We start from the raw sequence: 57,671 nt of genomic DNA, 5'->3' as shown, positions 1-57,671 counted from the left end.
CCAATTTTCATTGCTTTCCCTTTTCCTACACTCACTTTCTCAGCAAATGTGTCTGGATTTTGCTCGATCACTGGGAAGGTATTGTAATGCACTGGCACTGTTGTCTTAGCGTTTATCCATTTTGCTGCAACCAATGCGTCTTCTGGTCCCATGGTAAAGTTATCACCAATTGGTACAAATGCGACATCTATGTCGTTCATTTCACCAATTAATTTTAAGTCTGAGAATAATCCTGTATCACCAACATGATAAATGGTCTTACCATCAATTGTTAATAAAATACCAGCTGGCATACCAGTGTAGACGGTTGATCCATCCTCTTGCGTGTAGGCAGAACCGTGGAATGCCTGTGTGAATTTTACTTGGCCAAACTCAAAAGTGTGCTTCCCGCCTATATGCATGGGGTGTGTCCTCAATCCTTTATTGCCTAAGTACTCTGCAAGCTCATTAGGTGCCACGACTAAAGCATTGCTTCGCTTGGCAATTTCAAATGTGTCTCCCACATGATCATTGTGGCCATGTGTGAGCAGAATGACATCTGCTTTAATTGTGTCGGCATTTAAATCACATGCCTCATTACCTGAGATAAATGGATCAAAAAGGATCGTCTGTGAGGCGGTCTCTACTTTTACTACGGAATGTCCATGATAAGATACTTTCATGATATCTCGCTCCTTTTCAAAATATGTCTCCCTACTATTGTTCTATAAGAAGTTCTCTATTCCTTTACCCGTTTAGTAATTTTCCCAAGCACGTTCATAAATTTGAATTAGATGCGGATCGATTAGAGTATTTGGTTTTAACACCGTTTCCTCCCCATCCTTCCCAATAATCTCTTGGTCTTCATCTTTACCGAATTCGGTTAAGCTACCTAACATATCTTCCTCTAGGAACCTGGTTTCGGGCTCAATTGTCAGGTTTTGAATATTAATTTCCTCTCTGCTCGCCATTACAAATCCCCAATTTCCGAAGCTGGGCACATCCACATGAAGATTCTCTGTATTTAGGCCTGTAGAAGCGATCGTTTCAGAAATCGTCCAATAAACCTCTCTAGCAAAAACAGGGCTTGTAGCCTGTACCATCATAGCTCCTTCTGCTGTTAGGTGGTTTCTTGCCAAGGAATAGAACTCCTTTGTATAAAGTTTGTTTAAACTTTCGTTATTTGGATCTGGAAGGTCAACGAGAATAACATCAAACCATTCATCACTATTTTCAAGATATTTAAAAGCATCCATGTTTTTTACTGTCACTTTTTGGTCTTTTAAAGATCCTTCATTCAATTTCAATAGCTGTTTATTAGTATTCGCTAATTCGACAACAGCAGGGTCAAGATCCACTAAAGTGAGCGACTCTAAGGCATCATATTTCAATACCTCTTTTGCAGCAACCCCGTCCCCACCGCCTAAAATTAACACGTTTTTAGGCTCATCTATAAAGGACATTGCTGGATGCACAAGTGTTTCATGATAACGGTATTCATCTGTAGAACTAAGCTGCAACGAACCGTCCAAATAAAGACGCACGTCTTTCTGATCTTGAGTAAGGATAATTTTTTGATAGCTGCTTTCTTCCATATGTAATATTGGATCCTTATACAATTTCTGTTCAAAACTAAAGGCGAGTTCTTCTCCAAAAAACAGTCCGAGAATAAGTGACAATGCGATAACGACACCACAGACAGCGTGCACCATAAAATGGCGAATTTCTTTACGAAAAAGCCATAACACAATCAAAGCAACGGTTACGTTAATACAACCAACTAAAAAGGCTGATTTTACCATACCGAATTGAGGGCGTAGTAGGAACACAAATAGCAAACCGCCAACTAGACCACCGGCATAATCAGAAAATAAGACTCTAGCTGTACTTCGATTAAGTGATACTCCTATCTCATTTGCTTTTCTTATTAGTATAGGCAATTCAAAACCTGTCAATGCACCGACTAATGCGGTGATAAAGTAGAGATAGAAGGCATCTGTTCCCTCAGGTGCAATTGCGGTGATTCCAAACATGGTAAAGCTTGAGAAGCCACCAATTATAGCAACCCCAAACTCAACCCAAATAAAGGAAATAATCAGGTTTTTCATCACTTTTTCACTTAGACTTGCCCCAATTCCCATACCAGTAAGAAAAAGAGAAATGGTTAAGGTGTATTGTTTTACACCATCTCCTAATATATAAGACCCCAGTGCGCCGAATAGGACTTCAAATATAATACCGCAAATGGATACAATCCCTGAAGCCCAGTAGATAATGGTACTTTTCTTCATAGCTGCATCTTTCAATTTTAATCACTCCATCTTCTTACTTCCATGAAAATAAATGTGGCTTCCGCGTCAGAGAACGTCGGAAGCCATGTTAACCCTTTTTAAACAATCGCCATATTTTTTAGGTTATAGAAGCACCGATGACTAATGCTAAACCAATAGATACAGCCATGGAAATAATGCCGACTGCCAGGTTGTTCTTAAGTAACTGCTCTTCCACAGAAAATTTTCTAGTAAGCAGATCAAACACACCGTACGCGATCATTTGCAGAACAACGCCAAACAGTCCCCAAATAATGGTTTCTTGAATCTGAATGCTGTGATAAATTGCAAAAGCTAATACAATACAAATCCCGATAATTTTTCCGGCAATGGATAACGCAACGGCCTGGTTGCCGTTCTTTACTTCTTCCATGTCTTTATATTTTCTTGTCATGTTTTCAAATATAATAAGTCCAATTAATACGATTACGACCGATATTGCAAAATAAATTAGTGTATCAATAAATGGTTGCATCTAAAAACCCTCCTTTTATTTTCCGGAACCTGGACCGCCTCCACGGAATGTTCCACTTCCACGACTTGGCGCTCCGTAACTTCCACTTTTATAACCACCATAGCAATCCCCTGATTGGCAAGAACGTGCTCTACGATTGCTCCAGCCATTCCCTAAGAAACTGTCGAGCAGTCGATAGGTAAAATACGTCTGCAGAAAACTAGGTGAGTAATTATTTCGAACAAACTCTTCACTGGCCACTTCAATTAAAATTACGTTATCATCGCTTTCACTATGCTTCAGTGTAACAAAGTCATTTGGATAAACCATGATTTGCTGATTATCTTTTTCTTCACTTACATTCTCCGGCTCTATAGCGGAAGAAAACAATGATACGAGCTCTTCTTTAGTAAAACGCTGTGTGGCAAAAATTTCCGCTTCATATGTATCACCATTCACTACATCAAGCAGAGGGAAATGTTCCTCTACTAAATCATCAATTTCATTACTGTTGTCTGATTCTATAGCGGCAGCTAGTTCAGATTTGCTCGGTTCATCCGGCATATCACCCGCACTAACATTGGCATCTTGTTCCATACCGCCAGGACCACATGCTGAAAGTACGCCTAGCATAATGATTACCATTCCAAGTAACAGCCATTTTTTGTACAATAAAATCCCCCTCTCTCTACTAAAGTTTTATATTATTAATAGGAGCAGCAGTACTGCTCCTATTAACAACTAATTTATTTTCCCATTTTCTTCTTTAACTCTGCTAGTTCATCATCCACTTCGTTTTTGCCCAAATCTTCAAACTCATCATCAAGTGTACGACTAGCTTGTGACATGTCTTCACTTGTTTCAGCTTCTGCTTCAAATTGCATCACTTTCTCTTCCATACGCTCAAATCCACGCTTGGAATCATCATTACCGATAGAAGACATCGTACGATTCATTTTGGTTCTCGTTTTTGCAGATTCAGCACGTGCTTTTAATGAATCCTTTTTCAGTTTCATTTCTTGATATTCTTTTTTCATTTCATCAAGCTTTGAGCGAAGTGAAGTAGCATCTTGTTCAGCACGCTTCCAAGATTCGTTCAAAGTGGTTGCTGTAGCTTCATGATCTTTTTTATCTTCCAGTGCGCGTCTAGCTAGGTCATCATTACCTGCCTCTATCGCTTGTTCTGCTTGTTTTTGCCTTTTTTCAACCATTGCCTGAGCATCATTGGCTTTTCTTTTCAACATTTTTTCATTGGCAATCTGCTTGGCAACAGCTGCTTCTACTTCTCGAATATCTTCAGCCATATCTCTCATAAACTGATCAAGCATTTTCACCGGGTCTTCTGCCTTATCAAGCATGGCATTTAACTCTGAACTTACAACTGTTTTCATTCGACCAAAAAATTTAAACATATATATTCTCCTCCTATTTAGATCCTGCTAATATTTTAATTTCATAATCTTCAATGGAATAACCGTAGCTGGCTTCTATTTCCGTACCCCATGATTCAAAACTGAGATATCTTTGCTCTGATTCATCCATGTATTCAGCATAGTGGGTTTCTGAACCATTTAAAGAGGTGCTTCTTCCTTCACCCGTCACCCTAGCTGAACCTGTCTCTTCCAGGTAGTATTTGCTGTCTTCATACGTTATTTCTTTTGGATACGGCTTTTGAATCGGAAGTTGTACCTTTCGATAAATCCCTAACTCCAGTTCATCATCCATTTCAGCCGCTAACCAAATGGTATCATTTCCTTCCAGCAATTGATAACTATACCACTCATAGCTCCCACCTCTATATGTTATCTTTCCAACAACCTCATAGTCCCTAAGGTCATAGGTGATAATATCGCCAACTTTGATGGAAAGCACTGTTCTTTCTTGAGGAGCTGCTGTATCATTCTTTTTTTTGGAAAAGATCCTGGAAAATAGCCCCATTAACTCACCTCACATCATTATAACTTTTGTTGCTATTAGGTATTACGTTCTAAAAAGAATTTGGTTTCAAAAAGTAATATTTTTTTACATTTTGGATTCTCTGTTATACTTTAGTATAACACTACATATGAAGGAGTGCCTATATGACAAGTAGAATAGATTCATTATTAAAAAGCATGAAGGAACAAGATCTCGATAGTATGTTTATTACATCAAAAGCCAACTTTTATTATCTAAGTAATTACTATACGGAGCCACATGAGCGCTTAATTGCAGTGTATGTATCTCACAGCATGGACCCTATCCTTATTGTACCATCAATGGAAGTAGAGGATGCAAAACAAGCAGGCTGGCAATTTGAAATTATTAGCTACCGTGATCACGAAAACCCTTGGGAACTTTTCTCCAAAAGGCTTAAAGACTCGAACCAAGTCCCTGCCTCCATTGGATTGGAACATGATCACATTACATTAGAACGTTACGAAGCAATAAAACAGTATCTATCGGATACAACTATTCGCGATGGTAAGGAAATATTGGCCAACTTACGAGTGGTAAAAGATAAAAAAGAATACACTTTATTAAAGCAGGCAGCAGCACTAGCTGATTTCGGTGTCAAAACAGGTGTAGAAGCAATCCAAGAGGGCGTAAGTGAGTTGGAGCTAATTGCAAAAATCGAATATGAGTTGAAGAAACAAGGGATTCAGGAAATGTCCTTCAATACGATGGCTCTATCTGGAACAAAAACTGCTTCTCCACACGGAACGCCAAGTATGAAAAAGATTGAAAAAGGCGATATCGTATTATTTGATCTTGGTGTTATTTTTGAAGGATATTGTTCTGACATTACCAGAACAGTTGCCTACAAATCAATTACCGAAGAGCAAGAAAACATCTACAATACGGTATTACAAGCTGAACAAAAAGCGATTGAGGGTTCTCAAATCGGAACCTCTGTTGGAAAGCTCGACCAAATTGCGAGAGGGCATATTGAAACCGCGGGCTATGGTGACTACTTTACCCACCGTCTAGGGCATGGCTTAGGTATTGAAACACATGAATACCCGTCCATGCACAGCAATAACACACTACCACTGAAAACAGGAATGTGCTATACCATTGAACCAGGTATCTATGTGCCAGGACAAGGTGGCGTCCGAATTGAAGACATGGTATACATGACAGATAAAGGAGCGGAGATCTTAACCGCATATCCAAAGGATTTACAAATTATTGAATAGACAAGAGATAAGCAAAAGCCTGCAGGATACACTGCAGGCTTTACTTTTATCTTTCTAACAATACATGTGCATCATCAAACTCTAGACCGTGTGATGCCGCGACAGCTTCATACGTCACGTAGCCATCTAACGTATTTACCCCTTTACACAAAGCTTCGTTGTCTAAACAGGCTTTTATATACCCCTTATTAGCAAGTTGAAGCGCATACGGAACCGTTACATTCGTTAAACCGATAGTAGACGTTCTCGGTACGGCTCCAGGCATATTTGCCACCGAATAGTGGAGAACCCCATGTCTTGAATAAGTAGGATTATCATGTGTTGTTATTCTGTCACTCGTTTCAAAAATTCCGCCCTGATCAATGGCAACATCTACAATCACGGAACCTTCGGGCATTTGTTGCACCATTTCATCTGTCACAAGCTTCGGAGCTTTGGCACCTGGGATAAGTACTGCACCAATAACTAGATCCGATTCTGAAATAGCTAGTCCAATATTAAGCGGGTTGGATATCATCGTATTAATTTTAGAGCCAAAGATATCGTCAAGTTGACGTAAACGTTCCGGGCTTAAATCAATGATCGTGACATCAGCACCTAAACCAACAGCTATTTTTGCTGCATTTGTCCCTACGACTCCGCCTCCAATAATCGTTACCTTCCCTCTTTTAACACCTGGAATACCAGCTAATAAAATTCCTTTTCCACCCTTAGGCTTTTCCAAAAATTGAGCGCCAATTTGGGAGGCCATTCTTCCTGCTACCTCACTCATCGGTGTAAGCAATGGTAATGAACGGTTGTCCAGTTGTACAGTTTCGTACGCTATTCCAACCACTTTTTTCTCAATTAATGCCTTCGTTAACTCAGGCTCTGCTGCAAGATGTAAATAAGTGAAAAGGATAAGACCTTCATAGAAATATTCATACTCCTCAGGCTGTGGTTCCTTAACTTTCATGACCATTTCCTGCGCCCAAACCTCCCGTGCTGATTCCAGAATAATAGCACCGGCTTCTATATATTGTTCATCCGTAAAGCCAGAACCCAATCCCGCTTCTGTTTCCACATATACCTCGTGTCCTGCATCAGATAACGTATGTACCCCGGAAGGTGCCATAGCAACTCTGTTTTCATTGTTTTTAATCTCTCTTGGAATCCCTATTTTCATCGCTCTCGCCCTCCAATTTCTGTATAATCATAATCATTTTTATGAAAGCACTTACACTACACTAACATTATACTACATTATGTACCTAAAGCTACATTACCAAATTCTTACGCAAAGGGGAAGAAGAAATAAATCCTTCTTTAAAAAGAAGGATTTATTTCTGCATATTATCTTCTGCGGTTATTAAAAGTATGGATGTTTTTATTGTTGTGCAACTGTTCAACAACACCACTTTGATAGCTCTCATTTAATTGGTTTTGTACAGCTGCAACGCCTTTCTCATCTTCAAAAATATTTTCTGGAGAATTATCTTTCTTTTGTTTGCTCAAGATTATCACCTCCAATTATAGGTTGTCCATAATCGTGACATGTTATCTTACATACTTCTTTCCAGTAAAACCAATTGAGTGCTTCTCGCCATTTACAAAGTACTGAAAATTTATATAAGAAAAAAGATTTCAATTGTGATTCAAATTATATGGGTATATACTTAAACTAAAGGGGGAGATGTAGCATGGAATATAAAAATATAGTGGTAGCTGTTGATGGATCTCAAGCGTCTGAAAAAGCTTTTAAAAAGTCACTAGACATTGCCAAACGCAATCATGCTCGTTTAATTCTTGCACATGTCGTGGATTCCCGTACGTTTGCTTCCGCAGAGGCATATGATCGTACCCTCTCCGAAAGAGCTGACAGCTACGCTAAAGAATTACTCGATACGTATGTTGAAAATGCAAAAACTGCTGGAGTTGTGGACCTAGTTCGCTCTGTAGCATATGGTTCCCCAAAGGTTAAAATAGCAAAAGATATTGCACAGGATTTCGAAGCAGATCTCATTATATGTGGTGCTACCGGAATGAGTGCTGTTGAAAGATTTTTAATTGGAAGTGTTTCCGAAAGTATTACGCGATATGCCTCATGTGACGTGTTAGTGGTACGATAAACAACGTGTCTTTTTAGAATTAGTCAAATGAACAAATCAACCACCAATAAAAAAGGTTTTGCCACTTAATACGGGCAAAACCTTTTTAAAAAATTAAGCTAGTCGCAACGTGTCACGAGCGATCATAACTTCTTCATTAGTCGAAATAACAATAACCTTAACTGGAGAATGCGGATAGTTAATGAACTGATCCTTTCCACGAATCTGGTTTAGTGCAGGGTCCCAATATACACCCATGAATTCCAGACCATGTAACACTTTTTCGCGGATTGTTGCACTATTCTCCCCGACACCTGCTGTAAAGATAATTGCGTCTACACCAGACATTTTTGCAGCATAGGAACCAAGGTATTTGTGAATACGGCCAGCGAAAACTTCAAGTGCTAATTCTGCCCGCTTGTTTTCTCCTGATTGTTGCTCAATATCACGCAAGTCACTAGAGAATCCAGAAAGTGCAAGCATTCCACTTTCTTTGTTTAATACGTCCATTACTTCTTCCGCTGTCTTACCTGTTTTCTCCATAATATATGGGATAAGAGCCGGGTCAATGTTACCAGAACGTGTCCCCATCGTCACACCAGCTAATGGAGTGAAGCCCATAGACGTATCAATGGATTCTCCACCTTGTATAGCAGCAATACTAGCACCATTACCCAAGTGACATGAGATTAGTCTTAATTGCTCAAGAGGAACGCCCATTAGCTCAGAAGCGCGCTGTGAAACGTACTTGTGGGAGGTACCATGGAAACCATATTTTCGGATCCCATAATCTTCATAATAATCATATGGAAGACTGTATAGGTAAGATGATTCAGGCATCGTTTGGTGGAATGCTGTATCAAATACTGCTACCATTGGCACATTCGGCAAGATTTCTTTAAATGCATTAATTCCAGTTAAATTGGCAGGGTTATGAAGTGGCGCAAGCTCTGAAACCTCTTCGATACTTTGAATTACTTCATCTGTCAACTTGACAGAATCACTGAATTTTTCTCCGCCATGTACCACTCTGTGGCCAATTGCATCTAATTCATCAAGGGACGTAATAACGCCTGTATCCGTTAGAGAAGCCAATAATTTCTTTACAGCCTCTTCATGATTCGGGATGTCTCCAACAAATTTATCCTCTTTATCATTAACTTCAATGGTGAAAACTGCTTCTGGAAGACCAATACGTTCTACTAATCCCTTTGCCATTACTTCCTCATCTGGCATTTTTATTAATTGGAATTTCAAAGATGAACTACCAGCATTAATTGCCAATACATTACTCATTGTTGCTCACTCCTTATTATACGTTTGGAACCAATTATTCATTTGTCCTAAGATATCTGCCATTGCGTTGGTGTTTTTCAATGATGGCATTTGCACAAGCAAAGGCTGTTTTGGCGCACGAGAATCCTGGGATTTTTTCTGCAGAAGGAGAATGCTTTTTACATTCTTTTCTGATTTAAAAACACTTTCAGGTAAACGAACGACCCCAACAATATGCGCATACTCCTGAATGTAACGGTGGAGTTTGTCCGATTGATCACTATCAAACAGAAAATCAGGTACGACATAAATCATATAGCCGCCTGGTTTAGTATAATTCATCCCTTGTTCAATAAATAAATGATGGGCATATGAATGTCCTTCATCAGCTTTCAGCTCATATTGTGCTGCTTGCACATCATCAGGATAATAGCCTACTGGTAAATCTGCCACTACCAAATCAACTGGATCTAGTAAAAACGGTCGAATGCTGTCCTGATGGAAAAATTCGATTTGCTTCTCTTGTAAATTAGCATTCATAACAGCAAGCTGTATCAACGTAGGATCCACTTCTGAAGCAAATGCTTCAACTGGCTGTTTTAATCGATCAAGCACTGTGGATAGCAAGTTAGCAGTACCACCTGCTGGATCAAATATCCGGACCTTTTCATTTGCAAGCATTACCTTTTCTGCGAAATACGCAACTAGCAAAGCTACGGTTTCAGGTGTCATCAAATGTTGCTGCTGAGTTGAATCCTTCATCCCTTTTAGCATTGCCAACTGTGTCGCTTTTCGAACTTCTTCTTTTGAAAAATCCGCTAGTTCAAGTTCAGCTATAAACTGCTGCAATTTATGTGAAGTTATGTCATCTTGATTCTCTGGTATCTCCTGCATAAACAAAATTTCCATTGTCGTTGCAAGGCTATCCAAATACGGTTCATGACGTTGTTGTTGAATAAGGTTCGTTGTTTGATCTAGCCATTCATATAATAGCTCTACATTTGATTTCCCCATTACAATCCTCCATTCGTTCCTAAAGCGTTTCTATTGTACCAAAACAAATGGCTATGTACAAAGCAATGGCAGCTAAGCATGTTACGAAATTCACTGAAAGTGTTTTCACAGTAAAAATCTCTCTCAACTAAAGAGCGAGAGAGATTGGAGTCGATTATTCTGCTTTCTTGGCAGCATCCAATGCAGCATCATAGTCAGGGTGGTTACTGACTTCACTGACATATTCAACATATGTGATGTTGTTGTTCGAATCAACAACAAAAATCGATCTCGCCAGCAATCGTAATTCCTCTATCAAAACACCGTAGTTTTGACCAAAATTTGCATCCCGGTGATCCGATAGAGTATCAAGACTGTTAATTTCGTGCTTGTTGACCCATCTTTTCTGTGCAAAAGGGAGATCCATACTTACTGTTAACACCTTAACATTACCTATCTTATCCGCTTCATCATTAAACCGTTTTGTCTGTTCAGCACATACCCCTGTATCAATCGAGGGAACGACACTGATTAGTTTTACTTTCCCGTCATAATCACCAAGGGATACAGAATTGAGATCATTGCTCAAAACATTAAAATCCGGAGCCTTGTCCCCAACCTTTACTTCTTTCCCAACTAATGTGACAGGGTCTTGATGGAATGTAACATTTGCCATATGAAGCATTCCTCCTAAATAATTGTATTCCCTTGTATTATGAATATAAATTTGGGCCTTGTCCAACAATTTCTGCCTTATTTGAGCAATAAATTATTGAAAACCATTACATTCATCATACTCTGTCAATTGAAAGCCTAATCATTTAAATATCGTACTGAGACGGGGAATCTTTGGATTTTCTAGATTGCTGTTCTTTAGGTTTTTTTCCTTGTGTGGAGTCTTTAATAATTTGTTGCACTTTCTCAACCACTTGTGGAGCAAAATCAAGCATTTTTTCATAAATATGGGTATGTTGATCAAGGTGAACCATCTTGATTCCTCTTTCACTGACAATAAGGAATGCCACAGGTGTAATGGAAACACCACCCCCACTTCCTCCACCAAAAGGCAATTCTACTTCACTATCACCTTGGGATTTTCCGGCATTAAATTCGCTACCTCCAGCCGCAAAACCAAATCCTAGTTTTGAAACTGGGATAATAACACTTCCATCAGGTGATTCAACTGGATCTCCGATAATGGTGTTTACTTCGATCATGTCCTTTAAATTTTCCATTGCTGTCGTCATTAATCCTTGAATTGGATGTTCTTCCATAATTAATTTACCTCCTATAACTCAGTTTTAGGTTGAAACGATTCTCCCTTAATTACAGTATTTTTTAACATATGGACGAGAGCGTATATAGCTTGCCCAATTCTTAAGGATGCAATGCATTCTAATCTTGTATAAAAACATGGTTGCTGAAAATGAGGTACCACTTGAATTACAGGCTTACACTTCATTTGACTATGCTGTACCAAGTAACAGATTATGACACCTTTGATTGACCATACTCCACCCGCCACAAGTCCTGTGGTTCCAGCATCACCAGTACCCCCTTCTGTATGCCAGACAAGTTTTTGAAAACGAACACGCTTTAGCACGTTAGTCACTGACTTTCCAAGTCCCTTCACAATATGGAATTCCTGCTTCAATACATTTCTCACGTTGGAAAAGGATATATTGTGAGAGCCCTTTTGGGAAGTATCGGCTTCTAAAGGTACTTTTCTGCGAAAGACACAAATACGAAGCACATGTATACGAATCTCTAACCAATGATTGTCAGTTGTATAAACAAGGTTAGCAGTAAAGTAGACACGAGTGATGAGTAGTAAACAAATTAATAACAGAATAAGGAGAATCGTGATCCAGATCATAAGAAACCCCATTTCGCTCATTTGGTTAGCTATTACTATTTTGCTACACGTTTCCATTTTCTACTCTTATAATATTCCTCTTTTTGGTTAAATCGCTTTCAAAATGGTATGATATATTTGTATCTAATTAGCATTGGAGGTATGGAAATAAATGGAGCAACGTAGAAATATCTTTTTTTATTATAAAAAGGATGAGGAATTACAGAATAAATTAGAAACTTTATTTGATCTTGCAAAAGAAAACGGTTTTAACATTGTAGAGGACCCACAGAATGCAAATATAATCGTCAGTATTGGCGGTGATGGCATGTTCTTGCAAGCTGTCAGAAAAACAGGATTTCGCGAGGATTGCCTTTATACGGGAATTACACGCTCTAAAGAGTCTGGCTTGTATTGCGACTTTAATATGGACAACTTTGATGACATGCTAGATACAATGAGGCATGCAGAGATGGAGGTTCGCCGCTTCCCTGTAATCAACGTGGAGGTTAATGGTGAAACATCCTTTGAATGTCTAAATGAATTAAGCGTTCGTTCTACTTTAATTAAATCGATTGTGATTGACGTTAAAATTGACGATATGTATTTTGAAACGTTCCGAGGCGACGGTCTAATTGTAGCAACCCCAACTGGAAGTACAGGGTATAACAAGTCAACGAACGGCGCGGTTATTGATCCAAAAATTCCTTGCTTCCAAGTGTCCGAGCTCGCTTCCATTAATAATAATCGATATAGAACACTCGGTTCCTCTTTTGTACTTAACAGTGATAGAAAATTATCATTAGAGATCATCCAAGACGGAAATGATTATCCGATTATCGGCTTGGATAATGAAGCCTATTCTATTCGAAATATTCATGAGCTAAATGTAACACTTAGTGACAAAGCAATTAAAACAGTGAAGCTTAAAGACAATTCATACTGGGATCGTGTAAAACGAACATTTTTATAAGGTTTCCAATCGAAGCTTGCAGTTAAGTCATACTAAACACAACCCCCACCTCCTATAATGGAGTGGGGGCATTTTTATATACGATATTTCCATCTATAACTGTCATTGCTACATTGATTGCATGAATGGTTTCCGGTGGAACTTGGAAAATATCTTCTTCTAGTATTGTGAAATCTGCACTAAACCCTGGTGCGATTTTGCCTCTGGTTTCTTCTTGGTTAATCACATAGGCACTGCCTGAAGTGTATAATGTTACTGCTTCAAACACGCTCAAACATTCTTCTGGACAGTAAACCTGATTATCAATTTGTGACTTTCTCGTTACGGCTGCCTCTATTCCTAATAATGGAGAGACTTCCTCAATGGGTGCATCTGAACCACCAGCACATTTTACACCTTCATCAAGTAATGTTTTCCATGCATAGGACAAGGCCAACCGTTTGTCCCCTATTCTATCGAGCACCCACGGAAAATCTGAGGAAACAAAGGATGGTTGAATGTCGACTACTACGGGAAGTTCTTTCAACATCTGTAAAGAATGTTCATTTAGTATTTGTCCGTGAATAATTCTGTCTCTAGCCCCATTAGATAATGGATACTTTTTTATGACTCCAGTTATTGCATCAACAGCTTGATCTCCTATTGCATGAACTGCAATTGGTAAACCATGAAGCCGTGCTTCTTTCACTATCTGTTCAAGCGTTGCTTCGTTGTGAATGGCTACACCATAATTCCCTTTTTCATCAGCGTATTCCTCTGTCAGCCATGCTGTTCTGCCACCAAGGGCCCCATCAGAAAAGATCTTAACTGCACCTAATTCTACATATTCGGTACCTTCAAGATAGCCTAGTCCTTCATCAACCATGTCTGACATCACTTCATGATGGACAAGTAAATGTGCTTTAAACTTTCTCGTCTTTCCATCAATGGCATTCTTGAATGCACCAAATGTTTTATGAAAACCGCCATAATAGTTTAAATCCTCACTATGCCCACCAACTAAACCTTTTGACATAAGATCATCCGTAGCAATATTAATAACTTGCTCAAGATAGTCTTGTGACACACTTGGCATGGCATTTTTAATGAGTTCCTGTGCTGTATCTAAAAAATACCCTGTCGTCTCTCCTGCATCGTCTCGTACGATAATGCCACCTTGAGGATCAGGACTTTCCTCCGTTACGCCTGCTAGCTCCATTGCCTTGGTGTTTGCTAATATGGCGTGTCGACAGACACGTGAAAGCATCATTGGATTATGGGGACTAATTTTATCAAGCACTTCTTTATGTATGATGGAAGCGTCTTGCCATTGATTTTCATTCCATCCTTCCCCAATCAGCCACTCACCTTCACTTAGATTGGCAGTCCGATTGTTTAGCGCCTCCACTACTTCTGTTGCTGATTTCATTTGAGATAAATCTAATCGGAGCAGCTTTTCTCCATGGCCTATTATGTGTAAATGACTATCTACAAGTCCAGGAAGCATTGTCTTACCTTGAAGGTTTTCCACTTGTTCAATTGAAGTTGCATAAGTATGGTATAGTTTTTCATAAGTGCCAACAGCCTTTATTATACCTTCTTCTGTGTAGACAGCTTCAATTGCAGTTCCTTCCTTCTCCATCGTGTAAATATTCCCACCAAACCAAATTACCCCCATAGATGCTCTTCCTCTCTAGATATGTTTATTAAGTTCTACTTTAAAAAGAATATTTCAGTTTAGCAAGTAATATAGCTTTTTATATCTAATTTTCAAAATTATTCTTTTTCATTTTGCCCAAAATTAAGGACTGCCCGATTTCGGACAGTCCTAACCATAAATTATAAAATTGTAATTGTTATTTCTGTCCGCCAAATTGCTGTTCAGCCATTTGTACAAGACGTTTCGTAATTTCTCCTCCAACAGAACCGTTGGCACGAGAAGTAGTATCAGCACCAAGTTGTACTCCAAACTCGCTAGCAATTTCTGTCTTCATTTGGTCCAATGCTTGTTGAACACCAGGAACTAATAATTGATTTGAAGAATTGTTACTTGCCATGTTAGTTCACCTCCCTTGGTAACTATAGAATGTGTTATCTCAGGGGAAAACATGCACGGATTAGGCTGGTATATCTTAGAAAAAATCGGTTGTATTTAAAACAGATCTTCAAACGTTGGTTCCATTGTTGTTTCTGCAGTAACCTTCACTTTTTCAATGCCAGACACTGCTTCCTCAATCAGCGCAGTATAATCTTTTGTGGATTCATAATAATTGGCTTTCTCTCTTTTTGGCTTCGTTTTTGGTGCTTTAGGTACAAAAATTGTACAACAATCCTCATATGGCAATATGGAAGTTTCATACGTCCCAATTTGCTGGGAGATCTGAATAATATCAGATTTATCCATCGTAACAAGAGGACGAATCACGGGATAATTCGTCACTTCATTGATTGTATTCATACTCTCCATGGTTTGACTTGCAACCTGCCCAAGATTCTCTCCTGTTGTCATGGATAAGATGGATTCCTGCTCACAAACCCTCTCACTGATTCGCATCATCATACGACGCATAATCGTCATTGCATAGCCATCAGGTATTGCCCTGAAAACTTCCTGTTGTAGCTTCGTGAAAGGAACGATATGCACCTTAATGGAGCCACCAAACCTGGTAAGTTGTTTTGCTAAATCCAGTACCTTCTGTTTTGCTCGATCACTTGTAAACGGAGGAGAATGAAAATGAATTGCTTCTAATTGAACGCCTCGTTTCATTGCCAAATACCCTGCAACAGGACTGTCAATTCCTCCTGACAATAGAAGAAGGGATTTTCCGGAAGTCCCTACAGGCAAGCCTCCTAGACCTTTTACAACACTTGATGTAATATACGTTGCTTCATTTCTGATTTCTACTTTTATTTCTAAATCTGGTTGATGGACATCAACCGTGTATCCTTCTGTATTGGTTAAAAGGTGTCCCCCAAGGATTTGGTTAAATTCTTGGGAACGAATAGGGAAATCTTTATCAATTCGTTTCACCGTCACTTTAAACTTTTTAACCTCTTCACTGTTTTTCAAAGCATAAAGAGCTGCTTCTTTCACTGCTTCTGGTTCATTTTCTACCTTTATAGCAAGGCTTAAACTTTGAATACCAAAGATGTCTTTACACTTTTCGATAATCGGAGCAGGATCTGAGCCATTTAAAATGATAAACATTCTTCCCTGGGTCCGTTTTACCTTTACATTAGGAAAAGCTTTTAGCTTTTGCTGAACGTTTTCCTGCAGTCTTATAATAAATTTTTTAATGTTCTTCCCTTTTAACGCCATTTCACCGTAGCGAATTAGTATGTGATCGTATTCCATTATTATCTACTCCATAACTTTTTTAAATTGATGTACTGCCTGTTTCAGTGCTTCTATAAATTGTTGAATTTCTTCTTTCGTAGTTTCATACGATAAACTCACTCTTAATGCAGATATGGCTCGATCTCGAGGAAAACCACATGCCACCAAAATTTTACTCTCATCTGATTGTTTAGAAGAGCAAGCAGATTTGGTTGAAATATAGATGTCCTTGTCTGCCAATATATGAATCATTACTTCTGGTTTTGTACCCGGTACAGAGAAATTAACAATATGTGGGGCTGCATTGTCTGGAGTGTTTATAACTACCTCAGGTATTTCCTTCAAAGAATTAAGAAGAAAGTCTCGGACACTGTATAGATGGGCAAGTTTTGTAGCCTCTTTTTCTTTAATGAGACGAAGAGCTTTTACCATCGATACAGTACCAGCCACATTTTCAGTACCAGAACGTAGGTTTCGTTCTTGTTCACCACCGTGAAATAAAGGGAAGAGTGTTGTTCGATTATCTACATATAAGATCCCTGTACCTTTAAGGCCATTAATCTTATGACCTGACATCGTACATAAGTTAATCCCCGGATGAGACAGAGGAAGTGGCACTTTACCTAATCCCTGTACATCATCTACATGAAAAAATATTTTCGGGTATGTTGCAACAAGGTCAGCGATTTCTTTTATCGGTTGTATACTCCCTAACTCATTATTCACATGCATTACGCTAATTAGAATGGTATCTTTCCTAATTGCTGCTTTCACATCAAGTACAGAAACAACACCAGATTGATCAACTGGTAAATAAGTAATATCAAAACCAAGCGATTCTAAGCTTTTACATGCTTCAAATACGGAAGGATGTTCTATTTCCGTTGTAATAATATGCTTACCGCGTTGCTGGTGCTGTAAAGCAATACCTTTAATTGCCATATTATTACCTTCTGTCCCCCCTGAGGTGAAAACAACCTCTTCTTGTTTCACTCTCAACAGCTCAGCTGCTTGTTTCTTCGCCATATTCAATAGCTTCTCCGCTTCCCCACCAAAAGGATGAATGGAGGACGGATTTGCAAAATAATGTCTTGAGATTTGTTCAAAACTAGTTATTACACCTGGATCAGGCTTTGTTGTTGCACTATTATCTAAATAAATCATATTACGGACTCCTTGCAATAAACCTTTTATTATATTAGAACACAGAAGAAAAAGGATATTTCTATAATATCCTTTTCTTTTTAATGAATATTTATTTAAGCTACCTATTTATCGTTTAATTTGCAGTCAATTGATATTCCTCTATACGTTTTAAAGCACCTGGCTCAATTTCTTCAATTGCTTTGGCTGCTTGCTCTAATGAAAGCTCATATTCGTAGGCACGGAATAAGCGCTCTGATTCAGCTAGCTTTGCAGCAAGTAATGGATATTGACTGCGGTACCGATTAGCATATTGAATAACCTGTTCTGTCAGATACGCTTGTTCAAGCATCATATCTGTTTGCTCTGCTACTTGTTCAACGGCAGTTGCAGCATCGCTTAACGCCTTTTGTACTTCGGCCATATCCAATGGCTGCTTTTCGAGTGTTTTAATAACGCGATTATTTTTCTCAGACGCTGTCTCCATGGAATTCCATATAAAGGTCGGAATGCCAGGTACATTGCTCTTCTTTAATTTACGTTGTATATCATACAATTGATTACGCATTTCCGTCAACTTCTCTTTTGCTTCCAACTCATCTTTACGAAGATTTCGGATCCTTACCTTGAAGGCTTCATGATTTTCTTTCATTTCCTCCAATTGGATATATCCATCTTCTACCAGATTTCTAAGTTCCGAATGCGAAGCTTTATCATTTGTAAGTTTCTCTGATAGTTCTTCCAGCTCAACCGTTAATTTCCCAATCGACTTTTCTAGAGCCATATAGCGTTCCATATCACCATCTTCAAAGTAATAGGCTTTCTTTAATTGCTCTACTTCAGATTTCGTGTCTAGGAAAGCTTGGTTCATATCTGCTACAGCCTGCTGATAGCTTGGCACCTGTGTGTCGAGATAGCTCTTAGCAAGTGCTTCTTTTTCCAATAGCTCGTACATTTCCTTTATACGTTCTTCCATTTCTTCCATAATCGCTTCTACTTCTTTTGTCTCGCCTTTTTCCATGGCTTCAACAGTACTTGCTAGACGTTCCTGATATGTACGTATCTCTTTTTCAAATGCCAAATGCTCGACATGATACCCTTCATCCTTCATCTCTTTAAGACCGGAAAACAATTGATCTAACTGTGCTGGTAGCTCATGTTTGCATTTCTTGTAATAGTAAGGAAATGCGTCAAATTGCTCCTCAAGTTCGTGAATTTCGATAGTAAGTTCATCGACAACCTGTTTAGCCTCCATATAATCGCCGGCCTCTGTCGATTGCTCATAGACCAAAGTCTTTTCCTGTAGTGTATCTAGTTGGTTATCGAAATATCGTTCGGCTTTTCCATATTGATATCGGTTTTGGGAAAGTGCTTTTTTCATTGCTTTTATTTTAGGATTTAAAGTGTCCATTTCTTTTCGGCTTTGCTCTTCCGACTCTAACAGAGTGTCTACTTCCGCAAGCAGCTTCTCTATGTTAGCTTCGATTGTCTGCAATATCTCTTCAACATTATTTAATGTCTTTTTGGCTTTAGAAAAACGGTATTTGTCCGCTGCCTCTTCTGCATCAAATAAATGCTCTTCAATATCAGGAAGTTCTTTGGTTAAAATATGCTCCCAGCGTTCCTTCCAGGATTCAAACTTATCCTGTGTTTCTCCGGATAAATTTAATGTCTTAATCCTTCCCAACTGTGAGGCAATGTTCCGACCCATAATGTCCATTTTCCAAGCCTCGTAACGATCCACGACATCGTATACACGTTTTCTGAGAATAAGACCGATAATAATTAATGTAATGATAACTAGTACAATTCCTATGAAGTATGCCATAAATTGCCTCCTAACTATATTCCTATTTAAGAGGATGAAACGTTGAAGAGCCTCTTGAAGAACATAAAAACCGTTATTTAATATGATAGTACTTATAATACCATGTTCGTAGTGTTTTTGGCTAAAAAAATACAAATAATTTGCAGCTTCGACATATAATGCTTTATTTTTCATGAACATATTGTATGAAAAGTTGCGTTTTAAGAGGATGCAGTCTTGTCAGCAGGATCTTTTGCAGCGAAATCAATCCAATGATGAATACTCTTCACGTATTTTTCAGCAAATTGTCTGTGGGAGTACTGTCCAACCACCTGATTTTTCCATTCATTATGCAATATATATGGTGTTGTGAGCATTCCTTTAAACTGCATGAGTAAAAAGCTTCGTTCTTCAGGGTCTGTCTTTTTATTAATGCGAATAACCGCTTCAAATGCCTTACTTACATAGAAGTTTTCTTTGGCCAAGTATGTTACCGCCATTTCCCTAACAAACACGGAATCCAACGATAGTTCTCGATGAATAAAACAGGAGAATTGATGATGCATTTGTTTATAATGTATAATAGTTGAAATTAACTCTTTCAATTGATCAAGTGCAGAAAGCTCTTCTGTTTCGAGCAAAGTTTCTTCTATCGCTTTCAAGTATGCTTCATAATAATACGAAACAGCATATTCTAAAAGACCTTGCTTTCCTTTAAAATAATAGCTGATGAGCGACACGTTAACAGAAGCACGCTCTGCAATATCACGTACCGAGGTACCGTGAAAACCCTTTTGAAAGAACAGGGACGAGGCTGCGTCAATCACTTTTTGTTTTGATGTGTTTGGTTTCATCCTATTCAACTCCTTACTTGTCCTTTACGACAAAGAGACGGGTAATCCTGCATTTTTTGCTCGACAAAAAAATTAACGATGTCGAATTTGCAAACTTACCATACATTACAATGAAAGGAGTGTGCATATATGTTTCAATCAACAGCATACTCAGGCCAAAAAGAAAAGGACTATCAATTATTAGTGAAGCAAGTAGATGCACTCAGTGAAGGTGAGCGTGACCATACTGCTTTACTTGCAAACGCGTCTGCTTTATTAAATCAGTTTCTCACTGACGTAAATTGGGTAGGGTTTTACGTTTGGAAGGAAGATGAACTTGTATTAGGTCCTTTCCAAGGATTACCAGCATGTATTCGGATTGGCTACGGCAAAGGAGTATGTGGCACGGCTATTAAAGAAAAAGTAACTCAACGCATTGCGGATGTTCATGCATTCCCTGGACACATTGCTTGCGACGGGGCTACAAACTCGGAAATCGTTGTACCGATTATCCTAAACGAGACAATTTATGGAGTACTTGATATAGACAGCCCGAATTTAGACCGTTTTGACGAAGTGGATCAAACTTACTTAGAACAGTTTGTCCATGTACTTGAAAAGCATTTAGCCGGATAAAATTAAATAGATATTCTTTAAAATATAAAAAGCCCGATGTAACTCGTATTCTAGTGAAGAATTTCCGAGTAACCGTCGGGCTTTTAGTAAGCTAAGACTTATTTCACGTATCTAACAACACTATTTTTGCCATTATTTTTGGCTTCATACAGAGCTTTGTCTGCTCTGATAAAGAGTTCACTAACTGTATCCGTAACCGTATGTTCCCATGAGGACACACCACAAGAAAGGGTTACAGACGGATTTGTATGCTTTTCGACTTGACTTCGAATTAGTCCAGCCATTTGCACACCTTCGTTAATAGTAATAGTAGGTGCATAGACAGCGAGTTCTTCTCCTCCCCATCTAGCTGCAAGATCATGGTTATTTACAATTGACTTAACAAGGTCCGCTACCTGTATCAATACCTCATCACCAATAGGATGCCCATACGTGTCATTAATTGATTTGAAGTCATCAATATCGAACAGGATTAATGTTCCCATTTCACCTGTCGTCATATGAGCGATTATCTCTTCTTCTAAATAGTTTCGTGAATAGAGTTTTGTTAAAAAATCTGTTTTAACAGCCTTTTTTAACTTATCTTTAAGTATTGTATTTGTCAGTGCTAAGGTTGAATGCTGTATGAGTGACTGTATTAGTTTAAATGTATTAAATGAAAAGAAATAAGGTTGTTCGTGCAAGATCGCAATAATACCATGAACTGTGTTAGAATGGCTCATCGGAATAGCTATAATAGACCGGTATGGAAATCGCTCCATTCTATCAAAATCCCCTTTAAGCAATGGCTCCCCATTACAATCTGTATGGTCTTTCAAATACTCAGCAAATCTCATTCCTGGATTCGTATTAAAAAACGCTGTACTGCCAGTTAGGACATCGAACCTTTCTTCATTATCTTCGTTGTAATAAATAAAACCAACCTCTGAGGCATGACAAACATCCATTACTTGGTCTCTGACAAGATTGATGATCTCTTTCATTTCAAGATTCGAGTTCAATTTGTGTGTAGCTTCATTAATTAACTTTAAGTCTGAGACAAGGTGATTTGATTTTTCATAAAGGGTGACATTTTCGATGGCCATACCGGCAATACTAGCAATCTGGGATATAAAATTCACTTCCTTTTCGGGAATATACATTCCTTTACCACTAATCACCTGTAGAACTCCGTATACACCTTGTTTTCCTACCAACGGTGCATATAAGAAACAGCCTGTTTTATCTAATTGTTCTTCTATCTGTATCTCCCCTGAAATAAATGCCAAAGTACTTACACGTTTTATCACATCATCGCTATATTCTATCGTTTTGACAGGAAGTTCTGCTTCTAACTCGGTATCCTGTGAAAGTAAAAGATTATAAGTAAGTTCCGGGTATAGTTTACGAAGGCCTTGAACAATTTCACTTAATATCTTTTTTTGAGAGGTGAGAGACAGCAGCTGGGAAGTCAATTCAAATAAATACGCACGATTCCTTCTCTTCCTTCTTCCATCTAATTGTAAGAGGGAAATTAACTTCTCTGTTTCCGTCTTCAAAATTGCCAACTCTTCTACTAGAATTGGGAGTTCCTGTTCAATACATAGTATGGCTTTAGGTCCTTCTTCCGGTAAAATATGTAGTAAGGAGACCTGCTTTTCTTGAATTGTTCGATGGTAAACTTCCTCCCCCATCATGACGTTCTCTGACAATCTATGCTCTTGTAAAGGAACTTCCCTGATAAGACTTTCTGATTTACAAAGTTCATACTCTCTCCGCCATTCATTAAACAAATAAAATCCTGAATAGGAAACAGGGAGAACTTTACATATACATTCTGCAACACGACATAGCGTATTCGCGTCACTATGCTCAAGATTTGTTGATGCCAATTCAAAGTAAACACTTCGTAGCTTGTCCATAAGCAATTTTGTGCTTTTCATAAATATCACCTATTATCTTAAAATCAAAACGAATTGTGATCTAATTAACTAGTTATCATTATAAACGAACTAGTCCTAATTTCCTATTATATTACCCGTTAAATTCGTCTTCTTAATAAAGGTTGACTTATAAGCTAAGAAATTATATACTATTCCTTGTGTAAAATAATAAAGTAGCCTATGTGAACCGGACGCTTGAACCCATTTTGTTCCTCATCACTTGAATGAGGTGTATCGCGTAACTCTTAGCTGCTGGAGCGATGGTACATGAAAACATAATGGACAACGTATAGGAACACGCTCGCTTATTTTATGCAAATAAAATAAAAAGGAGGAAATGTCTTATGGCTCGTTTTACTGGATCAGTATGGAAAAAATCACGTCGTCTTGGCATTTCATTAACTGGAACTGGTAAGGAACTAGATAAACGTCCTTACGCTCCTGGTCAACATGGACCAAACCAACGCAGAAAAGTCTCTGAATATGGCTTACAATTACAAGAGAAGCAAAAACTTCGCTTCATGTATGGATTGAACGAACGTCAATTCCGTACCTTGTTTGATAAAGCTGGGAAAATGAAAGGTATTCATGGTGAAAACTTCATGATCCTTCTTGATTCTCGTCTAGATAACATCGTTTATCGCATGGGTCTTGCCCGTACTCGCAGACAAGCTCGTCAGCTTGTAAACCATGGTCACGTTACTGTAGATGGCGGACGCGTTGATATTCCATCATACCGTCTAAAACCAGGTCAAGTAGTTGGTTTACGTGAAAAATCCAAAAACCTCGATATTGTTAAAGAGGCTGTGGAAGTAAACAACTTCGTACCTGAATATGTAACAGTTGACACTGACAAAATGGAAGGTACGTACACTCGCTACCCTGAGCGTTCTGAACTTCCAGCTGAAATCAACGAAGCACTTATCGTTGAATTCTACTCTCGTTAATTGTTTCTTAATGAAAAGCCTGAAATGCTTGTTTACAAGTATTTCAGGCTTTTTTCTATTTTTTCTTTAGTAAAAGACGGGAGTTGCATCCAACAGCAACTCCCGTCTTTTAAGTTCTACTCATTAAGAGCCGTAACGAATCATCGTGTATTTCTTCTTCCCTCTTCGAATAATGGTAAATTCATCTTCAATTCGGTCATCCTGGCCAATTGTTTGTTGCAAGTCTTGCACTCTTTCCCCATTCACATAAATGGCACCATTTTGGATATCTTCTCTCGCTTGTCTTTTAGAAGAAGAGATTTTTGCCTCAACCAATAAGTCTATTAGCCCAACTTCTTCTTTTGCATGCTCATGTGTTGGAACATCCTTGAATCCCTGCTTAATATCAGCACCAGAGAGGTCTTTCAGATCACCACTGAATAAAGATGCAGAAATTTTCTTCGCCTGTTCCAATGCTTCTTCACTATGAACGATAACTGTCATTTCTTCAGCTAAACGTTTCTGAGCTTCCCTTTTTTCTGGTTGATCACTAACCTCTTTTTCCAACTGCTCCATCTCTTGTTCCGAAATGAAAGTAAAGTAACGAAGGAATTTGATAACATCCCTGTCATCTGTATTTAACCAGAACTGGTAAAACTCATAAGGAGAAGTTTTCTCTGGATCAAGCCAAATCGCTCCACCTGCAGTTTTCCCGAACTTGGTACCATCGGCTTTTGTGATGAGTGGTACAGTTAAGCCGAATACTTTTATTTCTTCTTCCTGGTTTTCTCTTGACCTACGAATTAGCTCCATACCAGCGGTTATATTCCCCCACTGATCACTACCTCCAATTTGTAGTGTGCAATTTTCCTGTTCGTAAAGCTTTAGAAAGTCAAGGGATTGCAAGATCATATAACTAAACTCTGTAAAGGTGATCCCTTGCTCGATCCGTGCAGAAACGGATTCCTTTGCAAGCATATAGTTAATGCCAAAATGCTTCCCAGCATCACGGAGGAAATCAATCACTGTCATGCTTGAAAGCCAATCATGATTGTTTCTAGCGACTACAGGGTTTTCGCCCTTATCGAAATCAAGTAATCCGGCAATTTGTTGCTTAATTTTTTCACTATACCCTTTAACGACCTCACTCTCGTTAAGAGAGCGTTCACTTGTTCTTCCGCTTGGGTCCCCAATCATTCCTGTCCCCCCACCAACAAGGGCGATAGGGCGATGTCCTGCCTTCTGGAAACGTTTCAGCATTGTAATTGGTAGCAAATGTCCTATATGCAGACTGTCTGCTGTCGGATCAAACCCACAGTACAATGTTACCTGTTTTTCTTGCAATTGCTTTTCAAGTGCCTCACGATCCGTTGTCTGATGTATTAGTCCCCTTGTTTCAAGGTCCTGTAATATATCCATTCTCTTCACACTCCATTTTTTTATCTAGATTAGAAAGTCGCCTTCGCTCGTCCATAAGCGAATGTGTACGTTTTTCTAATACTTGGGGCTTCAAAATTTTAATTTCCTTGTCATTACTTCCTGACGCGGAAAATAAAAAAAACCCCTCCCTATAAAAAGGGACGAGATTAACACGCGGTACCACCCTTGTTGCAAATTAAAAATCTGCCACTTCGGATTGTTAACGATGTTGCCACCGTTCCGAACGCATAAAACGATCGAAATTGCTCCGGAATGTAATTCGTCAGTAAATATATCCCGGCTTTCACCACCCGCCGGTTCTCTAGAATAGGGATTTACTCGACTACTTCGTTCCTTCAACACAAATTATCTTATAGTATTTATCTATACCATATTTGATTTAAAAAAGCAATTACAGAACCGAAAATCATTCCTCCCCATTCTATTATTATGCTATAATAAGAAAGGTATTTTAGGAGGTTTTGCGATGAATTGGAAACAACGGTTTCATCAATATATGGAAAAGTTAAAATCAATCTGGAAATCTGGAAAGGTTCAACGTTCCTCCCGGATTTCCTATGACGTAGGATGGAATGTATTACTGTTTTTCTTAATAATTGGCTTTATTGGCATGTTTTTTGCTGGCGGCGTAGGGGCTGGATATTTTGCCTCATTGGTAAAAGATGAGCCAGTTCTCTCCTATGAAACGATGCAACAGGACATTTACAACTATGAGGAAACGTCTAAGCTGTACTTTGCTGGTGACAAATATTTTGGCGACGTCCAGTCTGACTTACACCGGGAAGAAGTCACCCTAAAAAACATCTCACCAGTCTTACTGGATGCAGTAATTGCAACAGAAGATGAGAACTTTGAAGAACATCATGGAGTTGTGCCAAAGGCTATTCTGCGCGCAGTTTTACAGGAAGTAACAAATTCCGAAGTAAAAACAGGTGGTAGTACTCTTACACAACAATTGATTAAAAACCAAATCCTAACCAACGAAGTGTCGTTTGAAAGAAAAGCAAAAGAAATATTACTTGCTTTACGGCTGGAACGCTTTTTTGAAAAGGATGAAATTCTTGAAGCATACTTAAATATTGTCCCTTATGGTAGAGACGCTTCCGGAAACAACATTGCCGGTGTACAAACAGCGGCACAGGGAATATTTGGTGTGGATGCAAAAGACGTCAATATTGCACAAGCTGCATATCTTGCGGGGCTCCCACAAAGTCCATCCGCTTATACTCCTTTTCTTAACGGAGGAGATCTAAAAGACGAGGACGGTTTACAGCGGGGAATTAATCGAATGAAAACAGTGCTTAACCGGATGCTCGAATCCAGCTACATAACACAAGCAGAATATGATGAAAGCATCAATTATGATATTGTGGCTGATTTTAAAGAAGCTTCCCCTTCCCCTGTGGAGAAATATCCGTACTTAACTTTTGAAGTAGAAAAAAAGGCCACAGAAGTTATTATGTATCAACTAGCCGAGAAAGATGGTTACACGAAAGATGATCTCGAGAAGGATAGTGCTTTGAAGGAAGACTATGAAGTGAAGGCTGAAAGAGACTTACGGAAAAACGGCTACAATATTCATACAACCATTGATAAGGACATCTATGAGGCTTTTCAAGAAGTTGCCACAAACTATGAAAACTATGGTCCAACTGTGACCGTTACAAAGACAAATAGTGAAACCGGCGAAACAGAAGAAGTAGAGCAAAGAATCCAAACCGGTGGAATGCTCATTGAAAACAGTACCGGCAGAATTATCAGCTTTGTCGGTGGTCGTGGATATGACGAAGATAACAACATTAATTATATTTCTGACAATGTAGTACGTTCCAACGGTAGTACAATTAAGCCATTACTGGATTATGCACCAGCAATGGAAGAAGGAGTAATCCAACCAGGTAGCCCAGTCGCTGATGTGAGAAAACAAATTCCCGGCTGGCCATCTGGGAAGCCAGGAAACTACGGTGGTGGTTATCATGGGATTGTCTCCGCTAGAACGGCTTTGCAGCATTCGTATAACGTGCCTGCAGCAGATATTTACTCTCGGATTATCGACCTAGATCCCGCATCAAAGTATCTCGAGATGATGGGAATCACTACACTAACTGAAGAACATCATGTACTCCCTACCCTATCTATTGGTGTAGCAGATGTAACCATAGAGGAAAATGTTAATGCATATAGTACCTTTGGCAATAACGGAAAATTTGCTGACGCGTATATGATTGAAAAGATAACAAATCAAGACGGCGATGTTGTCTATGAACATAAAGCAGAACAAGTTGAAGTGTTCAGTCCGCAAACAACGTATTTAACGATTGATATGATGCGGGATGTTATTAATTCTGGAACAGCTGGTTACCTGAAACCACAGCTATCAAATGGCAGTGTAGACTGGGCAGGTAAAACGGGAACCTCAAATGACTATCATGATGCCTGGTTTGTTGCAACAAATCCAAACGTCACTTTTGGTACATGGATTGGCTATGATAAGCCGCGGTCCATTAATAATGCGAATACGAATTATAGTCACCGTAACCTTAAATTATGGGCTGAGCTGATCAATAGTGCAGCCGCAATTAATCCAGAGCTAGTGACACCAAGTGAAACGTTCAAACGTCCGGACGGTATTGTCCAACGAAGCTATTGTGCGATTTCAGGAATGCTTCCTTCTGAATTATGCGAGAAAGCTGGACTAGTAAAATCAGATTTATTTAATGCGAAATATGTACCAACTGAAACTGATGACAGCTTAGTGAGCGGAAGCTCTGTTATTGTGAATGGTAAGGCAGTAGTTGCAGGTGCAAATACTCCTGATGAGTTTGTAACAGGAGATGGTCTTATGTTTAGCCCTGAGTTTCTTAAACGAAACGGGTATGATAAGCTACCGGACCTTACCCAACTGTATCCTAGAACAGAAACTGAAAAATGGCAGAGGATTGGTTTACCTGGAGCTGGAGCAGAAGTAGGAGATGCCATTGAGGATGACGGGAAAGACCCTTCTGCACCAACATCCTTAAGCAAATCTGGAAGTAAATTAACTTGGAAGAAATCAGGAAGCAATGACGTGGTAGGCTACAGGGTATATCGCGCTACCAAAGCTGGTGGTAAATTTAGCCTTGTAGGAAGTACTACTGAAACTAGTTATTCGATTGGAAATAACAATGCTATCTATCACGTAAAGGCTGTTGACTATTTCGGTAAAGAATCCTCTGCCTCAAAAGAAATAATGGTTGGTAATACGTCTGAGCCAGAACCGGAAAAACCTGACTCAAACAAGGAAACCGATAATGAGAATAAAAAAGCAGATAAAAATAACGAAAGCGAAAAAGAAGATAAACAACAAGAAGAAAGCAATAACGATCAAGAAGAAGAGGAAGAAGAAGAAAGTAATCAAGATGAAGAAAGCAGTCAGGATGAGGAAAACAACCAAGATGAAAGCGAGGACGAACAATAACGCGTCTTATTCATAATATCTAGGCTATAGTTTCCTACCAAACGAACAAGTCGAGCGATATTTTGAAACTCCATGGTGAGTTTTGAGTTCGCTCGACTTTTTTATGTAGAGAAATACATGTGACTGTGAAGGAATTTCATAAGCGAGGATCACCCACATTTTCATTAACCAGCATTATAATTTTTTTAAAAGAGATAAGTTCTGCCCTTTTCACATTTATTACTAAATAAAAGCTAGATAATCTAGTATAATGAATGTAAGCGTATTAGTTTAACAGATTAGGTGGTGAAAAAGTTGGAACATACAAAAACTTATCATGCATTTTGCCGTGAAAGTAATAATGGAGACAGTATAACAATTGAAGGTCCCCTGTCCAGTGAAGAACTTGGAAACTTCCATTTTCATGAACACCTGACTGCATTCAGACCCGCACCAAAGCAATTTGAAGCACTACGCAGTATAGCCGATTTCCCTGAAGGAAGAATTATAGTTGCCCGAACCGAAGACACAATAATTGGTTATGTGACCTATTTGCACCCTGATCCGCTGGAACGCTGGTCCGAGTTCAAGATGGAAGAACTTATGGAACTTGGCGCAATTGAAGTAGTTCCCTCCTATCGGGGAGCCAAATTAGCCTCAGGTTTATTGCAAGTCTCCATGATGGATGACTATATGGAGAATTATATTATTATTTCGACTGAGTATTATTGGCACTGGGATTTGGATGGAACGAAACTAAGCATTTGGGACTACCGGAAAGTGATGGAAAAGATGATGGCTACTGGTGGCCTCCTCCCCGCTCCAACCGATGATCCAGAAATCATTTCACACCCAGCAAATTGCTTAATGGTCAGAATCGGCAAAGAAGTCACTGATGATTCCGTCGCGACTTTTGATAAGCTGCGCTTCTTACAGCGACATCAATACCGCAATATGAGGGAGGGGCTTTAAATGCTAGTAGAAGAAATTATGAATCGAGACGTGATTACATTATCACCAACAGATACGATTGAAAAAGCATTGCACATCTTACAACTAAATCGTATTCGACATATCCCAATTGTAGAGAAGAATAAGGATGTAATAGGAATTATTTCTGACAGGGATATCCGCGATGCTTCTCCGTCAATATTTAAAAATAACACAGTGGCAGAAGAATTAAAAAATGAGCTTCACACCATTATGAGTAGTCCCGTCGTTACCGTTCATCCGCTTGATTTTGTGGAAGAAATAGCTCGAATCTTTTATGATGAAGAATTTGCTTGCCTCCCTGTTGTGAGAAAGGATAACAGGCTTGTTGGCATCGTCACAGAAAAGGACATGCTTCAGACATTGATTCAGCTTACCGGTACGAATGTGCCTTCCTCTCATATTGAAGTAAGAGTGCCGCATAGGCCAGGAATCCTTCCTGAAGTTACTTCTATATTTGGTAAACGGAAAGTAAATATTGTTTCTGTATTAGTGTATCCGTACAAAAATGATCCCGCCTACAAAATACTTGTTTTCAGAATCCAGACGATGAATCCTCTCCCTATTATTCAGGATTTAAGAGATGCGGGGTATGATTTGATGTGGCCAAATAATATTCCGGGGCCAAAACGATGAAATGTTCCGCAGCGTTTGTCTTTTCAGAAAATACGTTAAACTATCACTTTAATAAAGATCACCCGTTTAACCAAAAACGTGTATTGCTTACAAAGGAGCTATTAGAGGCAACAGGACAATTATCTGCAGAGGCAGTGCTAGCTCCCCGGATAGCAACAGATGACGAACTCGCACTTTTCCATGATGTAGCTTACATTCAAGCTATTAAAAAGGCGAGTAAGTCCCAGTTATCAGAAAGTGAGGCTACACAATTTGGACTGGGTACGGAAGATACACCTATATTTCCAAATATGCATGAGGCTGCAAGTTATGTGGTAGGCGGTACACTGACAGCGGTCGATGCTGTTATGGAAGAGCAGACTATGCATGCACTCCACTTGGGAGGTGGACTTCATCATGGATTTAAACGAAAAGCAGCTGGGTTCTGTATTTATAACGATGGAGCAGTGGCAATAAAGTACCTTCGGGAAAAGTATGATTTAAAGGTGTTATATGTGGATACAGATGCACACCACGGGGACGGTGTTCAATGGGCCTTCTACGATGACCCGAATGTCTGCACCTTATCTATCCATGAAACAGGAAGATACCTTTTCCCTGGCACCGGAAATGTAAATGAGCGTGGACTCAAACAAGGTCATGGGTATACTTTTAATTTACCATTGGATGCATTTACAGAGGACGACTCGTTTATTTCCGTTTATGATAGCGCTATCAAAGAAGTTGCCGATTTTTTCAAGCCTGATATTATTATCACACAGAACGGGGCAGATGCTCATTGCTATGATCCATTAACTCATTTATGTAGTACGATGAGAAGTTTTGAGTATATCCCCAAGATAGCCCATGAAATAGCGCACGAATACTGTGGTGGCAAATGGATAGCACTAGGTGGCGGTGGGTATGATATTTGGCGAGTTGTCCCAAGGGCATGGGGCCAACTCTGGAACATTATGCATGAAGGCCGCCCCCTTACAGGAAAGATCCCTACTACCTGGTTGAAGCAGTGGGAAAAAGAGGCTCCTACTCCCCTTCCAGCTTATTGGCAAGATGAAAAGGAGATTGTCTCCATTCCTCGAAGAGCAGAAATAACAGAAAAAAATGAGAAACTATTACAAAGCATGTTAAAATACACAAAAAAAATTATGTGACCTGCTTTTTCCTTCCTAACAAAAAAGCCAGGGAGATGACGCTTACTCAACATCTCCCTGACTTTCTTCTAATATAACAATCTCAACACGTCGGTTTTTTGCCCAGTTTTCTTCCGAAGTATTTTCAACTAGTGGTCTAGTATCTCCATACCCTACTGAAGAAAAACGTGATTCATCAAATTTATTTTCTTCTATCATATAACGAATGACACTGCTTGCTCTAGCTCCTGACAGTTCCCAATTGGAAGGATACCTAAAGCTGTCTATTGGTCTATCATCCGTATGCCCTTCCACTTTAACATTATTTGGCAAACTGTCTAACATGGAAGCAATCTTTGATAGAAAAGGTTGTCCACTTGCCAGTATTTCCGCTTCACCGGAATCAAACAATATACTTTCTTGCAACACCAGTACGACCCCTTGATCCGTACGGGTAGCTGAAATAACACTATTTAACTCGTTTTCATCTAAGTATTGATCAACATTTTCCATAAGGTTGTCCAAGGAGTCCTGTCGTGTTGTATCGTCATCATCTGTTTTGTTCTCCAGCTGTGTTGGATTTTCAAATTCATTCGAATTCTTACCACTTTCCTCATCCCTTGTATGCTCAGTAGGATTTTCCATCGGGACTGGGGATGGGTAGAAATCAAAAATCATCCGATTGCGAAAGGATTCTGAAATTGCTTCAAATTTGACTGAATCAATTTGTGACATGGAAAATAACAGGATAAAAAATACGAGGATTAAGGTCACCATATCCGAATATGTAACCATCCATTTCGGTGCACCCTTGTTTTTGTTCCGTCTTATATTCCTACGCTTCATTAACTCTCTCTCCTACAAAACCTTCATCTTCAACCGATGTCTGTTGGTTTTTAATCTCACTGGAAAGAAAAGCAGATAGTTTCTCTTCAAGAATGCGTGGGTTTTGTCCAGACTGAACGCCCATAACTCCTTCGATGATAACCTGTTTAATAAATACTTCTTCTTCTGTTTTGCTCTCTAATTTATTTGCCATGGGGACGAATACGAGATTCGCCAGGACCGTACCATATAACGTTGTTAGAAGAGCTACTGCCATACTAGGCCCGAGACTGGCCGGGTCCTGCAAATTATTAAGCATCAGTACAAGCCCTACTAATGTACCAATCATTCCCCAAGCCGGAGCATACTCCCCAGCCTTTTCTATTAGATTTCTTCCTTTATAGTGCCTGTCCTCTGTTGCCGTGATTTCCGCGTTCATAATATCGCTAATCACTTCTGGCTCCATCCCATCAACTGCAAGTAAGACCCCTTTTTTAATAAAAGGCTCATCTACATCTTCCAATTCATTTTCCAATGCAAGTATGCCTTCACGACGGGCTCTCTCAGATAATCGGATAAACAACGCTATTAGCTCAGGAAGACGCTGATCATTCTTATGAAAAGCCTCACTAATAATCTTTCTAGTGAGTTTAATTTCCTCCATTTTAAAATTTATCAGCATGGAAGCAACTAAACCTCCGATTACAATAAAGATGGATGAAACATCTAAGAATAATGCAGCGCCGCTTGTACCACCTTTTGACATTATGGCAAGCATGATCATTATAAAACCTAACGTGATGCCGATAGGAGTTAATATATCGCGTTTTCTCATATTCTCTCTCCTCAAAGTCACTATGGAATAAGGGAATGAAGATTCTCTCTATTCTTTATATCGGCACCTTTTTTACTTTGTTGAGTTTCTTTTTTCAACTCGGTGTGGCAACACAACTTTTTTATCATCTACTTCTTCTTTGTTCATAAATTTCGTTAAAAGACGCATTGCAACAGCCCCGATATCATACATCGGCTGGACGATTGTAGATAATGTTGGTCTTACCATTGTAGATAGTCTTGTATTATCAAACCCAAAGACTTCTAAATCTTCTGGTACATTGTACCCTTTATCTTGTGCACCATGGATGACACCAAGCGCCATTTCATCAGAGGCTACAAAAATAGAGGTTGGCTTCTTGTCCAACTCAAGCAGTTGGTTAACTGCATCAATACCTGAGTCATAGGAATAGTCCCCTTTTACAACAAGCGATTCATCTAACTCTACAGATGCTTCTTTCAATGCCTTTTTGTAGCCATTGTATTTAAGAAGATTAATATGTGAATCTTCTTGGCCAGAAACAAAAGCAGGCAGGCTGTCCCGTTCAAGCAAATATTTGGTTGCTTCATAAGCCGCTTCTTCATAATTAATGTTAACGGAAGGTATTTCGCCGTTTTCATCATAGGTAGCAGCCAATACTACTGGTACAGAAGATGTTTTAAATTGTTGCACATGCTCTTCCGAAATATCTCCACCCATGAAAATAATTCCGTCTACCTGCTTCTCTAGCATGGTATTAATTAAGCCTAATTCCTTGTCTTTATTTTGGTCGGAATTACTTAAGATAATATTGTATTTATACATGGTGGCAATATCTTCTATTCCTCTAGCCAACTCCGCAAAGAAAATACTTGAAATATCGGGGATAATAGCACCGACAGTAGTTGTTTTTTTACTTGCTAGTCCTCTTGCTACAGCGTTTGGTCGGTAGCCAAGACGTTCTATTGTCGCAAGTACTTTCTTCCTTGTGGTAGGTTTCACATTTGGATTCCCGTTTACTACACGAGATACTGTTGCCATGGAAACATTAGCTTCTCTCGCTACATCATATATTGTAATATTCAATTTCCTTTACCTCCTATTTAACTAAACAACCTATATTTTTTTATCATACTCCACAATGAATAAAATTACAAAAAATTTAAAGGCTGAATCATCAAATTGATGGCTCAGCCTTTAAATCGACATCCAAAAGGATTTGTTCTATTATCGATTAAATTTATTTGCTACATCTATAATATCATCCATAAAGGAATTAAACATCGGTATATCCATCTGTTGAGCAGAATCAGATAAAGCCACAGCAGGATCTGGATGAACTTCTGCCATCACACCATCAGCCCCAATTGCGATTGCAGCTTTTGCTGTAGGTAACAAGATGTCTCTTCTCCCTGTGGAATGGGTCACATCCACCATTACTGGTAAGTGTGTTTCCTGCTTCAGTATAGGAACTGCTGAGATATCAAGCGTATTTCGTGTCGCTTTTTCATATGTTCGAATTCCACGCTCACATAGAATTATATTTCCATTTCCTCGGGAAATAATATATTCTGCTGCATTAATGAATTCCGAAATCGTAGCTGATAAGCCTCGTTTTAATAAAACTGGTTTATTTAAATCACCAGCTGCTTTTAATAGCTCAAAGTTTTGCATGTTTCTAGCCCCAATTTGAACCACATCTAAGTATTCAATTGCTTCTTCAAGGTGTGCAGGATTTACAATTTCACTTACAACAGCTAAGCCGTGTTTATCTGCAGCTTTTCTCAAGATTTGTAATCCTTCTATACCAAGGCCCTGAAAATCATACGGAGATGTACGTGGTTTAAATGCGCCGCCTCTCAAGAGCTTTATGCCCTTGTTTTTTACAGCCTCTGCAACCTGATCTACCTGATCATAGCTTTCTACAGCACATGGCCCCATCACATAGTGAGTGTTTCCGTCCCCAATAGCTGCTCCATTAATTGTAATAACAGTATCCTCAGGCTTTTTCTTTCTTGAGACTAGTAACGCTTTACTATGGTCATCTTCCTGCAATTCAAGGCTCGCCTTAAATATTTCCTTAAAGATATGTTCAATTGTACTTTTTTGAAATGGTCCATCATTCTTGCTTGTAATTAGATTCAGCATCTCTCTCTCTCGTACTGGATCAAATCGGTTCATACTTTGTTTTGCCTTAATTTGACCGATTTGCTGTACAATCTCTGCTCGTTGATTAATAAGCTTTAAGATTTCTAGATTCACACTGTCCATTTGCTCTCTTAATTGATCCATTTCATTCATATTACTACTCCCCTTGTGATTGCAGTTTTTTAATAATTAGAGACAATTATAGCTAATATCTTTTTCTTTGTCGATAAAAAGTTTCTAAAAGTTTATAATAGAGTCAGATTATGAAGGAAAGGGTTATTTTATGATGGACGATCGTATTTTTGCTTTAGACATCGGAACACGCTCCGTAACAGGGATTATCTTAGAAAAAGAAGAAACGAGATTTAAGGTGATAGATTATTATACAAAGGAACATACCGAAAGATCGATGCGAGATGGTCAAATACATAATGTAGTAGCCGTATCGGATATCATTCGTGAGGTTAAAGAAAAGCTTGAAGACACACACGGAAGCTTGCATAAGGTATGTGTGGCTGCAGCCGGGAGGGCATTGAAAACGACTCAGGCAACCTCTACGATCGAGCTGAATCAACAGCCAATTGTAGAAGAGGAAACAATCAAGCACTTAGAGTTAAGTGCCGTACAGGCTGCCCAAATCAAGCTTGCTCAAGAGGAACAAGCAGAAGATTATCATAATTATTACTGTGTTGGCTACTCGATTCTACATTATCAAATTGATGAGGAAAGAATTGGATCTCTTATTGATCAAAGTGGGGAGAAAGCTTCTGTAGAAATTATTGCCACCTTTCTCCCTAAGATCGTAGTGGAATCTCTGTTGGCTGCCTTAGGACGTGCAGCACTTGAAATGGACGCTCTTACCTTAGAGCCAATAGCGGCTATCCACGTCCTTGTTCCTGAGTCAATGAGAAGGCTTAATGTAGCTTTAGTTGATATTGGGGCTGGAACTAGTGATATCGCCATCACAAATGCGGGCACAGTTGCTGCCTACGGGATGGTTCCAGTGGCAGGAGATGAAATTACAGAAGCCATTAGTGATGCATATCTCCTTGACTTTCCTTTGGCTGAACAGACAAAACGAGATATTGTCAATGAGGGAGAAGCCATGGTTGCTGATATTCTCGGATTCGAAACAACCATTACCTATGATGCATTAATAGGAGAAATACGCGATAAAGTAGAGTACCTTGCCTCTAAGGTAGCTGAAGAAATACTGCTTTTAAATGCAACTCCTCCGAAAGCCGTCATGTTGGTAGGTGGTGGTAGTTTAACACCTGAGATTACAAAAATACTAGCGGATAAACTAAGATTACCAGAGAACCGTGTAGCAGTTAGAGGAATTGACGCGATTCAAAACTTAGTGTCATCGGAGGCTTTACCAAAAGGCCCCGATTTTGTGACACCTATTGGTATCGCAATTGCCGCAAAACAGAATCCAGTTCATTATGTAACAGTTAATGTAAATAAGCAAAAGGTTCGTATGTTTGAAATGAAACAACTTACCGTTGGAGATGCCCTCATTCAGGCTGGTATAGATATTCAAAAAATGTATGGTCGCCCGGGATCAGCTGTAATGGTGACCGTGAATGGAAAGGAAATCACAATACCAGGGCAATTTGGACAGGCACCACAACTGTCTGTGAACGGCATTAAGGCTTCTGTGGAACAATCCATACAGAATAACGATCATGTACAGGTAGAGAGAGGCGAGGATGGCTCCCCTGCTCTAATTACTTTAGAAGAACTTATTGGAGATCTTCCATCCAAAGTAATCTATTTTAATAATCAACCTATTAAACGTTATGCCAATTATTTCGTAAACGGAAAGAAACAAGTTAAAGCCTATGTTGTTAAAGATCGAGACAACATTACCTTTGAAAATGAAACAACTGTAAAAGATTTCTTGCCACATATTGGCAAAGAGGAATCACTTCAGATCAATTCTTTTTCGGTTTATGTAAATGGCGAGGAAGTAAAGCTCCCAATTGGAGAAACTAGAATTTTTGTTAACAATAATCAAGCAAATGATGACAAGGTGCTTCATAACAACGATCAACTGACGATAGAACCTGCTAGCACCCCGCTTGTATCCGATTTATTTACTGTGCTAGGTAAAAAGGCTGTTACCACCATCGCTGTTTACTTTAATGGGAAGTACATTGAATTAGAACAGCCTTGTTATTCCATAAAACGAGATGGAGAGACAGTCCTGCCAGAAACTGAATTGAATAATCTGGACCACTTAAGCATAAAAGCTAAAGAAGTTGAGCCCTTTATTTTTCAAGATATCTTTCGGTACATTGATATAGATATTAGTAAAGTAAGTGGGGACTTCAAACTATATATAAATGATATGCCAGCTTCCTTCGACGGGGAGATTCAACATGATGACCAGCTTCGGATTACCTGGTAATGGTTTACCTTATATCTTAAATGTAATTAAAAATGCCGAGCGATCATTCAAACGAAAAGGTTTGAATAAATGCTCGGCATACTTATTATTATTTTACTTTTACATACTTCTCCATTTAAATAATATGATGACTAACCTTGGTTCTTAGCAGCTTCTAACTCTTCTGTAGCCTCTTCAATTGCTTCAGCGACATCGTTAGCTGCCTGTTGTGCTTGATCTTCTTTAGATTTCTTTCGGTTTAGTTTTGACTTTACTGAGCTGGTCATTTCTTTCGTTTTTGTTGACGCGCTTTTGGAGAACTGAGAAGTTGTGTCCATTGCTTTTTGTCTAAGCTCAGCACCAGTCGTATATGCTTTGTCCTTCCAGTCAACACTTTTCTCTTGGGCAGTGCCTTTCCATTCATTGGCACGGTCTTTTACTTGCCCTGCTCCCTGGTTAATATCACTTCTTAATTCTTTACCAGATTTAGGAGCAAGCAATAATGCTGCTGCTGCACCCACCATACTTCCAATCAGTGTACCAATAATAAAATCTTTTGTATTGATATTGTTATTGTTTTCAACCATGCGATATCCTCCTTATATGTTTACTATTATTATTTACTTTTCTTTTTCCATACTTCCATTAGTGTTGAAGCCCACTTAACTGCCTGTGTGGCTTTTTCAGGATTTTGATTTGCTGTACGAGATATACTGCCAGACAGCTGTTTTAAAGAGTTATTAAAATCTCTCACTGTCTCTCCTAATCCCTTCGCTCCATCAAATACACCATTAAGTTTCGAAGACTTCTGTTGTACATCATCAGCAAGTCTGTTTGTCTTTGTTAAAAGTTGGGTGGTCTCATCCGTAATTCCCTTCATTTGGGTGTTCAAACCATCCAGTGAGTCTTTAACATTGTCCATTGTTTGTTTTGTTGCTTTCAAAGTCATAATTGCGTAGACAACAAGCACTGCAAACGCTACCGCAACAATCAATGCAGCAATATAAAGCATTATTTCCATTTTGTAGTATCACTCCTTCTGTTGTCAATAGTATGGCTACTACACATTGTTTGCATGAAAAAGGACAAACCGTTAAGCCATTTAAGTATAATTTATACGTATTAATTATACCAACAATAATCCTTTTTTATAAATACCCTAACATAAAAGAACTAAACATGCTCGCGAAACTACCTCTATTATTATTAATTCGACATATATGTAAAAATCCCTTTAAATATTATTTATAAAAGTTTACATACGCGGCTACACCTCACACTCAACGGTAGGCGACAGAACTATCATTCTTACCCATAAATAAATAATTACGATAAGGGTGCAATTTTTCTCGAAAGAAAAAAAGAACCTGAGAACAGATTCTTTTCTACTTGTTTAGTTTCGTACATTTTTCTTTTCTTCATAAGCCTCTTGAAATTTTTGAATGTCTCCTGCACCCATGAAAACAAGCACAGCATCATCATACTCCATTAAAACATCCGTATGGTCAAGCTGTAACACTTCACTTCCATCGATCCGCTTTTGCAAGTCATTCACTGTCAACTTGCCCGCCTCTTCTCTTGCTGATCCAAATATATCACATAAATAGACATGGTCTGCTAATGAAAGACTTTCTGCAAATTCATCAAGAAATGTTTTGGTCCTTGTAAATGTATGAGGTTGAAAAATAGCGACAACCTCTTTACTTGGATATTTCTTTCTTGCTGAGTCAATCGTAGCTGTAATTTCTTTTGGATGGTGTGCATAATCATCAATTAACACCTGATTGGCTACCGTTTTCTCCGTAAACCTGCGTTTCACACCTTCGAAAGTTGCCATCTTTTTAATATCTTGTGCCTTAATCTCTTCATAATGACAGATTGCGATAACCGATAGAGCATTTAAGATATTATGATTACCATACATTGGAATAGTAAATGTATCATAGTATGTGTTTCGCACAAAAACATCAAAAGTTGTTCCTGCTTCATTTTCCACTACATTCTGAGCTTGGAAATCATTAGTAGCAGCGAAACCATAATAAACAACCGGTACTTTCGCTTGGATTTTCTGAAGCTCTTCGTCATCTCCACAGGCTATAATTCCTTTTTTTACCTGATCTGCCATAGATTGAAATGCTTCAAACACATCATCAATGCTTGTGAAATAATCTGGATGGTCAAAGTCAATGTTTGTCATAATTGCATAATCCGGTTCATAACTAAGAAAATGCCTGCGATATTCACATGCTTCAAAAACAAAATAACGGCTGTCAACATGTCCCTTGCCTGTTCCATCGCCTATTAGATAGGATATAGGGAAGGTTTCATTTAAGACATGTGCCAGTAGTCCTGTAGTTGATGTTTTGCCATGTGCACCTGTGACAGCGATACTCGTATACTGTTTTAGCCATTCTCCAAGAAATTCATGGTACCTGTAAAATGTAAGACCTTGTCTTTTTGCTTCTTTTATTTCTGAATGGTCATCAGAAAAAGCATTACCTGCAATTATTGTGAAATTTTCTTTAATATTCGTTTCTGAAAAAGGGAGAATCGGAATGTTCTTTTCCTCCAATGCTTCCTGTGTAAAAAAGTGTTTTTCCACATCGGAGCCCTGTACTCTTTCACCAGAATCGTGAAGAATTTGAGCTAGAGCACTCATTCCCGTCCCCTTTATACCAATAAAATGGTAAGTTGTCATAAAAAGAACCTCCATATTGTGCGTAAAAAGGATTATTTAACTATTAGCTGATAAATTTTTACACCTATTTTTTTATTATAGCAAAATGAGAGAAGGATTTAAATAATAAGTTGCCGCCTTTGGCTTGTGCTTATATTTTTTGAAAATCTACCTTCTCAAGTCGGGGATTCGGTCGGTAGCGCCTGCCTTCTTTTGCTTCAGGTGTACCGTTTAGTAATACGTTGTCACCGGTAAACCCTATGTTAATCTTAAGTAAGCTACCACCAACACCATACATATCAACAGGCACTCCGATTTTTTCAAAAGAGGTGATTCGTTCTTCGGTGAATCCACCGCTAACCATTATTTTTACATAATCAAACCCTTCATCATCCAATGCCTTTCTAAGTGCAAAAATAAGTTCAGGGTTTACGCCACGAGGATCAAAGGTTCCCATCACATGGTGATTTCTTAAGAAGTACTTATCAACGAGCGTCCGGGAAGTATCCAGGCGTACACCTTTTAAATCCCTGCCGAATTCATGCGCCACTTTTAAGGAATCTGTTATGACATCATTGTTGTAATCAACAAGTGCTACAAGGTCATCATCAGGGTACATTTCATGATAGGCTCTTGAAGCTGCAACAAGATCACCGCGGAACATCTGGATCATCGCATGGGGCATTGTCCCCATTCCTTCTTTCCCCCACCATTCATTCATAGCGTGTGTAGCCTGTGCAGTTGATCCGCCAATGAATGCAGCATAGCCATCTCCAGCCTGCTGTGTATAGTGATCATCCCTATCCCCCATAAAGATGACCGGCTTTTGCTTTCCGGAGGTTCTGCCTGCTTTTACGACATTGTATACATTTGTAGCGACAGATGTTCTTCTTGCCAATATTCCATCAATAATCCCCTCTAAGAAACCAAACTGTTGATAAGCTCCAGTAACAGTTAACACGGTTTCGAAAGGGTTAATTTTGTCGCCATCTTTAAGCGAATGGATTTCTAGTGTTTCGGGATTTTTGGCAAAAGTGTGTAGCAAGGCGATTGCTTCATCTGTCCCACATAAAACTGCATTCTCTTTCTGAAAAAATTGCATGGTAACACTATTATCAGGTAATTTGTTTTCTGCTATTTCTTTTGTTTTTAAAAAATATACCGCGGAAAACCAACCTTCTCTAATACGTTCATCGAATTTAAATGTCTTATTCGTTAGCCGATTGATTTTCCCTTCTAATTTTTGCGAGATTTCCTTCATTATTTGTTTCTCCTTACATCTAATAATCTGTTTCTCTTATCATATAGAAAAAAGATATGGGAAACAAGGCTAATCGTTCAGCTGCCATTCCATTCCTCTATTTGTGCCTTCGTTGCTAAAACATCTCGTGGCTTGCTCCCATTTTGCCCTGAAATAATCCCCTTCATTTCAAGTGCATCTATTAAGCGGGCTGCACGATTATAACCAATTTTAAAATGTCGTTGCAGAAGGGAGGTGCTTGCACTGTTCTGATGCAACACAAATTCAATGGCGTCGTCCATTAATTCGTCCTCTTCGTCATCTGTTGCTATCTGTTCGAGCAACTGTTCTTGCTCAAACAAATAATTCGGCTCAGCAATCCCTCTGGCATAGCTTGTAACCCGCTCTATCTCTTCGTCAGAAACAAAAGGCCCCTGTAGTCGGATACTCTTACCTGCTCCATTTTCGATAAACAACATATCTCCCTTACCGAGTAGTTTATCAGCACCTCCAGTGTCCAAAATGGTCCTTGAATCTACTTGTGAGGATACACTGAACGCAATCCGGGTGGGAATATTTGCTTTAATTAAACCTGTTATAACATCTACTGAAGGTCGTTGTGTCGCTAGAAGAAGATGGATTCCACAAGCCCTTGCCTTTTGTGCAATACGGCTGATTGCTTCTTCCACATCCTGTGGTGACATCATCATTAGATCTGCCAGTTCATCAATAACGATCACGATATATGGCATTTTTTCGGATGGTCTACCCTGTTTTAGTATCTTTTGGTTAAACCGTTCAAGGTCTCGAACACCCTCTTGAACAAATCGCTCGTAGCGGGATTCCATTTCACTAACCGCCCATTTCAGAGCAGCAGTAGCTGCTTTTACATCTGTAATAACAGGAGAGACAAGATGAGGAATACCATTATATGGTGCGAGTTCTACCATTTTCGGGTCAATGAGTAGAAACTTAACATCCTCATGACTAGCTTTATACAAAAGACTGATTAAGATCGTATTAATACAAACACTTTTACCAGACCCCGTCGCACCTGCAATCAGCCCGTGTGGCATTTTTTGAATATTAGTAATTAACGGTTGTCCTTCAATACTTAATCCCAGTGCAATCGTTAAAGGGGAGAGACTGCCTTTAAAAGCTTCTGACTCAAATATCCCTTGTAAACCAACCATTTGCGGGTTAGGGTTGGGGATCTCAATTCCAATGGTATTTTTACCAGGAATTGGAGCTTCGATTCGAATATCTTTTGCAGCCATATTTAATTTTAAGTCATCACTTAGATTCTTCACCTTACTAACCTTTACGCCTAGCTCAGGCTGTACTTCAAATCGTGTTACAGAAGGACCTTGTGTTGCGTTAACCACTTTCGCCCGGACATTAAAGTGCTTTAACGTCTGTTCCAGTAATTCTTGCTGTTCCTCTATCCACACATGATCGGCATTATCCTTTTGAACAGGATCGTTTAAGAGATGGTTCGGAATTGATTTTGCTTTTCCTACAACCTCCTCTTTAACTGGTGTCATCACACTAGAAGGATTATTATTTGAATTGCTTGTTTGCACTTGCTTTTCCTGCTGCTTTTGTTTCTCAAATAATTGTTTCTTGTCTCTTGGTGTCATAATGACATTAAATGGGCCTTGGCCGGATGTCCTATTTCCAGAACCAGTACTATGGCTTCTGCTGCTTTTTTCTCTTTCATTTGACGATAATTCTTCTGTGCCTTCCTGAGGCTCTTCATTGGTCTCTGTGTGCATTTTTGCAAAGGATTGCTCTACCGGTTCCTTTACTGATTCCTCGCTTTGTTCGTTAACCACAGGCTGTGCCTCTTCGATCGTAGTAGCCATTTTCTCTACACCGGTCTCTTTATGTACTGGGTTTGGTATATTGGTTACATCCTCCATTTCCTCTCGTTCTTCCAACATCGGTAGTTCTTTTGAAAGTCTTTCTTCTTTCCGCTTGAACGCTGGAACATCCTCGATATGACTATTCTTTTTCCGTTGCTGGAACCCATATATTGGGGATGGCACCTCTGTACGTTTAAATGGTGTGTCTATTTCTTTCTTGTAAATTTTATTTCCGTAATTTGGATAGGTTTTTTCTTCTTTGTTACCTGTTCGTTTTGGTTTTACATGAACTTCTCTTGTTTGTTCTAGAGAAGTGGAGTTATCAACATTATCTGCATGCTGATCTGGAATAACAGGAAACCGAAAAGCGGGTTTTTTCGGATATTGGTACATCATCTTTGCCTGCAAATCCTGTGTTTGTTTGTGTTGTTGTTTTAACTCTGGTTGTTCTTGCTCTTCCTCTTCAACAAAGAGTGTTTTTATCTTTTTCTTCCATTGATCCCACATGTTTAATCACTCATTTCATCCATAAGTCGTGTATTACCATTCTAACAGGTTTTATATGGATTGTAGATCTCAAAATAAAAACAACCCATGTATTAACAAAGGTTGTTCTCTCCTGGCATACCAAAGTAATTACACTTTGGCTCCCATTAAAATGTGAACGTATCCCCAGGTGTATAAGATTCCTCTAAGACATATATCCCTTTTTCCTTCGGTGCATTTGGTAGACCCAACTCTTTTTGCGAACATATCATACCATTCGAAGGAACACCTCGTAATTCTGTCGGTTTGATCTGTAGACCACTTGGCATCGTTGCGCCAACCTTTGCAACAACGACATACTGATCTTTATCAATATTAGGTGCACCACAGACAATCTGTAATGTCTCACTTCCCACATCTACTTGGCAGACACTTAATTTATCTGCATTTTCATGGGGTTCTTTATTTAAAACATGGCCTACAACAAATTTCGGTGATAGGTCAAAGTCTAATGAATCCGTTATGCCTTCTGCAGTAAATAACTTCTTCATTTCTTTAAGCAATGCTTCTGTCATGGTATTTTTTCCATTTGTTAGCTTTGTGAAATGCTTTGAAGCTTGAAATATGTTGTAGCCTAGTATCGCTCCATCTGAATCCGTAATTCTTGTAATATCTCCTGCTTTATCATGTTTTAGCTCATAACGATCTCCGGTTTTAAGTGGAATGATGAGTACATCACCAATACCATCCGGGTTATAAAATACATCCATTCAACTCTTCCTTCCCTATTTGTTTTCTGGTTTATTTTTGGCAAGAATAAATACCGGTTCTAGCTGCTTGTCTTCGTAAATAAAGGGTAGAGATGTGATCGGTATTCTTCCCTCTGCAAAGAATTTCATATTCATCTGTGCCAAAATATCATAGCCGGTCTTATTTTGAATATCAGCAATAATAAAAACATCTTGGTGAGGAACAGCTACGGCCATTTCGCCCTTCATATTTGCTTTCATTTCTTCTAGAAATGCTTCATTTAGTATCCTGCTTGCATCATAACCATCTTGTTTAGCAATAAAATAAAAATCATTGCCCGCTACCGTATCTTGATTATAATCACATTCGAGTGAACGTAAATTGAACGTAGCAATTTCATTAATCCTGTCTTTGGTCCATCCTTCGCTTTCAAGCAACTCCTTGTCGATTAAGCGGTAAGATTTGCCTAGATCCAAAGCATAGTAGATCCTGGTTTCTGCAGTATGTTCCCTGTGAATCAATTCTTTATTGGCCTTCGTTTTACTAGGAAAAGAGGTTGCCCTTATTACAGGGAAGATGTGTTTTTCCATTCCAGCCAATTGGTGTTCTTCATTCATAATTCGCAGTGCCTCTGTTATGTGTTCAACGAGCTCTTCTATTGCTTCTTCGCCTCGCTGATTATATTTCGCCACAACGTTAGGCAATGTTATGGTAATACCTTGTCTTGATTCTTTCCACTCCACACGAAATGTGTCCTTATCCCGATTGTAGGATGTGTGATATTGTGTATCTGACAAGCGCTCCTGCAAAATTTGCTTTAATTTTAATGATGTCATTTTCATCTTACATCCTCCTTAGTCCATACTCATCCATCAAGGACAGGGAATGATTTTATATTGACGAAAGTCCCTGTATAAATTCCACTATCTCTTCTTTCGTTTTTCGATCCTTGCTGACGAATCTCCCTGTTTCCTTGCCATTCGAAAATGCAAGAAAGCTTGGTATTCCATATACATCATGCTCTTGGCAGATTTCAATAAAATTGTCTCGGTTAATTTTTATAAACGTAAAGGATGGAAATTCTTCCTCTATTTCTGGCAGTACAGGCTCGATTACAACACAATCGGGACACCAACCTGCTGTGAAATACATAATAACATTTTCATTATTTTTCCATTCATTAAATTGTTCAACTGTTTCAAGATTTTTCATTTGTATCAACTCCCTTTCATATCATATCTTTCTTTTGAGTTAGATTCAATTATCAAGGCTATGCTAGCTAAAACAAATTCAAACTTCCCCTACTACGTCATATACAATCGGAAAATATTGTACTATGAAAACGAATGAAACAAAAGTTTATTGTCTTTTAACACGGAAGTCTAATTTCTTTGCAAGTGCTATCATTTTCGATACGATATAAAGTGAAACTTCAATCAGTGGGGATTTTCGTTCTTCCCCCACTGATTGTTCGTTGAACGAATCGGGGTGTTAGCGCCCGTTTACTCCCACTTAAACATCACGGTTTCACTTCATGTTTTGAAGTGGGAGTCTTACAGACGGTTGCACCGGGATAAAAAAGGATAGAGGAGGAATATGATGGAACTAACCGTTTATTTAGCAGGACAAATTCATGATGACTGGCGAAACGAACTAAAACAAAAAGCGGAGGTAAAGAAGCTCCCCCTCCATTTTGTCTCCCCGCAAACAAATCATGAGCATTCAGACAACATAGGGGAACAAATTCTTGGGAAACAACCTAGTAATCTATACAAGGACGATGCTGCTTCAAGTGTAAATAATCTGCGTACAGAAGTGTTAATGAATAAAGCAGATGTTGTCATTGCTTTATTTGGAGAGCAGTACAAGCAATGGAATACTGCAATGGATGCAAGCACTGCTATAGCATTAAACAAACCCACCATTATTGTGAGACCAGAATCTTTGATACACCCATTAAAAGAGTTGAGTAATAAAGCAAATGTAACAGTTGAGACAATTGATCAAGCACTAGAAGTACTTGCCTATATCTATGCATAGAAAAAAGCAGCGACTCCGCTGCTTTTTATTTGTTCCAAAATTCCCACTGGCCTCTTAATAATGTTAATACATGTTCAAACATCACCTGTCGACTTACAAGATCATTTGTAAAAATACCGACCGCTCCTTCTTTTTTACTAACCCCTTCTCTTTTGGCATATTCATCCATTAAACTTCCTAGTTCTTTGCCAGAATGAAGTTCTTTAGAGAACTCTCTTGGTAAAGCGATACGGGCTCCGCTAGCTGTATAGATTTTTTCATCTTTTGTGACAAGCGCACCCCAATTACATAAAAAGAGCTCCCCATCCACTTCCATCACACCACCTTCAAGACCAATGCCGAGGTCTGGATCATTGTTTCTAGCACATTGTTTTGCCCTGTTTATTGCCCCTTCTCTCGTTTCTTCGTCTGTTATTGGTTGTGGGGATACATTAGAAGGAGCATCAAATGAGACAATGCTATGGGAAGCAAACACTGCTTTAGCCGCTTCCACTTTTGTTGGGTTCTTTGACCCTACTACTATTTTCATCTTTTCACCTCTTCTAAAAAAACTCCAGACTTTCATGCAACATATAATAGCATGTCTGCAAAAAAGTCTGGAACAAAGAATTTTATTAGCCTAGATATACTTTATCAGATCAAAAACCTTGAAAATTAAGCCTTTCTGATCTGTTCTACCATATTAGCATCTGTTTGTTTTACTAATTTCACAATCAATTCCTTTGCTGCTGCGTAATCATCTACATGGATAATAGAAGCAGATGTATGGATATAACGAGAGCATATCCCTACGACTGCTGAAGGAACTCCATTATTGGATAGATGAACCCGTCCAGCATCTGTTCCCCCTTGGGAAATGAAATACTGATAAGGTATATTATTGGACTCTGCTGTATCAAGAACAAAGTCTTTCATTCCTTGGTGGGTAATCATAGAACGGTCAAAAATACGTAATAGCGCACCTTGACCAAGCTGACCAAATTCCTCTTTATCACCAGAAGCATCGTTTGCAGGTGAAGCGTCTAATGCATAAAAAATGTCTGGCTTAATCATATTAGCAGCTACTTGCGCACCACGCAGTCCAACTTCTTCTTGAACGGTAGCACCTGAGAAAAGTTGGTTTGGTAGCTTTTCACCTTGAAGTTCTTTTAATAATTCAATAGATAGTCCGCAACCATAACGATTATCCCAAGCTTTAGCCAGTATCTTCTTTTCATTTGCCATAGGAGTAAACGGAGTTAATGGGACAATTTGCTGTCCTGGCTTTATCCCTATTTTCTCCGCATCTTCCCTATCATCAGCACCAATATCAATAAGCATGTTTTTAATTTCCATCGGCTTTTGACGTTGCGCTTCGGTTAAATTATGTGGCGGAATTGATCCAATCACACCCACAACTGGGCCATTTTCTGTCATCACTTGTACTCGTTGTGCGAGAAGAACCTGGCTCCACCAGCCTCCAAGTGTTTGAAACCGGATCATACCGTTTTTAGTAATCTGTGTAACCATGAAACCAACTTCGTCCATGTGACCTGCTACCATTACTCTAGGTCCGTTTTCGTCTCCCTTTTTCACACCAAAGACACCACCAAGGTTATCTTGTATAATTTCATCAGCATATTTTGTTAGCTCTTGTTTCATAAAAGACCTTACGGCATGCTCATTTCCTGGGGCCCCTTGTAATTCAGTCAAGTTTCTAAAAAGCTCCAATGTATCCTGCTTCATCTTATCCCACCTTCAAGTATGTAATATAATCAGTATACCGGAAAGTGTCGTTCTCTTTCCACTATTCACTTTTATCCACCATAAACTGCTAATAGCTCTTTCTGAACAAGAAGCTGGATCTAAAAACAAAAAAGGTAAGCAGGGAAGAAAACAACCAAGATGCATGAGTTTTGTGATTGTCCATTAGTTATCCTTAAAATAGGGTTAAAATATCGCTATTTATTGAAGTTTCACTTTATCGATTTTATTATTTTCTATTTTTAATTGGATAAGTTATACTATTAAGTGAAAATAATATACGAGATTAACAAACAAAATTTAGCATGAGGTGATGAAGAATGAGTGTAAAACGAGTAGTCTTTGCCGCCGGAATCGGTGCAGTAATCGGCTATATGGCAAAACAACAATTCGATAACTATCAAAGTGTTACACCTGAAAAAGCACTGAAGCATGCAAAAGAAACATTTAAAAAGCAAGGACCTATAAGCGGATCCTGGATTTACATGAAACCAGAGGAAATAGAAAAAGATGGCTTGCTTTATAATGCTTACCGTGGTGGGGTAACACGTACCATCGACGGAGAAAATAAACAATATGAATTCCATGTTGACGTGGATACTGGCGCTGTTCTAGGCGCTACGCAAACTGCCTAAGAACAATAAAAAACCAGACACTTTTCTAAGTCGTCTGGTTTTCTTATCTTTAACTCTCTGTATATTTTTGTTTCTCTACACTCTCAATCTTTTCGCCGTCTTTGTTATACTTTATTGCTCTATAAAATGCATCATGATAGAAGGTATACCACGTTCTATTGGCATACCCCGTAGCCATCCATTTCTCTTTTTCATGTACACTTGTAACAGGATAGTCATCATAGGCAAGTGCCCAGAGCTTGTTTTGATGCGCATGAGTCGGCATAATATCTGCCATGTGTAAAAAGCTGTCATCCCCGTCTTGGAAATACACAATTGCATGCCCGTCACTATGTCCACCTGTATGTATCATACGTAACCCATCCACAATTTCCATTTGTTTAGAGAAAGGCTGAACCTGTTCTTTGATGGCCTCCCAGTTTTGTTTCCAATACGTGTTAACAGACCTAATATTAGGATTACGCATTTCCGCCCACTCTGTTTCAGTCGTATAAATAACTGCATTTTTAAAAACAGATTGATAGGTGTCTCCTTCTTTTACTGTTAATCCACAAGCATGATCAAAGTGCATATGCGTCATGAGAACCCCGTCGATGTCCGCAACGGTTAAGCCGTGCTCTGCTAGAGACTGTTCTATGAAAGATTCTTCCAGTACCCCATAGTTTCTTTTCTGCTTATCTGTAAATTTCCCAATTCCGATTCCACTATCAATTAGAAGGTTTTTACCGTCAATTTGCAGTAAAATCGGATCTGTACGCAGCTCTATCTGATTTTTGCCATTGACTGGATACTTTTTACTCCATAAGGCCTTAGGTACAACTCCGAACATTGCGCCACCGTCCATATGCGTCACACCGCCCCGTAACCAGGTCAATGTCGCGCTGCCTACTTGCAATTTCTCCATAACCCTTTCCCCTTTCCATACTGTATTTAGTGTAGCAAATGCTTCGAAATTACTGCAAGCGTTACCATTTTTGTTCATTTAAAAAGAACCTACTAGGAGGTTCTTAATTGCCTGGGAAATACGCCCGGCATCGATATATTGGTTGCCCTTTTGCTGAAAATTTTTCTTCGTACTCTGTCATCACATTCAAAGGGTCCTCTATGGCATGTAAATCAAGATTTACTTCATTTAATAGCATACCAAATTGAGAAAAGCTAACAAGCGAATATTCAAAGAGACCACGATTATCCGTTTTGAAAATGACTTCCCCAGTATTCGCAAGAACTTCTTGATATTGCTCTAAAAAACTTTGATATGTCAATCTTCTTTTAGCATGGCGGTTTTTTGGCCAAGGATCAGAAAAATTGAGATAAATACAGGCAATTTCTCCATCAGCAAAAATTTCCCGGAAATCAGCGGCATTTTCATTTAGCAATAAAATATTCTTATGTTGGGCATCCAACACCTTTTGAGCGGCTGTTACTACTATACTTTTAGCTAATTCTATGCCGATAAAATTGATATCAGGATGCTGCTGAGCCATCCCAACTAGAAACTGTCCTTTTCCCGTGCCAATTTCAACATGCACAGGGTTATCATTCCCAAACAATTCTTTCCATTTGCTTTTATATTGCTGAGCTTGTGGTATGACTAGATGTTTATTCTCTTGTAAAAAAGTATCTGCCCACGGTTTGTGTCGTTGACGCATATATAGCACCTTTCTCTGTTTATAATGTGTATATTATTATTAAAAATGCTGAAAATAAGACAAGAGGTGATCGAACATGTCTTTAACAACCAATCATCAATTAGTACTTCTTTTGGATATACTGGATGAGCAATCAGGAGAATGTTGTGGAAATGTATCAGAATATCAACAAATAAAGAGACTTGTCCAGTCAATGTTAACAGAAAATCGTATTACTGATACGCAATTAGCCCAAATCTTACCAGATATATATAGTTATGGCACCCAGGGTGAAAATACAGCTAACGTTCCTGAGCATATTACTGCGAATCAAGCCAATATTGACCAATGGATTGGTACAATTAATCAATTTACAGCAAAATAGATGTTTTAATATAGCTATTTAATTCATCAAGATTGCGCAGTCTTTCCGTAACTTTGTCAAACTCATTTCGCTCACTATGCCAACATACGTAATGCAAGGCATCAACAAGCAAATACCAAAACATTCTCTCAACAAGCTCTCTGTCCATTGATATACCATACTGGTGTAGCCAATCATCCCACTCTGACTGAGGAATATACCATTTTAGTACCATCCCATAATCAATTACAGGGTCGGCGATCATCGCATTATCCCAATCAATTAAATAAAGATGGCCTTCGTTGGTCAGAAGAATATTGTTGTGATTTAAGTCTCCATGACAAACAACCTGCTGTTGATGTCTCGTAACAGGGAGCATTTGTTCCAAATATGACATTGCTGTTGCAACAGAAGCATGCTTTTCAGCAATTCCTAACTGCTGCAGTCTACCAGTTATATAAAGAAACCCTTCATCAGAAGTGACGGGTTTTTTACCAATCCGCATTAACATATGGAGTAATTCAGAGGAATCATGTATCTTACGTAGTAACTCAGCTACCTGGTAACGCTGCATCTCAGCAGGTTTTAATTCTCTCCCATCCAGCCATTCTTGGGCTGTGATGACATCCCCGTTCTCCATACGCTTGGTCCAAATCAATTTTGGGACGATCCCTTCTGCTGATAGTACAGCTAAAAAAGGTGAAGAGTTTCGCTTAAGAAACAACCGCCTGTTTTCTTTTGTTGCTAAATATGCATCGCCAGTAAGCCCACCAGCTGGAGTTACTTCCCAGCCTTTTCCTAGAACTTGCTTCAGCCAGTTCACCATATATTCCTCACATCTTTCAAAAAATAGCATTCAACTACTTATTTTATAGGGATTGAATTAAAAATACAACTTTAAAATTTTATTTCTTTTCATCATCAGCAAATGTAAAGGTTATCGCTTCTTCATCCCATTCAGGACGTTTTACAGAAGTGGTCTGACAATGTATTAATAATGTGCCCGCAGCCTTAAGTTGACTACTCTTAAGTGGGGAAGAAGAGCTACGTTTCTCTTGGAACCATTCTTCAAAGGAACGCTTATCAATCATCCTTGTTTGGTAGGGCTCATAATGGTTAATGATTAGGTTCGTTCTGGAAAGAACTGTTTTGTGTACTGGGAAATCTATGTCTTTAGAGCGTAAAATACTCCGGACGATTTGTTCCGTTCGTTTTAATGCAATCAACGGATTTAGCATCTTTCTACTTTCTTTTTCTCCCTGGATCGTCCAAGTCCTTTCCTCACCAGCAATAAAGGATGCTCCTTCTTCCGTTTCTGCGATATATATTATCTCAATCCCTAATGGTCCAATGAGAAGAATCTCGCCATCCACAGGGGCTTTTTTTATGGAAAATATTGGAAAGTAAAGGAGCAAATAAGAGTCTGGAAAACGTTGCAGAAAGAATTTTAATAACGAATCGTCTTGATATTTCTTGTGCATGACAGAGCGCTCCGTCACTGTAGATGTCGCCCATTTCAGCTGAAAATCAAATAGTTGATCTAAAAAGTATTGCTTGAGCTCAGCTTCGGTATTAGGAAGTACCTCTTCTGGTTCTGGTTCTACTTCCTCTGATGTGATAGCATCCTTTTTTAAAAATGATTTTAATTTGGAAATTCTAGAACTTTCCGTGTCATCATGTACCGAGTTTTCGGGCTCTTCAGTTGGGTTTAACCAACGATCATATAATTTTTTCCAATTATCCTGCTTTAATCTTATATACTGACTGGGATATCGATATGTATCCCACTCATAACGCGTGATGTAATCTTGTAACTTAATCAGCTGAGCCAGTATCACCATCTCCCTTTAATTCAAAAGTGGCAACCGGATGGTATTTCGGTCGCTGTTGTGGAAAAATTTGATAGAGCACTATTCGATCCACCTTCATTATTTGTTGTTCATTGTGCATGTGATCCAGCTGTTCTATTTGTTCTCTCTTTGCTTCACCTACCCAGTTTTTAGCTATGGTGATATGAGGACGATATGGTCTATTCTCTTTCACAATGCCACAACCTGAAGCAATCTCTTCGACAGCTGAATAAAGACTCTGAAGAGGTTCTGTTTTTTCTACTCCTGACCAAAGTACTCGTGGTCTTTTCGAATCACCAAAGAAACCTATTTTCCCAACATTTATTGAAAAAACTACTTGTTTTTGAACCTCAGCCAAACGGTCCTTTAGTAGATGTACTTTATTATCGGGTAAATCACCAAAGAACTTTAATGTTATATGAAAATCTTCCGGGATAGGCCATTGCTTATACGTAAGATTTTCCTTTAGCTTTTTCTGAAGTTGCGATAAATCCTGTTTGATACGATCAGGTAATGGAATAGCGATAAAATAATGATTGCCCATGTTAACACCTCTATTTACGTTTAATGGAGAAGCAATACGCTTTTTCCTGTTCTGTAAGCGGTCGATACGCACCAAGTGAAAGGGATTTGTCCAATTGTAACTCACCCATTTCTAAACGTTTCAAGTAGAGAACCTTTCGATCTACTGCTTCAAACATACGCTTCACTTGATGATATTTTCCTTCTGTTATGGTAATTATTATTTCTGATGTAATCCCAGACTTTATTATTTCCAACCAGGCAGGCTTTGCATGGTACCCATCCTTTAACACGAGCCCCTCTTGGAACAGTTTTACATGGCTATCAAGGACTTCTCCATTAATTTTGGCATAGTAGCGCTTTTTAACATCCTTTTTTGGAGAAGTCAGCTCATGTGCTAGCTGTCCATCATTCGTAAGAAGCAGCAACCCTTCTGTGTCTTTATCGAGACGCCCTACTGGGAAAGGCTGGTAGGTCTTTTCTTCATCACCCAATAGGTCTATGACTGTTTTATCCCGAGCATCCTTTGTAGCAGAAAGGCATCCCTGTGGCTTGTTCATCATGAGGTAGATATATTTTTCGTAATTTACTTTCTTGTTATTCACTTCAATACTGTCAGTATCTGGATTTACATGGGTACTCCCATCTTTAATGACTTTGCCGTTTCGCGTTACTTGTTTTCCTTTTAATAGACTTTTCACTTCTTTACGACTGCCATAGCCACTATTCGCCAGTAACTTATCAACTCGCATCCTTGTCTCTCCTATCTACTAAAAATTCGATCTAGGAAACGAATCCGGTTTCCCAGCACGCGTTCAAGTAATGTAGAGTGGTAAGCAAACCACATATAAACAGTCCCACCAGTTAGAACAGCTAAGGCTAGCATAATCGTAGCACCAGTCCGCGTTTCCTCATAAGGTATAAACAAGCCCCCTACAAACTTGGTTATCCATATCGTGATTGCCATAAAGATGACGAATATTAAAATAAGTAACGTCCGCTTGAATGTTTGTTTAAAGGAAAAATCGATGGATGTTTTGATTCGATATAAATTAAGTGCAACTGCGATTATTGCAGCAAGTGCTGTACCGATAATTGCTCCTTTAGCACCAAACATATGAATAAGCTGAATATTAAACAGGATTTTCACTAGTAGTCCTATAAGCAAACTGATAACAGCATAGTTCTGTTGATTTACACTTTGTAATATAGCAGAAGATACACTGTACAATGCAAAAAACAAAGCAACAGGCGCATAAAGCCCTAACAAAGGACCAGATACATCAATCATTCCCATTGCACCAAATAAAGAACCATAAGCTTCGCCGGATAGCAAGGATAGCCCAATAATAGCTGGAACAACAAGCACCAATACAATTTGTAGGGTTTGATTAACCTGCTTTGTAAGCACCTCTGTATTTCTTTGAGTGAATGACTTGGTCATTGCAGGAATAATCGCAAGCGATAACCCTGTTGCCAATGTTATCGGGATAATAACAAGTTTATGGCCATAATTGCTAATAACAGCAAAGGAGAATTCCCATATATCTTGCCTACCCGATGCTACCATAGCCCGCTCAAAGGTAAAAGAGTCAACTAGTTGATATAACGGAATAGCTAAACCAACCAGAACAAACGGACCTGCATAACGAAACAACTCAGCTATTAAATTCTTTGTTGGTATATCGTACGTATATTGTTGCTGTTGCATTTGCTTTGTAAGATATGGCTTTCGCTTACGCCAGTAAATGTACAACACGACACATGAAGCCAGTGCCCCAATAAAGGCAGCAAATGTGGCAAATCCGACCGCTGTTGTAATGGAACCATTTAAAAACTTCAAAATTACAAACGCTCCACCTAGCAAAACGACAATACGAACGATTTGTTCAACTACCTGAGAGACTGCAGTTGGGCCCATAGAATTATTCCCCTGAAAGAACCCTCTCACTATACTCATTGCAGGTATTACGATCAACGCAACACTCACCATACGAATTACAAAAGTTACATCTGCTACGGAAATACTACCAGGATCCTTACTGGTAATCATTTGTTCGGCAAGTAATTCCGCACTAAAAAACAGTGCCAAGAACGAGAGCAGTCCTGTCACCGCCATCATAGTCATACCTGTTTTAAACATCCTCATACCTGTTTCATAGTCACCAACCGAATTATACTTCGACACAAACTTTGAAACAGCTAAAGGGACACCAATTGTTGAAATACTAATAAATATGCTATAGGGAATGTACGCAAATTGAAAAAGCGCGCCTCCCGTCTCTCCGACCAAGGCATTAAATGGAATTACATAAAGCATGCCAAGGAGTTTTGATAAAAAGGAAGCACCTGTTAATAACATGGTGCCTCTGATTATATTCGACATTTTTTCACCTGCATCTAATTTCTATTCTATTTGCTATTTTATCATAAATAGACAGGTTTCTAATAACGATAATTTTTATTCATCTAAGAATTTCAAGAAGGCATCAATTGAAATACCTTTTAGACGCTCCTTTGAACGTTGAGATCACATTATTCCAGTGGTATGATACATAGGAAAGGAATGAAGAAATTGAAATATGATGTAATTGTAATTGGTGGAGGTCCATCAGGTTTAATGGCTGCGATAGCGGCTGCTGAAAAGGGTGCCAAGACCATGCTTATTGAAAAAGGAAATAAATTAGGTAAAAAATTAGCAATTTCTGGTGGAGGACGTTGTAATGTGACAAATCGTCTACCAGAAGATGAAGTCATTAAGCACATCCCCGGTAACGGTAGGTTTTTATATAGTGCATTTTCTGTCTTTAATAATTATGATATTATCTCTTTTTTTGAAGAACTAGGAGTAGAACTCAAGGAAGAAGACCATGGTCGAATGTTTCCTGTTTCCAATTCTGCAAAAACGGTTGTAAATGCTCTAATAAATAAGCTAGATGAATTAAAGGTAAACATTAAATTAGAAACTGAAGTGGATGCAGTGCATTTCTCTTATGAAGAACCACATCAAGTTATCTTAAAAGACAAACAAACTTTTCCAACAAGTTCTGTTGTAATTGCAGTTGGAGGAAAAGCAGTGCCTCATACAGGCTCGACGGGCGATGGTTATGCCTGGGCTAAAAAAGCCGGACATACCATTACAGAGCTTTATCCAACAGAAGTTGCTCTAACTTCAAATGAAAGATTCATCCAAGAGAAAGCTTTGCAAGGCTTGTCACTGCGGGATATATCGCTCTCTGTACTAAACAAAAAAGGCAAGCCAATTATAACACACAAAATGGACATGCTTTTTACCCATTTTGGTGTTTCGGGACCTGCTGTTCTTCGCTGTTCTCAATTTGTTGTAAAAGAACTCATGAAGGGTCGGGATCAGGTGGCAATGCACTTGGACGCCATCCCTGCCATTAAAGAGCATGTTTTATTAGATGAAACGTTAAAGGCAATGAAAGAGCATCCAAAACGTTCTATAAAGACCATTTTAAAGGGATTAGTGCCAGAACGCTTTTTGGATTATCTTTTACAAGCTAACGGAATTTCGCCTGAACAAAATGGAGCAAATATTTCTCATGAGGCAATACGCGGTATTATAGCCGATATGAAAAACTTTACATTTAATGTACAGGGATCCTTGCCCCTTGAAAAAGCATTTGTTACAGGAGGTGGTGTCTCCATTAAAGAGATTATCCCTAATACCATGCAATCTAAGTTAATGAATGGATTATTCTTTTGTGGAGAAATATTAGATATTCATGGTTATACTGGTGGGTATAATATTACCTCAGCATTAGTAACAGGAAGACTTGCGGGAAGTAATGCTGCAGATTAATATTATTGGTATTAGCTACCTTGTATGACTTACTGTATTACGTTCAACCTAAGCATGTCTGACAAAATCAGTTTCTAGGAAAGGATGGTTAGACATGCAGAAAAATGGAATGTGGTTACCCATATTAGCTTCCGTCGGAGTAGGAGCTGCAACGTATTATACGATGACGAAGAATAACCAAAACTTCAATCAAACCATAGAAAAAATGGTACCATTGGTTACTCAGATGAGTGGGAGTAGCAAAATACAGGATGGAGAGAATACGGAGCAACTCGGACCGTATGGAATGAGTTGAAAATAAACGTGCCATAATGGCACGTTTATTTTTTCTATACAAAAAAAGGTTATGCATACAAAATGCATAACCTTTTTCCATTAGCCTGGCGGCGTCCTACTCTTGCAGGGGCAAAGCCCCAACTACCATCGGCGCTGGAGAACTTAACTTCTGTGTTCGGCATGAGAACAGGTGTGACCTCTCCGCTATTACTACCAGACCTCGGTTTGAAACCGGATATTTAGGTGT

General features: G+C 38.9%; 57 protein-coding genes, 1 rRNA gene and 1 other annotated feature (1 of these 59 running past the window's edge). Of the genes, 15 read left to right on the top strand and 43 right to left on the bottom strand.

Annotation, left to right across the window (positions count from 1 at the left end):
• From AC6CHS_RS00290 to AC6CHS_RS00265, 6 genes are all read right to left on the bottom strand, one after another.
• On the bottom strand, positions 1-662 hold the 5' portion of the coding sequence (locus AC6CHS_RS00290) for a metal-dependent hydrolase (protein ID WP_498233508.1). The gene continues 19 nt to the left of window position 1, outside the view; the window shows 662 of its 681 coding nt (coding positions 1-662); it begins with the start codon at positions 660-662; its stop codon lies off the left edge, out of view.
• Between the two features lie 72 nt (positions 663-734).
• On the bottom strand, positions 735-2,270 hold the full coding sequence (locus AC6CHS_RS00285) for a polyamine aminopropyltransferase (protein ID WP_498234524.1): 1,536 nt from the start codon (positions 2,268-2,270) through the stop codon (positions 735-737).
• 118 nt (positions 2,271-2,388) lie between these two features.
• Positions 2,389-2,784 carry a DUF350 domain-containing protein gene (locus tag AC6CHS_RS00280; protein ID WP_058951063.1) on the bottom strand — a complete coding sequence of 132 codons (396 nt, stop codon included), beginning with the start codon at positions 2,782-2,784 and terminating at the stop codon, positions 2,389-2,391.
• Between the two features lie 15 nt (positions 2,785-2,799).
• The gene (locus AC6CHS_RS00275; protein ID WP_498233507.1) at positions 2,800-3,435 is read right to left on the bottom strand and encodes a DUF4247 domain-containing protein; all 636 of its coding nucleotides are present in this window, start codon (positions 3,433-3,435) and stop codon (positions 2,800-2,802) included.
• Between the two features lie 74 nt (positions 3,436-3,509).
• Positions 3,510-4,175, bottom strand: coding sequence for a PspA/IM30 family protein (locus AC6CHS_RS00270; protein WP_379549379.1), 666 nt, complete (start codon positions 4,173-4,175; stop codon positions 3,510-3,512).
• A 13-nt stretch (positions 4,176-4,188) separates the two neighbouring features.
• Positions 4,189-4,701 carry a DUF4178 domain-containing protein gene (locus AC6CHS_RS00265; RefSeq protein ID WP_498233506.1) on the bottom strand — a complete coding sequence of 171 codons (513 nt, stop codon included), beginning with the start codon at positions 4,699-4,701 and terminating at the stop codon, positions 4,189-4,191.
• A gap of 143 nt (positions 4,702-4,844) precedes the next feature.
• Between AC6CHS_RS00265 and AC6CHS_RS00260 the strand changes: the two genes are divergently transcribed.
• On the top strand, positions 4,845-5,942 hold the full coding sequence (locus AC6CHS_RS00260) for a M24 family metallopeptidase (protein WP_498233505.1): 1,098 nt from the start codon (positions 4,845-4,847) through the stop codon (positions 5,940-5,942).
• Between the two features lie 46 nt (positions 5,943-5,988).
• Here the strand turns inward: AC6CHS_RS00260 and ald are convergent, their stop codons facing one another.
• Together ald and AC6CHS_RS00250 are read right to left on the bottom strand one after the other, a co-directional pair.
• Positions 5,989-7,107 carry an alanine dehydrogenase gene (gene ald / locus AC6CHS_RS00255; protein WP_036572089.1) on the bottom strand — a complete coding sequence of 373 codons (1,119 nt, stop codon included), beginning with the start codon at positions 7,105-7,107 and terminating at the stop codon, positions 5,989-5,991.
• Between the two features lie 167 nt (positions 7,108-7,274).
• On the bottom strand, positions 7,275-7,436 hold the full coding sequence (locus tag AC6CHS_RS00250; protein WP_182858829.1) for a hypothetical protein: 162 nt from the start codon (positions 7,434-7,436) through the stop codon (positions 7,275-7,277).
• Positions 7,437-7,621: 185 nt separating this feature from the next.
• On the opposite strand from AC6CHS_RS00250, the gene AC6CHS_RS00245 reads away from it, so the two are divergent.
• The gene (locus AC6CHS_RS00245; RefSeq protein ID WP_498233504.1) at positions 7,622-8,050 is read left to right on the top strand and encodes a universal stress protein; all 429 of its coding nucleotides are present in this window, start codon (positions 7,622-7,624) and stop codon (positions 8,048-8,050) included.
• Between the two features lie 93 nt (positions 8,051-8,143).
• Here the strand turns inward: AC6CHS_RS00245 and AC6CHS_RS00240 are convergent, their stop codons facing one another.
• From AC6CHS_RS00240 to AC6CHS_RS00220, 5 genes are all read right to left on the bottom strand, one after another.
• Entirely contained in the window at positions 8,144-9,325 is a 1,182-nt protein-coding gene (locus AC6CHS_RS00240; protein WP_036572085.1) for an acetate kinase, read from the bottom strand.
• A 6-nt stretch (positions 9,326-9,331) separates the two neighbouring features.
• Positions 9,332-10,318 (bottom strand): class I SAM-dependent methyltransferase, encoded by a 987-nt coding sequence (locus AC6CHS_RS00235; protein ID WP_498233503.1) that lies wholly within the window; start codon positions 10,316-10,318, stop codon positions 9,332-9,334.
• A 154-nt stretch (positions 10,319-10,472) separates the two neighbouring features.
• Positions 10,473-10,973 (bottom strand): thiol peroxidase, encoded by a 501-nt coding sequence (gene tpx, locus AC6CHS_RS00230; RefSeq protein WP_106897167.1) that lies wholly within the window; start codon positions 10,971-10,973, stop codon positions 10,473-10,475.
• A gap of 145 nt (positions 10,974-11,118) precedes the next feature.
• On the bottom strand, positions 11,119-11,571 hold the full coding sequence (ytfJ, locus tag AC6CHS_RS00225) for a GerW family sporulation protein (protein WP_036572079.1): 453 nt from the start codon (positions 11,569-11,571) through the stop codon (positions 11,119-11,121).
• Between the two features lie 14 nt (positions 11,572-11,585).
• Positions 11,586-12,194 (bottom strand): DUF2953 domain-containing protein, encoded by a 609-nt coding sequence (locus AC6CHS_RS00220; protein WP_498233502.1) that lies wholly within the window; start codon positions 12,192-12,194, stop codon positions 11,586-11,588.
• A 130-nt stretch (positions 12,195-12,324) separates the two neighbouring features.
• Here AC6CHS_RS00220 and AC6CHS_RS00215 point away from each other — a divergent pair, with 130 nt between their 5' ends.
• The gene (locus AC6CHS_RS00215) at positions 12,325-13,125 is read left to right on the top strand and encodes an NAD kinase (RefSeq protein ID WP_498233501.1); all 801 of its coding nucleotides are present in this window, start codon (positions 12,325-12,327) and stop codon (positions 13,123-13,125) included.
• A gap of 52 nt (positions 13,126-13,177) precedes the next feature.
• On the opposite strand, the gene AC6CHS_RS00210 is transcribed toward AC6CHS_RS00215, so the two are convergent.
• The 6 genes from AC6CHS_RS00210 to refZ form a co-directional block, all read right to left on the bottom strand.
• Positions 13,178-14,782 carry an amidohydrolase gene (locus tag AC6CHS_RS00210; protein WP_498233500.1) on the bottom strand — a complete coding sequence of 535 codons (1,605 nt, stop codon included), beginning with the start codon at positions 14,780-14,782 and terminating at the stop codon, positions 13,178-13,180.
• A 178-nt stretch (positions 14,783-14,960) separates the two neighbouring features.
• The gene (locus AC6CHS_RS00205; RefSeq protein ID WP_036572074.1) at positions 14,961-15,161 is read right to left on the bottom strand and encodes an alpha/beta-type small acid-soluble spore protein; all 201 of its coding nucleotides are present in this window, start codon (positions 15,159-15,161) and stop codon (positions 14,961-14,963) included.
• A gap of 95 nt (positions 15,162-15,256) precedes the next feature.
• A complete protein-coding gene (thiI, locus tag AC6CHS_RS00200) occupies positions 15,257-16,459 on the bottom strand; it encodes a tRNA uracil 4-sulfurtransferase ThiI (RefSeq protein WP_498233499.1) in 1,203 nt (400 codons plus the stop codon).
• 6 nt (positions 16,460-16,465) lie between these two features.
• Positions 16,466-17,605 (bottom strand): cysteine desulfurase family protein, encoded by a 1,140-nt coding sequence (locus AC6CHS_RS00195; RefSeq protein ID WP_498233498.1) that lies wholly within the window; start codon positions 17,603-17,605, stop codon positions 16,466-16,468.
• Positions 17,606-17,720: 115 nt separating this feature from the next.
• Positions 17,721-19,412 (bottom strand): septation ring formation regulator EzrA, encoded by a 1,692-nt coding sequence (gene ezrA / locus AC6CHS_RS00190; protein WP_498233497.1) that lies wholly within the window; start codon positions 19,410-19,412, stop codon positions 17,721-17,723.
• A gap of 200 nt (positions 19,413-19,612) precedes the next feature.
• Entirely contained in the window at positions 19,613-20,245 is a 633-nt protein-coding gene (refZ, locus tag AC6CHS_RS00185) for a forespore capture DNA-binding protein RefZ (RefSeq protein ID WP_498233496.1), read from the bottom strand.
• Between the two features lie 129 nt (positions 20,246-20,374).
• Here refZ and AC6CHS_RS00180 point away from each other — a divergent pair, with 129 nt between their 5' ends.
• A complete protein-coding gene (locus AC6CHS_RS00180) occupies positions 20,375-20,860 on the top strand; it encodes a GAF domain-containing protein (RefSeq protein ID WP_498233495.1) in 486 nt (161 codons plus the stop codon).
• 98 nt (positions 20,861-20,958) lie between these two features.
• On the opposite strand, the gene AC6CHS_RS00175 is transcribed toward AC6CHS_RS00180, so the two are convergent.
• Positions 20,959-22,782 carry a sensor domain-containing diguanylate cyclase gene (locus AC6CHS_RS00175; RefSeq protein WP_498233494.1) on the bottom strand — a complete coding sequence of 608 codons (1,824 nt, stop codon included), beginning with the start codon at positions 22,780-22,782 and terminating at the stop codon, positions 20,959-20,961.
• Positions 22,783-23,126: 344 nt separating this feature from the next.
• Here AC6CHS_RS00175 and rpsD point away from each other — a divergent pair, with 344 nt between their 5' ends.
• A complete protein-coding gene (gene rpsD, locus AC6CHS_RS00170; protein WP_498233493.1) occupies positions 23,127-23,729 on the top strand; it encodes a 30S ribosomal protein S4 in 603 nt (200 codons plus the stop codon).
• Between the two features lie 123 nt (positions 23,730-23,852).
• Here rpsD and tyrS read toward each other — a convergent pair whose 3' ends face one another.
• Positions 23,853-25,127: a tyrosine--tRNA ligase gene (gene tyrS / locus AC6CHS_RS00165; RefSeq protein WP_498233492.1), complete on the bottom strand. Its 1,275-nt coding sequence runs from the start codon at positions 25,125-25,127 to the stop codon at positions 23,853-23,855.
• 154 nt (positions 25,128-25,281) lie between these two features.
• Positions 25,282-25,496: a binding site (T-box leader), on the bottom strand.
• Between the two features lie 118 nt (positions 25,497-25,614).
• Between tyrS and AC6CHS_RS00160 the strand changes: the two genes are divergently transcribed.
• The 4 genes from AC6CHS_RS00160 (at position 25,615) to AC6CHS_RS00145 (ending at position 31,361) form a co-directional block, all read left to right on the top strand.
• Positions 25,615-28,605: a transglycosylase domain-containing protein gene (locus AC6CHS_RS00160; RefSeq protein ID WP_498233491.1), complete on the top strand. Its 2,991-nt coding sequence runs from the start codon at positions 25,615-25,617 to the stop codon at positions 28,603-28,605.
• A 294-nt stretch (positions 28,606-28,899) separates the two neighbouring features.
• The gene (locus AC6CHS_RS00155; RefSeq protein WP_498233490.1) at positions 28,900-29,556 is read left to right on the top strand and encodes a GNAT family N-acetyltransferase; all 657 of its coding nucleotides are present in this window, start codon (positions 28,900-28,902) and stop codon (positions 29,554-29,556) included.
• Positions 29,557-30,210 carry an acetoin utilization AcuB family protein gene (locus tag AC6CHS_RS00150; protein WP_498233489.1) on the top strand — a complete coding sequence of 218 codons (654 nt, stop codon included), beginning with the start codon at positions 29,557-29,559 and terminating at the stop codon, positions 30,208-30,210.
• Positions 30,207-31,361 carry an acetoin utilization protein AcuC gene (locus AC6CHS_RS00145; protein WP_498233488.1) on the top strand — a complete coding sequence of 385 codons (1,155 nt, stop codon included), beginning with the start codon at positions 30,207-30,209 and terminating at the stop codon, positions 31,359-31,361. The genes AC6CHS_RS00150 and AC6CHS_RS00145 overlap by 4 nt, the downstream gene beginning before the upstream one ends.
• A gap of 42 nt (positions 31,362-31,403) precedes the next feature.
• On the opposite strand, the gene motS is transcribed toward AC6CHS_RS00145, so the two are convergent.
• The 4 genes from motS to AC6CHS_RS00125 form a co-directional block, all read right to left on the bottom strand.
• The gene (motS, locus tag AC6CHS_RS00140; RefSeq protein WP_498233487.1) at positions 31,404-32,186 is read right to left on the bottom strand and encodes a flagellar motor protein MotS; all 783 of its coding nucleotides are present in this window, start codon (positions 32,184-32,186) and stop codon (positions 31,404-31,406) included.
• On the bottom strand, positions 32,176-33,000 hold the full coding sequence (gene motP, locus AC6CHS_RS00135; RefSeq protein ID WP_498233486.1) for a flagellar motor protein MotP: 825 nt from the start codon (positions 32,998-33,000) through the stop codon (positions 32,176-32,178). The genes motS and motP overlap by 11 nt, the downstream gene beginning before the upstream one ends.
• Positions 33,001-33,072: 72 nt before the next feature.
• Entirely contained in the window at positions 33,073-34,065 is a 993-nt protein-coding gene (ccpA, locus tag AC6CHS_RS00130; RefSeq protein WP_498233485.1) for a catabolite control protein A, read from the bottom strand.
• Positions 34,066-34,206: 141 nt separating this feature from the next.
• Positions 34,207-35,280 carry a bifunctional 3-deoxy-7-phosphoheptulonate synthase/chorismate mutase gene (locus AC6CHS_RS00125; RefSeq protein WP_498233484.1) on the bottom strand — a complete coding sequence of 358 codons (1,074 nt, stop codon included), beginning with the start codon at positions 35,278-35,280 and terminating at the stop codon, positions 34,207-34,209.
• A gap of 133 nt (positions 35,281-35,413) precedes the next feature.
• Here AC6CHS_RS00125 and AC6CHS_RS00120 point away from each other — a divergent pair, with 133 nt between their 5' ends.
• Positions 35,414-37,540, top strand: a complete 2,127-nt coding sequence (locus AC6CHS_RS00120; RefSeq protein ID WP_498233483.1) for a cell division protein FtsA — start codon at positions 35,414-35,416, stop codon at positions 37,538-37,540.
• Between the two features lie 131 nt (positions 37,541-37,671).
• Here the strand turns inward: AC6CHS_RS00120 and AC6CHS_RS00115 are convergent, their stop codons facing one another.
• From AC6CHS_RS00115 to AC6CHS_RS00080, 8 genes are all read right to left on the bottom strand, one after another.
• Entirely contained in the window at positions 37,672-38,106 is a 435-nt protein-coding gene (locus AC6CHS_RS00115) for a YtxH domain-containing protein (RefSeq protein WP_498233482.1), read from the bottom strand.
• Between the two features lie 29 nt (positions 38,107-38,135).
• Positions 38,136-38,540, bottom strand: coding sequence for a DUF948 domain-containing protein (locus AC6CHS_RS00110; protein ID WP_106897185.1), 405 nt, complete (start codon positions 38,538-38,540; stop codon positions 38,136-38,138).
• 372 nt (positions 38,541-38,912) lie between these two features.
• Entirely contained in the window at positions 38,913-40,217 is a 1,305-nt protein-coding gene (murC, locus tag AC6CHS_RS00105; RefSeq protein ID WP_498233481.1) for a UDP-N-acetylmuramate--L-alanine ligase, read from the bottom strand.
• A gap of 130 nt (positions 40,218-40,347) precedes the next feature.
• Entirely contained in the window at positions 40,348-41,457 is a 1,110-nt protein-coding gene (locus AC6CHS_RS00100; protein WP_498233480.1) for a nicotinate phosphoribosyltransferase, read from the bottom strand.
• A gap of 77 nt (positions 41,458-41,534) precedes the next feature.
• The gene (locus AC6CHS_RS00095; protein ID WP_498233479.1) at positions 41,535-43,808 is read right to left on the bottom strand and encodes a DNA translocase FtsK; all 2,274 of its coding nucleotides are present in this window, start codon (positions 43,806-43,808) and stop codon (positions 41,535-41,537) included.
• 146 nt (positions 43,809-43,954) lie between these two features.
• Complete coding sequence (gene ytpR, locus AC6CHS_RS00090; protein ID WP_498233478.1) at positions 43,955-44,557, bottom strand: YtpR family tRNA-binding protein; 603 nt, start codon at positions 44,555-44,557, stop codon at positions 43,955-43,957.
• A gap of 15 nt (positions 44,558-44,572) precedes the next feature.
• Positions 44,573-45,379 (bottom strand): DUF1444 domain-containing protein, encoded by an 807-nt coding sequence (locus tag AC6CHS_RS00085; protein WP_498233477.1) that lies wholly within the window; start codon positions 45,377-45,379, stop codon positions 44,573-44,575.
• A gap of 49 nt (positions 45,380-45,428) precedes the next feature.
• Positions 45,429-45,749: a thioredoxin family protein gene (locus AC6CHS_RS00080; protein ID WP_498233476.1), complete on the bottom strand. Its 321-nt coding sequence runs from the start codon at positions 45,747-45,749 to the stop codon at positions 45,429-45,431.
• A 387-nt stretch (positions 45,750-46,136) separates the two neighbouring features.
• Here AC6CHS_RS00080 and AC6CHS_RS00075 point away from each other — a divergent pair, with 387 nt between their 5' ends.
• A complete protein-coding gene (locus AC6CHS_RS00075; protein ID WP_498233475.1) occupies positions 46,137-46,577 on the top strand; it encodes a YtoQ family protein in 441 nt (146 codons plus the stop codon).
• A 25-nt stretch (positions 46,578-46,602) separates the two neighbouring features.
• Here AC6CHS_RS00075 and AC6CHS_RS00070 read toward each other — a convergent pair whose 3' ends face one another.
• Together AC6CHS_RS00070 and AC6CHS_RS00065 are read right to left on the bottom strand one after the other, a co-directional pair.
• Positions 46,603-47,106, bottom strand: coding sequence for a DUF84 family protein (locus tag AC6CHS_RS00070; protein ID WP_498233474.1), 504 nt, complete (start codon positions 47,104-47,106; stop codon positions 46,603-46,605).
• 125 nt (positions 47,107-47,231) lie between these two features.
• A complete protein-coding gene (locus AC6CHS_RS00065; protein WP_498233473.1) occupies positions 47,232-48,302 on the bottom strand; it encodes a M42 family metallopeptidase in 1,071 nt (356 codons plus the stop codon).
• Between the two features lie 338 nt (positions 48,303-48,640).
• On the opposite strand from AC6CHS_RS00065, the gene AC6CHS_RS00060 reads away from it, so the two are divergent.
• Positions 48,641-48,955 carry a PepSY domain-containing protein gene (locus AC6CHS_RS00060; protein ID WP_036572026.1) on the top strand — a complete coding sequence of 105 codons (315 nt, stop codon included), beginning with the start codon at positions 48,641-48,643 and terminating at the stop codon, positions 48,953-48,955.
• Positions 48,956-49,004: 49 nt separating this feature from the next.
• Here AC6CHS_RS00060 and AC6CHS_RS00055 read toward each other — a convergent pair whose 3' ends face one another.
• The gene (locus tag AC6CHS_RS00055; RefSeq protein ID WP_498233472.1) at positions 49,005-49,859 is read right to left on the bottom strand and encodes a YtnP family quorum-quenching lactonase; all 855 of its coding nucleotides are present in this window, start codon (positions 49,857-49,859) and stop codon (positions 49,005-49,007) included.
• Between the two features lie 103 nt (positions 49,860-49,962).
• On the bottom strand, positions 49,963-50,607 hold the full coding sequence (gene trmB, locus AC6CHS_RS00050) for a tRNA (guanosine(46)-N7)-methyltransferase TrmB (RefSeq protein ID WP_498233471.1): 645 nt from the start codon (positions 50,605-50,607) through the stop codon (positions 49,963-49,965).
• A 76-nt stretch (positions 50,608-50,683) separates the two neighbouring features.
• Here trmB and AC6CHS_RS00045 point away from each other — a divergent pair, with 76 nt between their 5' ends.
• Positions 50,684-50,971 carry a YtzH-like family protein gene (locus tag AC6CHS_RS00045; protein ID WP_498233470.1) on the top strand — a complete coding sequence of 96 codons (288 nt, stop codon included), beginning with the start codon at positions 50,684-50,686 and terminating at the stop codon, positions 50,969-50,971.
• On the opposite strand, the gene AC6CHS_RS00040 is transcribed toward AC6CHS_RS00045, so the two are convergent.
• The 5 genes from AC6CHS_RS00040 to AC6CHS_RS00020 all read right to left on the bottom strand — a co-directional run bounded on the left by AC6CHS_RS00040 (position 50,958) and on the right by AC6CHS_RS00020 (position 55,708).
• On the bottom strand, positions 50,958-51,776 hold the full coding sequence (locus AC6CHS_RS00040) for a phosphotransferase (RefSeq protein ID WP_379549302.1): 819 nt from the start codon (positions 51,774-51,776) through the stop codon (positions 50,958-50,960). The genes AC6CHS_RS00045 and AC6CHS_RS00040 overlap by 14 nt on opposite strands.
• A 79-nt stretch (positions 51,777-51,855) precedes the next feature.
• Positions 51,856-52,791 carry an NERD domain-containing protein gene (locus tag AC6CHS_RS00035; protein WP_498233469.1) on the bottom strand — a complete coding sequence of 312 codons (936 nt, stop codon included), beginning with the start codon at positions 52,789-52,791 and terminating at the stop codon, positions 51,856-51,858.
• Positions 52,766-53,344 carry an RNA 2',3'-cyclic phosphodiesterase gene (thpR, locus tag AC6CHS_RS00030; RefSeq protein WP_498233468.1) on the bottom strand — a complete coding sequence of 193 codons (579 nt, stop codon included), beginning with the start codon at positions 53,342-53,344 and terminating at the stop codon, positions 52,766-52,768. Before thpR ends, AC6CHS_RS00035 begins: the two co-directional genes overlap by 26 nt.
• A gap of 10 nt (positions 53,345-53,354) precedes the next feature.
• The gene (locus tag AC6CHS_RS00025; protein ID WP_498233467.1) at positions 53,355-54,074 is read right to left on the bottom strand and encodes a pseudouridine synthase; all 720 of its coding nucleotides are present in this window, start codon (positions 54,072-54,074) and stop codon (positions 53,355-53,357) included.
• A gap of 11 nt (positions 54,075-54,085) precedes the next feature.
• Positions 54,086-55,708 (bottom strand): putative polysaccharide biosynthesis protein, encoded by a 1,623-nt coding sequence (locus AC6CHS_RS00020; protein ID WP_498233466.1) that lies wholly within the window; start codon positions 55,706-55,708, stop codon positions 54,086-54,088.
• Positions 55,709-55,897: 189 nt separating this feature from the next.
• Between AC6CHS_RS00020 and AC6CHS_RS00015 the strand changes: the two genes are divergently transcribed.
• Complete coding sequence (locus tag AC6CHS_RS00015; protein ID WP_498234522.1) at positions 55,898-57,148, top strand: BaiN/RdsA family NAD(P)/FAD-dependent oxidoreductase; 1,251 nt, start codon at positions 55,898-55,900, stop codon at positions 57,146-57,148.
• 94 nt (positions 57,149-57,242) lie between these two features.
• Positions 57,243-57,443, top strand: a complete 201-nt coding sequence (locus tag AC6CHS_RS00010) for a hypothetical protein (RefSeq protein WP_036572016.1) — start codon at positions 57,243-57,245, stop codon at positions 57,441-57,443.
• 83 nt (positions 57,444-57,526) lie between these two features.
• Here the strand turns inward: AC6CHS_RS00010 and rrf are convergent.
• Positions 57,527-57,642: ribosomal RNA gene (gene rrf, locus AC6CHS_RS00005) — 5S ribosomal RNA — on the bottom strand.
• Positions 57,643-57,671 lie beyond the last annotated feature (29 nt).

Source organism: Oceanobacillus sp. GQ8 (assembly GCF_059758495.1).
Note: the sequence above shows the minus strand (reverse complement) of the source record. Positions and strands in the feature narration are given on the sequence as shown.

Bases quoted from the DNA above. Each gene is read 5' to 3' on its own strand.
- AC6CHS_RS00285 (WP_498234524.1), bottom strand. From the start codon at position 2,270: ATGAAGAAAAGTACCATTATCTACTGGGCTTCAGGGATTGTATCCATT.
- AC6CHS_RS00280 (WP_058951063.1), bottom strand. From the start codon at position 2,784: ATGCAACCATTTATTGATACACTAATTTATTTTGCAATATCGGTCGTA.
- AC6CHS_RS00270 (WP_379549379.1), bottom strand. From the start codon at position 4,175: ATGTTTAAATTTTTTGGTCGAATGAAAACAGTTGTAAGTTCAGAGTTA.
- AC6CHS_RS00265 (WP_498233506.1), bottom strand. From the start codon at position 4,701: ATGGGGCTATTTTCCAGGATCTTTTCCAAAAAAAAGAATGATACAGCA.
- AC6CHS_RS00260 (WP_498233505.1), top strand. From the start codon at position 4,845: ATGACAAGTAGAATAGATTCATTATTAAAAAGCATGAAGGAACAAGAT.
- ald (WP_036572089.1), bottom strand. From the start codon at position 7,107: ATGAAAATAGGGATTCCAAGAGAGATTAAAAACAATGAAAACAGAGTT.
- AC6CHS_RS00245 (WP_498233504.1), top strand. From the start codon at position 7,622: ATGGAATATAAAAATATAGTGGTAGCTGTTGATGGATCTCAAGCGTCT.
- AC6CHS_RS00240 (WP_036572085.1), bottom strand. From the start codon at position 9,325: ATGAGTAATGTATTGGCAATTAATGCTGGTAGTTCATCTTTGAAATTC.
- AC6CHS_RS00235 (WP_498233503.1), bottom strand. From the start codon at position 10,318: ATGGGGAAATCAAATGTAGAGCTATTATATGAATGGCTAGATCAAACA.
- tpx (WP_106897167.1), bottom strand. From the start codon at position 10,973: ATGGCAAATGTTACATTCCATCAAGACCCTGTCACATTAGTTGGGAAA.
- ytfJ (WP_036572079.1), bottom strand. From the start codon at position 11,571: ATGGAAGAACATCCAATTCAAGGATTAATGACGACAGCAATGGAAAAT.
- AC6CHS_RS00220 (WP_498233502.1), bottom strand. From the start codon at position 12,194: ATGAGCGAAATGGGGTTTCTTATGATCTGGATCACGATTCTCCTTATT.
- AC6CHS_RS00215 (WP_498233501.1), top strand. From the start codon at position 12,325: ATGGAGCAACGTAGAAATATCTTTTTTTATTATAAAAAGGATGAGGAA.
- AC6CHS_RS00210 (WP_498233500.1), bottom strand. From the start codon at position 14,782: ATGGGGGTAATTTGGTTTGGTGGGAATATTTACACGATGGAGAAGGAA.
- AC6CHS_RS00205 (WP_036572074.1), bottom strand. From the start codon at position 15,161: ATGGCAAGTAACAATTCTTCAAATCAATTATTAGTTCCTGGTGTTCAA.
- thiI (WP_498233499.1), bottom strand. From the start codon at position 16,459: ATGGAATACGATCACATACTAATTCGCTACGGTGAAATGGCGTTAAAA.
- AC6CHS_RS00195 (WP_498233498.1), bottom strand. From the start codon at position 17,605: ATGATTTATTTAGATAATAGTGCAACAACAAAGCCTGATCCAGGTGTA.
- ezrA (WP_498233497.1), bottom strand. From the start codon at position 19,412: ATGGCATACTTCATAGGAATTGTACTAGTTATCATTACATTAATTATT.
- refZ (WP_498233496.1), bottom strand. From the start codon at position 20,245: ATGAAACCAAACACATCAAAACAAAAAGTGATTGACGCAGCCTCGTCC.
- AC6CHS_RS00180 (WP_498233495.1), top strand. From the start codon at position 20,375: ATGTTTCAATCAACAGCATACTCAGGCCAAAAAGAAAAGGACTATCAA.
- AC6CHS_RS00175 (WP_498233494.1), bottom strand. From the start codon at position 22,782: ATGAAAAGCACAAAATTGCTTATGGACAAGCTACGAAGTGTTTACTTT.
- rpsD (WP_498233493.1), top strand. From the start codon at position 23,127: ATGGCTCGTTTTACTGGATCAGTATGGAAAAAATCACGTCGTCTTGGC.
- tyrS (WP_498233492.1), bottom strand. From the start codon at position 25,127: ATGGATATATTACAGGACCTTGAAACAAGGGGACTAATACATCAGACA.
- AC6CHS_RS00160 (WP_498233491.1), top strand. From the start codon at position 25,615: ATGAATTGGAAACAACGGTTTCATCAATATATGGAAAAGTTAAAATCA.
- AC6CHS_RS00150 (WP_498233489.1), top strand. From the start codon at position 29,557: ATGCTAGTAGAAGAAATTATGAATCGAGACGTGATTACATTATCACCA.
- AC6CHS_RS00145 (WP_498233488.1), top strand. From the start codon at position 30,207: ATGAAATGTTCCGCAGCGTTTGTCTTTTCAGAAAATACGTTAAACTAT.
- motS (WP_498233487.1), bottom strand. From the start codon at position 32,186: ATGAAGCGTAGGAATATAAGACGGAACAAAAACAAGGGTGCACCGAAA.
- motP (WP_498233486.1), bottom strand. From the start codon at position 33,000: ATGAGAAAACGCGATATATTAACTCCTATCGGCATCACGTTAGGTTTT.
- AC6CHS_RS00125 (WP_498233484.1), bottom strand. From the start codon at position 35,280: ATGAATGAAATGGATCAATTAAGAGAGCAAATGGACAGTGTGAATCTA.
- AC6CHS_RS00120 (WP_498233483.1), top strand. From the start codon at position 35,414: ATGGACGATCGTATTTTTGCTTTAGACATCGGAACACGCTCCGTAACA.
- AC6CHS_RS00115 (WP_498233482.1), bottom strand. From the start codon at position 38,106: ATGGTTGAAAACAATAACAATATCAATACAAAAGATTTTATTATTGGT.
- AC6CHS_RS00110 (WP_106897185.1), bottom strand. From the start codon at position 38,540: ATGGAAATAATGCTTTATATTGCTGCATTGATTGTTGCGGTAGCGTTT.
- murC (WP_498233481.1), bottom strand. From the start codon at position 40,217: ATGACAACTTACCATTTTATTGGTATAAAGGGGACGGGAATGAGTGCT.
- AC6CHS_RS00100 (WP_498233480.1), bottom strand. From the start codon at position 41,457: ATGAAGGAAATCTCGCAAAAATTAGAAGGGAAAATCAATCGGCTAACG.
- AC6CHS_RS00095 (WP_498233479.1), bottom strand. From the start codon at position 43,808: ATGTGGGATCAATGGAAGAAAAAGATAAAAACACTCTTTGTTGAAGAG.
- ytpR (WP_498233478.1), bottom strand. From the start codon at position 44,557: ATGGATGTATTTTATAACCCGGATGGTATTGGTGATGTACTCATCATT.
- AC6CHS_RS00085 (WP_498233477.1), bottom strand. From the start codon at position 45,379: ATGAAAATGACATCATTAAAATTAAAGCAAATTTTGCAGGAGCGCTTG.
- AC6CHS_RS00080 (WP_498233476.1), bottom strand. From the start codon at position 45,749: ATGAAAAATCTTGAAACAGTTGAACAATTTAATGAATGGAAAAATAAT.
- AC6CHS_RS00075 (WP_498233475.1), top strand. From the start codon at position 46,137: ATGGAACTAACCGTTTATTTAGCAGGACAAATTCATGATGACTGGCGA.
- AC6CHS_RS00070 (WP_498233474.1), bottom strand. From the start codon at position 47,106: ATGAAAATAGTAGTAGGGTCAAAGAACCCAACAAAAGTGGAAGCGGCT.
- AC6CHS_RS00065 (WP_498233473.1), bottom strand. From the start codon at position 48,302: ATGAAGCAGGATACATTGGAGCTTTTTAGAAACTTGACTGAATTACAA.
- AC6CHS_RS00060 (WP_036572026.1), top strand. From the start codon at position 48,641: ATGAGTGTAAAACGAGTAGTCTTTGCCGCCGGAATCGGTGCAGTAATC.
- AC6CHS_RS00055 (WP_498233472.1), bottom strand. From the start codon at position 49,859: ATGGAGAAATTGCAAGTAGGCAGCGCGACATTGACCTGGTTACGGGGC.
- trmB (WP_498233471.1), bottom strand. From the start codon at position 50,607: ATGCGTCAACGACACAAACCGTGGGCAGATACTTTTTTACAAGAGAAT.
- AC6CHS_RS00045 (WP_498233470.1), top strand. From the start codon at position 50,684: ATGTCTTTAACAACCAATCATCAATTAGTACTTCTTTTGGATATACTG.
- AC6CHS_RS00040 (WP_379549302.1), bottom strand. From the start codon at position 51,776: ATGGTGAACTGGCTGAAGCAAGTTCTAGGAAAAGGCTGGGAAGTAACT.
- AC6CHS_RS00035 (WP_498233469.1), bottom strand. From the start codon at position 52,791: ATGGTGATACTGGCTCAGCTGATTAAGTTACAAGATTACATCACGCGT.
- thpR (WP_498233468.1), bottom strand. From the start codon at position 53,344: ATGGGCAATCATTATTTTATCGCTATTCCATTACCTGATCGTATCAAA.
- AC6CHS_RS00025 (WP_498233467.1), bottom strand. From the start codon at position 54,074: ATGCGAGTTGATAAGTTACTGGCGAATAGTGGCTATGGCAGTCGTAAA.
- AC6CHS_RS00020 (WP_498233466.1), bottom strand. From the start codon at position 55,708: ATGTCGAATATAATCAGAGGCACCATGTTATTAACAGGTGCTTCCTTT.
- AC6CHS_RS00010 (WP_036572016.1), top strand. From the start codon at position 57,243: ATGCAGAAAAATGGAATGTGGTTACCCATATTAGCTTCCGTCGGAGTA.